We start from the raw sequence: 56,795 nt of genomic DNA, 5'->3' as shown, positions 1-56,795 counted from the left end.
ATCGTGCCCGAGGCCAGCATCAACACCGCCCGCCGCCCCAGCCGACCGGCCAGCCGCCCCGCCTGCCGCGAGGACAGCGTGCCCGACAGGTAGGCCAGGAACAGCAGCGACGTCACCGCCGCGCTCAGCCCGAAAGGCTCCGCCTCCAGGCGGAACCCGAGGTAGTTGTACACCGCGACGAACCCACCCATCAGCAGGAACGCCTGGGCGTACAGCACCAGCATCCCCACATCGCGCAGATTCACCCCCACGTTGCGCAGCACGTCCCCGGCCCGCACACCCCGGTCCCGCACGAACCCCCGCGCCGGCGGCGCCAGCACCACGAACGCCACCGAACCCAGCGCCGCCACCAGCCAGGCCACCGCCACACCCCAGCGCCACCCCCACACCTCGGCCACCGGCCCCGCGATCATCCGCCCACTGATCCCGCCCAGCGTGGTACCCGAGACATACGTAGCGGCCGCCACCATCGCCTGCGACGAACTGACCTCCTCATGCAGGTACGTCACCGCCAGCCCGGGGATACCGCCCAGCGCCAGCCCCTGCAGCACTCGCAGCACCACCATCGCCTCGAAGCCGGGGCACACCGTCCAGGCCAGCCCCAGCACCGCAGAGGCGACCATCGCGATCCGCATGGCCGTCAGCCGCCCGATCCGGTCCGCCACCCACGACCACGGCAACACCCCCAGAGCCAGGCCCATCGTTGCCGCCGACACCAGCAACGCCGACTGCGCCTCCGAGACCCGCATCGACCGCGCCACCAGCGGCAACACCCCCTGAGGGGCGTACAGAGCCGCGAAACACGCGATCCCCGCACACAGCAGGGCCCACACCAGCCGCCGGTACTCCCGCGATCCCGGCTGGTGCCCCGCCCACGTCCCGCGCGCCACAACACTCATGCCGCCGACGGTAGGCGGGCCTCAACCACACGCACCAATGCATGAATGAAGCACACGCATAGCATCAGCGCATGGAAGAGCCCGCCACGCTCAGAACCGTCCTGGCCACCCTGCCCCTGCTCAGAGCCATCGCCGACACCGGGGGCGTCTCCGCCGCAGCCGACGAACTCGGCCTACCCCAGTCCACCGTCAGCCGCGGCATCGCCCGCCTCGAACACCACCTCGACACCAGCCTGCTCGAACGCGACGGCCGCGGCGTCCGCCTCACCCCGGCCGGCCACGAACTCGCCACCACCGCCCGCCGCACCCTCGAGCACGTCACCGAGACCATCACCCACATCCGCGCCGACACCGCCCGCCGCAACAACACCGTCTCCGTCGTCTTCCAGAACTCACTCGGCCGCGCCGTCATCCCCGCCCTGGTCAAGGCCCTCGTCACCGAACGCCCCGGCACCCGCGTCAACCTCCGTCAGGGAGGCCGCGCCTACTGCATCACCGAATTCACCGCCGGCGCCGCCGACCTCGTCCTCGTCGCCCCACCCATGGACCCCCAGCCGAACACCGCCACCGCCAGCCTCTACACCGAGCACCTCATCCTCGCCGTACCCCGCACCCACCCCTACGCGACCCGAAAAAGCCTGCGTCTGAACGAACTCCACAACCAGCCCACCCTCGGCCTCGCCCCCGCCTACGGCCTGCGCGACATCACCGACAGCCTCCTCAGCCAAGCCGGCGTCCGCATCACCTACGCCTTCGAAGGAGAAGACGTCCAGACCGTCCGCGGACTCGTCGCCGCCGGCCTCGGCCTCGCCATCCTCCCGCCCGAAGGCAACACCCCCGACCTCACCGAGATCCCCATCGACGACCCCCACGCCACCCGCGAACTCGCCGCCTCCTGGCGCCCCGCCGACACCACCCGGCCAGCACTCGCCGCCCTCACCACTATCCTGGGCAGCGACCCCTCCTGGCTCCCCGGACCGGCCCACTGACGGACGCACCGAGTTGCAGGCCCCACTGCCCGGATGAACACTCGCCACTAGTCCGATTCGCCCGCAATGTTCGCCAGCGGAAGTTCGCCCGGAACAAGGGAGAGACTCATGTACGTCGGCGGTGGCATCGCACTACTCGTGATCGGCGGAATCCTGGCCTTCGGGGTCAGCGACCGCTTCGACGGCCTCGACCTGACCGTCATCGGCTACGTGCTCATGGCCGGCGGCGTCCTGGCCATCGTGCTGTCCCTGGTCATGAACAAGCAGCGCACCAACACCTCGCACACCGAGGTCGTCGAACGGCGCAACACCGGCGGGAACGTACCCCCGCCCAGCATCTGACCCTCGCAAGACCTCTCAGAAGGCCGAGATCGGCCGCTGCCGCTCACGCCGGGTCAGCGCACCGACCACGGCCAGCTGACCGTGCCGCCGCACCGACAACCTGGCAATCAGCTCGACCACCGGCATGAACACCCGCTCGGGGAAACCCGGGGCCGGCACGTCCAGACTGACTGCCAGGTCGTCGGCATGCACCACCAGCTCCAGCATCCGGGTCAGCAGGAACGCATCCCGCGACAGCGCCCACCCCTGCCAGGGCAGCGCCACCCGCTCACCCGCAGAGCCACCGCTCAGCAACGCGGAGACCTCCGCCGCGCCCGCCGCGAAACGCTCGACCAACGCCTGCACACCCTCCTGCGCCAACTGCTCGTCCGTGGACCGGTCGTTCTCCGGATCATCCGGCGACGTCGACGTCACCCACGCCGCCCGCGCATAGTGCTCATCCGCCCCGTCCTCCAGCAGCGGCAGCTCAGTGGGCCGCTCAATGGGCAAGCCGCTGGAGAGGTCGCTGGGGGAGGGGAGGAGCAACTGCTGCGCCAACGACACCTGCCGGCCCAGGTGACAGGCCAGAGCCCCCACCGACATCTTCGGCAGAGCACTCGGCAGATCCCACCGTTCACCCAGCACCGGCAGCTGCAACAGAGCGCCCACCGGGGTAAGAGCATCCAGGAACGCGGCGTCGTAACGGCTGTTCACAACGCCCGATCCTGCCGCTCGTGATGGGGGTCGGCAAGCAACTTGAGGCTATTGGTGATAACAGGCTATTGCCTCAGCTTTCACATTCGCCACAAGACCAACCCGGAGGCGGAGGTCAGCCCAGCTGGTCGGACTCCTCGAGCGTCTGCAGCGAGCGTCGCAGGTGGTCGAACGACAGGGGCAGGTGGCTCACGGGAACGCCGTCGCGCCCGAGGGGGAGCGAGGTGCGTGACCCGGCGGCGAGTTCGGCGTTGAAGTTCTTCGCCTGGCCTACGTAGCTGCGTTCCAGGCCTCGCGGGTGCAGGGGCAGTCCGGCCGGCCGAATGACTCCCTCGTCGGTCGGGGAAGCTCGCACCGACACCCACAGGCTGTTCGGGGGACTGCCTTCCAGGCGGGACACCAGTACCTGCCGTACCTCGAGCCATTTCTCCAGCAGGCGGCCCAGGGCCTGGTCCATCGTTTCGCGGCCGGTGTAACCCGCGGGGACGGGCTGGTCCGGGGCCAGGGGGAGTGCCGGGATGGTCACCGTGCCGTCAGCGGTGGACCGGACGTCGTCCACGGTCATCTGGCACAGGTCGACCGGCCGCAGCGGCGTGGTGATCATGACCCCGAGCATCGCGGCCATCCGAACCGCCGCTTTGGACGGAGGATCGATGGCCACCAGGTCGAAGGCCACATGCCGCAGAGCGCGGGCGTTCATCGGGGTGGGCGTGCGCAGCTGGACTGCGGGTTCGGTGTGCGTGATCGGTGCGCTGCCGTTGGCCAGGGCGAGTGCGCGCAGGGCGGCTGCCCTCGCCCGCGAGGCGGCCTGGCTCTTGGCCGCGCCTTCCTTGGCGGCGAGGATGCCGGTGGCGGCCCAGGGCAGGAACCAGGCCGCGAACTCCTCGGAGACGATCTCGGTGACGTCGATCCGCTGCGCGGTGGCGGAGACCTGCTCGGGGAGGGCCTCGCGGACCTGCTGTTCGGTGGGTACGTCGCCGTGGATACGCTGCAGGGCGGCCGCGGTCAGAGCCTGATTGAGGGCCCACTCCCGTTGCCGGCGGGTGGAACGCGAGGCCCCGGAGCGCTCGAGAACGCCGAGGTACGAATGGATCGCCGTTCTAGCCTGCATGCGTCGGATGATAACAGGCTGACCTGCTCAGATCTGCCCTCTGCAGAACATCCATCAAGGACCGGCAAGAACGGGCAGGCTCCACAGGCATGGACTGGGGAGCCGGACGGTACGAGCGCCAGGCACAGCAACTATTGCCGGCGGTCGAGCAGATTGTGGACGAGTTGGCCCCGGTAGCAGGAGAAGTCGTCGTGGATGTGGGGTGCGGCTCGGGTAACGCGACGGTGCTGGTCGCGGGTAGGGGAGCGCGGGTCACCGGTGTCGATCCATCACCACGGTTGATCGAGGTGGCGCGCGAACAAATGGACGTTCGTGGTCTCGTCGGCCGGTTCCACCAGGGGGACGCGGCGAACCTTTCACTGGCTGCCGGGTCGGCGGACGCGGTGATCTCGTCGTTCGGGCTGATCTTCGCGCCCGATCCGTCGGCTGATGTGCAGGAGATCGCCCGGGTGCTGAGGCCCGATGGGCGTCTGGTGTTCTCGGCCTGGCTGCCGGAAGGGGCGATGGCTGCTCAGGGTGTACTTGTCCAGAGTCTGTTGACCTGCGACAAGAGCCTTTCCGCGAGCTTCGTGTGGCACGATCTGGAAGCGGTGGCCTGCCTGCTGAACCCGTTGGGCTTCTCGGTCTCCCGCCGCATGTGCAGTCTGGCTTTCGTGGGGGAGTCCCCGCGCGCGGCCGCCGAGGCGGAACTGGCCAACGATCCGCGGTGGGCGTGGCTGCGGGAGGTGGTGGGCGCCGGGCCGCGCTGGGACCAGGCCTGCGAGGCCCTGGTCAACGTCTTCGAGGATGCGAACGAGGATCCGGCCGCTTTTCGGGTAACCTCCAGGTTTGTTGTCTACCGCGCCGTTCTGGACGCGGTTCCGAGTGAAAAGCCATGAGTAACAGCATGTTTTGATAACAGGCTTTGAGTGGCCATACCGATTATCAGACAAGAGCTCAACCCGCCCGGGACGACGGACCTTCCCGGCTGAGGGCACCGCCGGCTGAGGGGCTGGGGGGGGCACGCCTCTCGGCACTACAAGGCGCTGAGGGCCCGGCCCAGATGCGGATCGAACCGCCGGGGATCAGCCGCCTGGATCTCCTCGCGCCGCCACCAGCGCACCCCGGCGAACTCGGCCTCGTCGGGCTTGAGTGCCTGGTTCTTGGTGCCGGCCAGGGCGAACCAGAGGCTGATGTCGGTGTGACGGTTCTCGGGCACGTCGTTGGTCTCGGTGACGGTGAGCAGGAAGGGTTTCTCGCCGAGTATCGGGTCGGGGACGGCGGTGATGCCGAGCTCTTCGACGACCTCCCGGCGGACCGTTGCGTAGGGGTGCTCACCTGGTTCGACGTGGCCGCCGGTGGGCAGCCAGAGTCGGGCCGCGCGGTGGTCGCAGAGCAGGACGCTTTCGGCTGCGCGGTCGACGAGCATGAAGTAGCAGACCAGGTGCGGCGACGGGGTGGCCGGTTTGGCGCGGCGGAAGATGTCGTGCGTGCCGGCCAGCCACTCGAGCGTGGTGGCCCGGTGGGCGCGGCCGAGTTCGTCGAACGGGTTCAGGGCTGCGACAAGGGTGGTGATGGCCGCGTGCAGGGCTGCCTGGTCCATGGGTGAAGACTGCCAGGCACCACCGACAGTCTTGGCCGGGCGCCTATCCTCGTTCTGTGACAACGGGGTTCGAGCAGCTCAGCGAGCGGCAGCAGGAGGTTCTGGGGGAGTGGCTGCCCGGTGCCGAGGTGGTGCGCGACCACAGCTGGGGCCTGGTCGGCACCACGGTGCTCGAGGTGCTGCAGGCCGGCGAGCGGTTCGTGGTGAAGGCCGGTGACGAGCGGGATCGTCACCTGGCGCGGGAGATCCGGGCGCACGCCGAGTGGCTTGAGGTATGGGTGCGGCAGGGCCGGGCGCCTCGTCTGGTGCGGGCCGACGCTGCTGTGAAGGTGCTGGTGACCCGGTACCTGCCGGGTGTTCTTGTCCTCGGATCGGAGGGTGAGTTCGCGCCGGACACGTATCGGCAGGCAGGGGAGTTGCTGGCCGGTTTCCATGGGCAGTTCAGCACGGTGGACGAGGATTTCGAGGCGAGCGCGAAGGTGAAGGCGTTGTGGTGGCTGGGGCAGCCGCACGGGATCGACCCAACTGTTGTCGAGCGTCTGGGGGAGGTTGTCGCGTGCTGGCCAACGCCGTCCATTGTTTGTGTGCCGACTCATGGTGACTGGCAGCCGCGCAACTGGCTGGTGCACGAGGGGGTGGTCAGCGTGATTGATTTCGGTCGGGCGGCGGTGCGGCCGGCGGTGACGGATTTTGCGCGGTTGGTGGCGCAGCAGTGGCGTGGTCGGCCGGATCTGGAGGCGGCGTTCTTCGAGGGGTACGGCGAGCGGCCTGGAGATGTTGGGGCGTGGCAGCGGGATCGGGTGCGGGAGGCGATCTCTACTGCGGTGTGGGCCAGGCAGGTGGGTGATGAGGAGTTCGAGCGTCAGGGGTTGCGGATGATCGATGACGCGTTGGCTGCGCTGGGCTGAGGTGCCTGGCGGTTATCTGTGGGGGACCTTCTCAGCAGGCTAGATGTCATAATGTTCATTATCGGCATTTGCTGTGGGTGCTGGGGAGTGGTGCCGGCGGGGCTGGTGTGGGTCATTCTGGATCGGTGAGTGTTGTCGGTTATTGGTCTGAGTCGCCGCTGTATCCGTCGGCCACGGAGGTCGCGCAGGTTGTGTTGGCTCCGGACGGCTCGGGGTGGATGTTCTGGTCGAGCTGGAGCACGGAGTTCCGGGTGCAGCAGTTCACCTGGAGGGTTCGTGGGGCTGATCACCTGGTGGTTCGGGCTCGTGCCGAGGTGAGCGGCAGTACGGCTCTCGGTGAGCACGACTATGTGGCTCATCGGGTGGACGAGGTCGTGCAGGTGGATGTGGAGTCGTCCTGGCGGTTCCGGACCGAGACGCTCGAGCATCCGGTGTCGGGTTCACTGTCGGTGCTGGAGCTGGATCGTCCGTTCGACCTGGGCATGGTGGGCGCACGCTTCGCGCGGGTTTTCGGGCCGGAGCGGGATGTGCCGATGTCGCTGGTCAGTGGGTGAATGCCTGAGGTCAATGCCTGGGGTGGATGCCTGGACCGGGGCCCTGCTCCCCCGGCCTGTCCGGCGGTCTTTCCGGTTACTCTGCGTCAGTTGGGGAGTGCCGAAAAGCCTTGTGAGGCAACGGCTTTCGCCTAGATAACTGTGATTATCTGGTGCTGGGGTCCTGTTGCGGAAAATGGTTCGCTGCATGCTGCCGCCTGACCGTACGGTGCCCTCGAGTCCGTGTCGTCGGGGTTGGGACGTGCCGTTGTACACCCTGTGAGTTTCTTTCTGCGCTGAGTTGTCGCGCGTTGCCCTGCGGGTGGCGTGCTCCTTCGTGCTGCGGATTTCTCACTGAGATCGGTGTACTGCTGTGCTCAATACCTGGCTCAACACGTGGGCTGTGGTGCCCACTGACCTGCCCACGATCGTCCGTCGTTGTCATGTCTGCGGCGCCAGCCGGTTCCGGGCGTCCGGGAAGTTCCGGGTCAACGCCCATCACAAGGTTCTCGACGCGTGGTTGCTTCTGCTGTGCACGCGGTGCGGTGACACGGTGAAGCTGACGGTGCTCGAGCGGGTCGGTGTTCGCGCTGTGCGCCCGCAGATGCTCGCGGCGCTGCACGGGAACTCCCCCGCCCTGGTGTCCGACCTGCTGCAGGATCCGCGAGTGCTGGGGCGTAATGGCGTGGCCCTGGACTGGCGTGGGTGCTGGCGGCTGGACACGTCCGGCTCGGTCGGCCTGGAGCAGTTGGAGGTGCCCGGGGTGGATGCGCTGGAGGTGTCGGTGCGGTTCGGTGGGCCGGTGCCGGTGCGCCCGGTCAGCCTGATCGCGGAAGGGTGTGGGCTTTCCCGGGGTGAGGTGAAGCGCCTGGTGGTGGACGGGAAGCTGGTGTCGGGGATCCGGCTGGGTGGCCTGGTCCGGGCCGACTTCGCGTTCACCGTGAAGCCGTGAGGCTGTGACGTCGTGAAGCCGTGATGTTGGGAGCAGGGGTGGAGGTTGCCCCTGCTCCCCCACGCCGTGTGTCTCGTTGGCGTGAGGCGTCTCTGACATTATGGACAGGTGTTCGAGTCCCAGCTGGAGCCGGTCGATGCGGAGGCCGGGTCGTTCCTGCCTGATGAGTTCGAGGTCGGGAACGGGGATGCGTGGCCTCATTTCGTGCGGGCGTGGCTGATCGCGCAGCGGGCTCAGAACACGGTGAGGACGTATGCGACGGCTGAGCTGCAGTGGCGTCAGTTCTGCGCGGGGCGTTCGCTGCATCCGCTGGAGGCGCGGCGGGGTGATGTGGACGACTGGCGCGGGCATGTCACGGCGACGGGCGGTTTCCATGGGCGGCCGGCGTCGGCGAACACGGTGCGGCTGAAGCTGGCTGCGGTCTCGTCGTTGTACGCGTATCTGGTTGGGGAAGACATTCTGGCCTCCTCCCCCGCGGCTCACATCAAACGTCCTCGGGGTGGGGATTTCTCGGCGACGGCGGCGCTGGACACGGGTCAGGCGGCGAAGTTCCTGGCGGCGGCCGAGGGGCTGGGGGAACTTGCGTACGTGGCGATGCGGATCCTGCTGGGCCGGGGGCTTCGGGCGACCGAGCTGGTGAGCCTGGACGTGGAAGACGTGCGTCAGCACTTCGGGCACGTGACGCTGACGGTCACGCACAAGGGTGGCAAGCGTCAGGAGCTGCCGCTCTCCCCCGGTACCGGGCACCTGGTGTCGGAGTACATCGGCGAGCGCGCGGCGGGGCCGTTGCTGGTGAATGCGGTGGGTGGGCGGTTGTCGTACTGGGATCTGTACAACCTGACGGTGCGGGTGTCGCGGCGGGCTCGGGTGGGGCTGGATGTGACGCCGCACGTGTTGCGGGCGTCGCACGCGACGATCTATCTGGATCAGGCGGGGGCGCAGATCGATCGGCTGCAGGACGGGCTGGGGCACGCGAGTCTGAACAACACGAAGGCGTATGACCGGGGGGCGGGGACGTTGTCGCGGTTGGCGAGTGTGGCGACGGCGGTGGAGGACGCGTTCTTACTGGGGTGACGCGCTGAGGGCGGTGCTGTCAGGGGTGGGTGAGTTCGTTGATGGCGGGTAGGGCGTGGTGCTGGACGGCGGTGGCGATTTCTTCGGCGACGGGTTCGGTGGGCCGACGTGGGGAGATGTACCACCACTTGTCGGCGAGGCCCATCAGCTGGCCGAGTCGTGCGATCGGTGGGCCGCCGGGGCCGTAGTGGGTGCTGGTGGTGGGTTCGCTGGGCCAGGGGTTGCCGTTGAAGTCGGTGCTGCCGGCGCGGAAGGTCGCCCAGGCGGTGTGGGAGGTGGCCAGGATGTTGACGGTGAACTGGAAGCTGGCGCTGTTGTTGGCCCAGTACTCGTGCAGGCCCAGCAGGACGTGGTGGCCGGGTACCGGTAGGCGGAAGTCCGTGAGGTCGGCGGGGCCGGCGGTGGTGGGGCCGGGGTCCTGGCCGATGATCTGGAACGCGGGGCGTGGGCTGGGGGTGCGCGGGTCGAGGGTGGGAGCGATGAAGCCCAGTTCTTTGAGGCGGGGGGTCAGCTCGTCGCCGAGCATCCGCAGGTAAGCGTCGCGCGCTGTCTCCACGGGGTCATAGTTGCAGGTGGTGATGAACTGGTGATCAACCGGTCATCATCTGGACGTTGACCGGTCTGTCTCACCTGCCGGTTCATAATTCAGGGGCCGGGTGGGACGAGGCGGTACCCGAGGCCGCGGACGGTCTCGATGCGGGGGCCGTGGGGGCCGCCGGTCGCGGCGAGCCGGGCGCGCAGGGCGGCGATGTGGACGTCGAGTGCCCGGTGGGCGCCTACCCAGGTGACGTCCCAGACCGCCTCGAGCAGGTTCTGGCGGGGCACGGTGTCCGCGTGCGCGTCCAGGAGGGCGCTCAGGAGCGCGGACTGTTTGGTGGTGAGTGTGGTGGCGCCGGCCGGTCCGTGCAGGAGGCGGGTTGCCGGGTCCAGGTGCACTCCGATGTCGGGGAGGTCGTGCGGGCTCATTGTTCTCGGGTCTCTCCCCCGGGTCGGCCGTTCGTGGTTGCTCAACGGTGTCGGGGGTGTGGGACCGGTGGGCTCCTGCAGCGCAAAGTCTCTGTAAAGGTTCGGGCCTGAGGGTTTTCCGGTGACCGGTGGTCTACGTAGCGTTGTCGGGTCGGCATCGGCGCCGGAACGGGGTGAGTGACGTATGACGGGTACGTTCGCAGACGCTGGGGATCCGGGGCAGCCGTCCCCCACCTCGGGGGTCACGCACCGGCGGGCGGTGCTGAACACGATCCGGGGGTCGCTGGGCAATCTTGTCGAGTGGTACGACGTGTACGTCTACACGGTGTTCGCGTCGTACTTCGAGGACAAGTTCTTCGCCGGTGACGAGCCGAACGCCGGTATCTACACGATGGCGATCTTCGCGGTGACGTTCCTGATGCGGCCGATCGGCTCGTTGTTCTTCGGCCGGTACGCCGACCGGCACGGGCGTCGCCCGGCGCTGGTGTTCAGTGTGAGTCTGATGGCGGCGGCCTCGCTGGTCATCGCCGTCACCCCGGGGCGGGAGCAGATCGGGGCCGCGGCGGTCGTGGTGCTGGTGCTGTGCCGGCTGCTGCAGGGTTTCGCGACCGGTGGCGAGTACGGCACGTCGGCCACGTACATGTCCGAGGCGGCTACCCGCGAGCGGCGGGGGTTCTTCTCGAGTTTTCAGTATCTGACGCTGGTGGGTGGGCATCTGCTGGCGCAGTCGGTGTTGCTGGTTCTGCAGGTGGTGCTCTCGGAGGAGCAGATCGCGTCGTTCGGGTGGCGGATCGCGTTCGGGATCGGTGCGGCGGGGGCGCTGGTGGTGTTGTACCTGCGCCGGCAGATGGACGAGTCGTTGTCGCCGGTGGATGCTTCGCGGCGGCGTTCGGGGTCGCTGGTGGAGTTGCTCACGGCGTACCCGCGGCAGTTGCTGGTGTGTTTCCTGGTCACGCTGGGCGGGACGGTGGCGTTCTACACGTACAGCGTGAACGGGCCCTCGACGGTGAAGGCGGCGTACGAGGGGCAGGGGATGACGGCGACGTGGATCAACTTCACGTCGTTGGCGGTGCTGATGCTGTTGCAGCCGGTGGGTGGGCTGATCAGTGATCATGTGGGCCGCAAGCCGCTGCTGGTCTTCTTCGGTGTCGGGGGCCTGGCGTGGACGTGGCTGGTGGTGCGGGTGCTGGGTGAGGTGTCCTCTCCCCTGCTGTCGTGGGTGATGCTGGTGGTGGGGTACGTGATTCTCACCGGGTACACGTCGATCAATGCGGTGGTGAAGGCGGAGCTGTTCCCTGCGCATGTGCGGGCGCTGGGTGTGGGGTTCGGGTACGCGCTGGCGAACTCGGCGTTCGGGGGTACGGCGCCGGTGCTGTACGAGGCGGCCAAGAAGAACGACTGGGTGCCGCAGTTCGCGTTCTACGTCATGGCGTGCATCGCGGTGTCACTGGTGGTCTACGTGTTCGTGCTGAAGAACCGCGCGCCCACCTACCTGGATGCCGAGTCGCGCAGTGGAAACGGGGGAAACGGTGGGGACGGCGGTCTGGCGGCGAGCGCGGCTGTGGGGCCGATCCGTCCCTGACACGGATCAGCCCCACAGCCTTCACAACTTGTACCGCCCGAACCGGGGTCGGCGCTCCCGGTTGCCCTTATTGCCTCCTGATCCGGCACATGGGTCCAGCACCTGGGTCCGGCACGTGCGCGGGTCGTGGTGCGGCTCAGCTGGCTTCGAGGCACTCGCTGTGGTCGTCCCCGTCGCTGTCGGGCTGGGTGGGGGTGTTGGTCTGGGGGGTGTTCAGGCCGGCCAGGGCCCGGCAGGCCTCGTGGGCGCTGGGGTCCTCCTCGCCGGCGAAGAGCTGGTCGAGCTGCTCCAGGGTGGCGGGTGAGGTGGCCTGCAGGATCTTGCGCAGGGCGTGCTGGAGCTGGTCGAACTCCTCGTCGCTGAGCGCGTCGACGACCAGGTGGCGGACCGTGCGCACGTGCCCCGGTGCGGCCTCGGTGATCTTGGCGACTCCGGCGTCGGTGAGGACGGCCTCGATCGAGCGGGGCCCGGTGCGGCAGTTGCGCCGCTGGACCCAGCCGAGGCGCTCGAGCCGGGTGACGGCGTGCGAGAGGCGCGACGCCGAGCCCAGGGCGCTGCTGGCCAGGGTGGACATCTGCATGGCCCGGCCGGGTGCCTCGGACAGGGCCGCGAGCACCGAGTACTCGTAGAAGTTCAGGCCGGTGTCCTGCTTGAGCTGCTGTTCGATCGCGGCCGGCAGGGCGGTGAGCGTGGCCGAGAGGTGGACCCAGTTGTAGAGCTGGGCCGGTGACAGCCAGGGGGTGTCGTCACTCACACCACCAGGATAGTGGATTGAACATTCAACTCGCGCCTGGCAGCATCATCGTGAAGTTGAACATTCAACTCGCTGATCCGGTTGATTCCGGGCGTGGGCCGAGAGCGTCCCTGCCCGGGCATCCCCGTCCTTCTGGGAGCGCCACCATGACCCTGCTGCGTATCGACGCGAGCATCCTCGGCCCCAACTCCGCCAGCAGTGAACTGGCCGACCTGGTCCTGTCCGCCTGGCAGGCCGAGCGCCCGGCCGAGCAGGTCGTCACCCGCCACCTCGGCTCCGAGCCGCTGCCCGCCGACGCCTGGGCCACCGCGATCGGCGCCGGGTACACCCCCGAGGACCAGCGCACCGACGAGCAGAAGGCGGCCGTGGCCCTGGCCCGGGACCTGCGCGCCGAACTGCAGTCCGCCGACCACGTCGTGCTGGCGTTCCCCCTGTACAACTGGGGCGTCTCGCACCACGTGAAGAACTGGATCGACCTGGTCCAGGCCGGCGGCGACCCCAGCGAGCGGATCCTCGAGGGCAAGCCGGTGGTGCTGCTGACCACCCGGGGCGGCAACTACTCGCCCGGCACCCCCAAGCACGGCTGGGACCACTCCACCCCGTTCCTGCGTCGTGTCCTCGCCGAGGTGTGGGGCGCCCAGCTCAGCGTCGTCGAGCGCGAGTTCACCCTGGTCGGCGTCAACCCCGCCCTGGACCAGTTCAGCGAGCTGGGCGCGCAGCTGAAGGCCGAGGCGCACGCCGCCGCCAGCGCGGCCGGTAAGCACCTGGCCTCTGCCTGAGAACCCGCCTGCGGTGAAGAGCTCCAATTGAGGACGGGTCGGGCCGGCGAGCGTCGCAGCCTCGCCGGCCCAGCCGTCCCCCAGGTGTGGGAAAACCACTCGGGCCGAGGGCTCCGGGCTTCCTAGACTCCCCCTCATGACCTCAGGTGAGCCCGTTGCGGGCCGGCCCTCCGCTCCAGGCGCCGACGTCGTGGAGACCATCGGCGACGTGCAGGTGCTGGTCTGCGATCCGCACGGGCCCGTGGTCGCCGGTGAGGCCGATGCCCTGGACCTGGTCGGCACGGCCGCCTGGCAGGGCGTCGGCCTGGTGATCCTGCCGCTGTCGCGGCTCGGACCGGACTTCCTGCGCCTGCGCACCGGCCTGGCCGGCGCGATCACCCAGAAGTTCGCCAACTACCGGGTGCGCCTGGCCGTGGTCGGGGACATCAGTGCGCACACCGTAACCGGGACCGCGTTGCGGGACTTCGTGGCCGAGAGCAACCGCGGGCAGCAGCTGTGGTTCCTGGACGACGTGGCCGCGGTGCGCCGTCGCCTCACCGGACGCTGACGCTCACTAGGGGACCCGGACGACGCTGGCCCACCCCGACCCACATCTGGCCTGACCGGATCTGGCCTGGCCCGGCTCGCCTGACCGGGCTGAGTTGGCCGACCGGACCCGGCTCGCCTGACCCGCCTGAGTTGGCCGACCTGTCTGACCTGGCATGACCTGGGCTGACCGGGCTGGTTACAGGCCCAGGCTCTTGGCGGCTGCTCCGTCCCAGAGCGCGCCGCGGCGCATGTACCGGTCCACCGCGGCCGAGCGCCAGTCCCCGTCGGCCATGATCACGTGCCGGGCCACCCCGTTCTTGGCCGACTGCGTGGCGAAACCCGCCCGCAGCGAGTGTGCCCCCCACGTGCCCGGCAGGCCGGCCGCCTCCGCGCGCTGCTGCACGATGGTCCGGATCACCTGCGGCGTGAACCCGCGGGGGCCGACCGTGCCCCACCGCGTCACCGGGCGGAACAGCGGGCCGGCGTCGATACCGGCCAGGGACAGCCAGTGCTGCACGGCGCTGACCGGGCAGGTGGCACGGGCGGCGCCGCGTGGGACGGCCCGTGGGTTGCGCTCGGTGCCGGCCTGGTCGCGTTTGGTCCAGCGGGGCGTGATGACCAGTCCCTCGACGTCCTCGCGCAGGTCGGCGACCTCCAGGCGGGCCAGCTCCGAGCGGCGCATCGCGGTGGCCAGGCCGACCAGGATCACCGCCTTGTCCCGGGCGCACAACAGCTGGGTCTTGCGTACCGCGCGCTCGTCGTCCAGTTCGCGGCGGGCCTGCTGCAGGTCCTCGTCCATCACCGAGACGATCCGCTGCACGTCGCGGACCATCAGCGCCGACATCTGCCGGACCAGGCGCTCCTGGTCCTGCCGGGCGTACCCCTGCAGCCGCAGCCGTAACTGCCCGTCCTGCCGGGCCGAGGGCAGCCCCAGGTCCGCGTGCCGGGCCCAGATCGCCGACAGGTGCTGATTGATCGTGGGCAGGCTGGCCGGGACCGGCCGGTCACGCAGGTGCGCCACGAACGCCCGCACCGTGGAAGCCGTCGCCGGAAGCGCCATCAGCGAGTTGTTCGCCGCCCACCCCTCGAACACCTCCCACGCCCGCCGGTACGCCTCCCGAGTGGAAGGCGCCAGCGCGTCCTCGGCCGCCTGCGCATCGATGACCGCCAGCCGGGCCACGTACTCGTAGGCCGGGTCCAGCCCGGACTCGCTCGACCCACTCGACCCACTGCCGGGCACCACCACTTCTGAGCTCCCGGGCCAGGTTTCGGGCTCACGGTCCGGCGCGGCATCAGGAAGCATGCACCGCATTCTGCCCGATAGCGGCGGATTCGAGACTGTCGGAGGGGGCTGGTAGACAACGTGCACCAAGCCGCACGAATCGTCACATCCGCAGGGGGCCCGATGGCACGCACCACGCTGTACCTGGTCCGCCACGGCGAGCAGCAGGCGCCCGGGCCCGCCACCCTCACCACCGCGAGCGCCGTCCCCGGTGAGGCCGACCCGGGCGAGAACGACCTGGGTCTTTCCGATCGGGGGCGTGTCCAGGCCCAGCAGCTCGCGCGACGCCTGGCAGGCACCCGGTTCGACACCATCCATCACAGCAGCCTGCCAAGGGCCGAGCAGACGGCCACGATCCTGGCCCAGCACCTGCCCGGAGTCCCGATGCACACCTGCGACCTGGTCAAGGACCGCACCCCGTTCCCCGCCGACCCCCAGCCGGGCCGGCCGGGGCACGACTACCCGCAGCGCTACCAGGACTTTTTCGAGGCCGTACCGCTGCAGGAGCGTGACCCCGGAGCCGTGCGACTGCAGCAGGCGGTTGAGCACCTCAGCGCTCTCAGTGCCTTCGGCGGCCCGGGACAGGCGGGCCAGGAAAGTCAGGCGAGTCGGGCGGGGCAGACCGATCAGGCTGAGCGGGTGGACCTGGTGGTCACCCACAACTTCGTCATCGGCTGGTTCGTGCGGCACGTGATGCAGGCCCCGCACTGGTGCTGGCTCGGCCTGAACCAGGCCAACTGCGGGCTCACTGTCCTTCAGTGGGAGACCGGCCGCCCGGCCACCCTGATCAGCTTCAACGACGTGGGGCACCTGTCCTGAGCGGAGCCCTGCCCGCTCGCCCTGGCCCTGGCCGCGCACCAGTCGCGCACCCCGGACCCGCCGTCCGCCTGAGCACGCCCACCACCAGCAGACTGCTCAGTTCTCCACAGGACGGGCCGGACGGACAGACGGGCGAGCGCGGTGAAGAAATGAACGGAGTCACGACCCTGCGCGCCACCCACAGACACGGACCATCATTCGCCTCAGTCCTCTGCCCGAGAGCTTCCCAGGACATACGAGCGTTGAGCTGGCCGGACGACGACACTCACGCGGCAGAAGATATGGAGCCTCGGAGGCAGCTGAGCGCAATCCGTGAGACATGCTGGTGAACGCCCCTCGCCGCCGGACGATGGGCCGCGGTCCACCATCTGCCGATCGCCGGCGACGCACTTCGTTGCCATGTTCCGAAACCTCCGCCCAGACCCGCGGGAGGTAGCTGCCCGTCCAGGCCTCGACCAGCGCCTCGTGCACGAGCAGGACCGGGCCGCGACGATGGGCCGGGCCGACCGTGAGCGCGTGCTGCAGCACTTCACCTGGGACGAGGTGGCGCGGCGGACGGCCCGGCTGTACCGCGAACTGCTGGGCGGAACGGGCGGAACGGACCGGCCGCGCGCATGATGGAGGACGTGAGCGTGGTGGGCGTTCTGGGCACGACCATGTACCTGCGGGACACCGGGGCAGGCCGGCCCGTCCTGTTCCTGCACGGCAACCCCACCAGTTCCCACCTGTGGCGGCACGTGATCGCCGGACGCAGGCCGGGCTGGCGGTGCCTGGCGCCCGACCTGATCGGCATGGGCCGTTCGGCCCGGCCCTACCTGAGCTACTCCTTCGCCGACCACGTCGCCCACCTCGAGGAACTCCTGCTCACCCTCGAGCGGCCGGAGGGCTCGGCCCAGGACGAGAAGGACGAGAAGGACGAGAAGGGTGGGCTGGACGGGCTGGTGGTGGTCGGGCACGACCGGGGTGTGGCCCTTGGGCTGGACCTGCTGCGGCGCCGTCGGCGGCGCGATATGGGGCAGGTCACGGCGATCGCGGTCATGGAGGGCCACATCCGGCCCCTGCCCGGCTGGGAGGCGTTCGACCCCGGCGGGCGGGAGCTGTTCCAGCGTATGCGCACCCCACAGGTGGGCGAGCAGATGGTGCTGCACGACAACTTCTTCCTCGACACCCTGCTGCCCGCGGCCCTGCAGCGGGCGCTGACCGAGGACGAACTGCACGAGTACCGCCGTCACTACCCCGACCCGCACTCGCGGCGGGCCCTGCTGGACTGGGCCCGGCAGATCCCCGTCGCCGGCGTACCGGCACCCACCCACGCAGCCCTCGAGGCAGCCGCCGTCAACGCCACCCGTTCCCCGGTGCCCAAGCTGCTGATCACCGCCCCGGGAACACCGATCGTCACCCCCGAGGTCACCGACTGGTGCACCCGGCACCTGCCCAACCTCACCGTCACCGACGTCGGCGAACCCGCGGGGCACTTCCTGCCCGAGGACCGCCCGAAGGCGGTCACCGACGTCCTCTGGCAGTGGCTCGAAACCCTGGAACCTCCCGGAAGTGCCCGCTAGGGGCCATGATTGAGCAGGAAAGCCGGGTCAGGCGCTGGGGATGGGGTCGTTGTAGGCGCCGGCCGGGCCCTCGTACAGGCTGCCGTTGACCCGGGGCCAGGCGTTGGCCTTGCAGCCGTGCAGGCCCAGCGTCTGCTGTTGCATCACCGGCGCCTTACGGCCGCTGCCGGTGCACTTCTGGTGGTGGTGGCCCAGCCGGTGCCCGGTCTCGTGGTTGATCATGTAGGTGCGGTAGGTCTCCAGCGACGCCCCGTACTTCGGCACGCCCTTGGCCCACCGCGCCACGTTCAGCACCACCCGGTCGCCGTTGCGGCAGGACGTGTACCGGTCGGGATTCGCGCGGGTGGCGTCACCGCACAGCGAGTCGCGGGTCTGCGGTGTGGCCAGGTAGATCGTGAAGTCGTACTCGGCCGAGTTCGGCACCCGCTGCAGCCGCACCTGCCCGGTGCCGACCCAGCTGCGCTCGTCCGAGAGCGTCTGCACCACCCGCGCGGCGAACTGGTTGGCGGTGACGCCCTTGATGTCCTTCTCCACCGACACCCGGTACCTCAGCAGCGGACCCCGCGACCCCGCGACCGCACTGCGGCCCGTCGCCACCTTGAACGACTTCTTCCCGGCCCGCGGATACGTGATCTTCGCCTTCTTGGCATCGGCTTTGGCCTTGGCAGCTGCCAGATCACCCCCGCTGACACCGGAGACCGGGCCGGCAGCACCGGCGGAGACCGCGGTCACGGCCAGCAGGACGCCGGCGAGCGCCGCGGCCGCGAGCGCACGGACCGCGGGACGCCAGGGGGAGGCAGAAGGGGAAGGGGATCGATGAGGTGCAAGAGGTGACACGCTCGCGAGGCTAGTTATTGCCCGATCGGGCAGCCACACTTATGCACCCGATGTGAGCAAGATCCGCAGGCATACTGCCCGACGCTGCCCGACCTGGGTGGATACGCCTACATTCGGCGAGCTCCGGAAAACCCCGCGCCACCTGCGGGCGTGGCGTGGTAACTTCACCGGCAGCAACGTACGAGGCACCCGCGTGAGTGCCCGGCACAGGGGAGGTGAGACCGATCAACGCTATGACGGACCGGGCCTCCCACCCCCACCAGCCCTAGGGAGGGCCCGCACCAGGGCATCCCGAAAGGCTTCACCATGCATTCCACCGCATCGTCCCTCACTGACGAGTCGGTCACCGACGGCGTCCTCGAGCAGTCCTTCACCGTGGGCGAGGTCCCCGGTGTCCTGTTCTCCCCCGCGGACGCAACGTCCCCTCGTCCATTGATTCTGCTCGGACACGGGGGCGGGCAGCACAAGAGAGCCCCCGGTGTGCTGGCGCGCGCCCACCGGTTCGTCCGTGAGCTCGGGGCCGCCGCCGCGTGCGTCGACGTGCCGGGGCACGGCGATCGCCCGGACCATCCGCAGTTCGGCCCGATGGCCGCCCGCAGCCAGCAGCGCGTCGAGCAGGGCGAGCCCCGGGCGCAGGTCATCGCGCAGTTCCAGGCCGCGGTGGCCCAGCAGACCGTGCCCGAGTGGACCGCCGTGCTCGACGCCCTGCAGGAACTGCCGCACGTGGGCGCCGGGCCGGTCGGCTACTGGGGTCTGTCGCTGGGCTGCGGCCTGGGAGTGCCGTTCGTGGCCGCCGAACCCCGCGTGCGCGCAGCGGTCCTGGGCTGCGGCAGCGCCCTGGCCGGCGCCGAGCAGGCCGCCCGGATCACCGTGCCGGTGCAGTTCCTGGCGCAGTGGGACGACGAGTTCATCTCCCGCGAGCAGTCCCTGGCCCTGTTCGAGGCGTTCGCCTCCACCGACAAGACCCTGCACGCCAACCCCGGCGGCCACGCAGCCGTCCCCCGCCACGAGATCGACAGCGCCACAGCCTTCTTCGGCCGCCACCTCGAACCGCTCCCCACAGCAAGCTAGGGGGCGGCGCCGGCCCGGCAGGACGCAGCAACGTCACGCCCAGGCCGGCGCCGACCGTCAGCCGAGCCAGTGCAGCGGGTCAGTGCAGGACGCCGCGCTCGTGCAGGTGGTCGAAGATCAGCTGGTCCACCGGGGACACCCGGTGCCGGTCGGCGTAACCGAACCAGACCAGTTCGGCGATCTCGTTGTCCGGTTTCAGATCGCCCTCGTAGCCGGCGGTATAGCAGGTCATCTGCACGATCTCGCCGTCCGGGCGCCCATGGGCCTGGGCCTGGAACGTCTTCAGGTGCACCGCGCTCGCCACCACGATGTCCACGCTCAGCTCCTCCCGGACCTCCCGCACCAGCGTCTGCACGTCGCTCTCCCCGGGCTCACGTTTACCGCCCGGCAGGTAGTAGACGCTCTTACCGGCCGAGAGGGTGCTGAGGATCAGCCCGTCCACGACGTGGATCCAGGCCACCTTGTCGATCGCGATCACCATGAAGCGCTCCCCGCAGACACAACCCACTCACCGACAGATCAACCCGCAAACACTACGACCCCCGGCCACCAGGCCACTCACGAAGGGCCGACCCCCTGATGAACAACGAGACGTACGACGTGATCATCGCCGGCTGCGGGCCGAGCGGAGCAGTGCTCGCCGCCGAACTACGCCTGCACGAGGTGAACGTGCTGGTCCTGGAACGCGACACCGAACCCGCCCCCTTCACCCGCATCGTCGGCGTGCACGTGCGCAGCCTCGAACTGCTGGCCACGCGCGGCCTTCTGGAAGGCCTGCTCGCACACGGCCGCAAGCGCCCCGCCGCAGGACTCTTCGCCGCCATCAGCAAACCCGCTGCCCCCGGCCCGGACTCGACCTACGGCTACCTGCTGGGCATCCCGCAACCGGTGATCGTGCGCCTGCTGGAGGAACACGCCCTGCGCCTGGGCGCCCAGGTGCGCCGGGGCTGCGAGATCACCGGGGTACAGCAGGACGAGCAGGAGGTCAGGGTCGAGCTGAGCGACGGGCAGCACCTGCGCTCGCGGTACCTCGTCGGCTGTGACGGCGCCCGCAGCACCGTCCGCAAACTGCTGGGCGTGGGCTTCCCCGGAGAGCCCACCCGCGCCCAGACGCTGATGGGTGAGATGCACGCTGCGGCGCCCGCGCAGGAGATCGCCGCCCGGGTGCAGGCGATCGCCCCCAGCGTCAGACCGTTCTGGGTCAGGCCTTTCGGGGAAGGGATCTACAGCATCGTCCTTCCCGCCGCAGGCATCACCGATCCCGCACAGCCGCCCACGATCGAGGACTTCCGCAGCCAGCTGCACGCCGTCGCCGGCACCGACTTCGGCATTCACTCCCCCCGCTGGCTCTCACGCTTCGGGGACGCCACGAGACTGGCCGAGCAGTACCGGGTGGGGCGGGTGCTGCTGGCCGGCGACGCCGCGCACATCCATCCCCCCATCGGCGGGCAGGGCCTGAACCTCGGCCTGCAGGACGCCTTCAACCTGGGCTGGAAACTCGCCGCCCACGTGCACGGCTGGGCACCGCCCGGGCTGCTCGACACCTACCAGGCAGAACGCCGCCCGGTCGCCGCGGACGTCCTCGACAACACCCGCGCCCAGCAGCACCTCTTCTCACCCGAACCGGGCGCCCAGGCCGTGCGCCGCCTGCTCACCGAACTCATGGACATCGACGAGGTGAACCGCCGGCTGACCGCGAAGATCACCGCCACCGACCTCCGCTACGACTTCGGCCCCGGCCCCGACCTGCTGGGACGACGACAACCCGACATCGAGACCAGCAGCAACGGCCCGCTGTACAGCCTGATACACGCCGGCAGAGGCCTTCTCGTGGACGGCACCGGCCAACTGAACACGGACGGCTGGCCCGCCCGCGTCGACCGCCTCGCCGACCCGACCGTCACCGGGGCCGCGCACGCACCGGCCCTGCTCCTGCGCCCCGACGGCTACATCGCCTGGACCGGCGACGACCAGCAGGACCTGAACGAACACCTCACCCGCTGGTTCGGCGCACCAGGGCCCCGAACAACACCAAATTGAGGACGGCGGCCCGCGCACACGGCGGCTCGGGCGGGGCCGAACAGTTGGTTCGGTGGGGGCAGGAAGCTTGTCGCTCCCGTGCCCGGCCCTGACGTTCCGTGCTGGATCCAATCTTCTGTCAGAGCCATTCTCCCGGCGCTACGCATCGAAGGTCCCGGCGGCCGAGCTGTCCGCCAACGCAGAACTTTTCACGCTCAGCTCATGATTCAGTGCCCTCGGTATCGGGATCAACGTCCGGTAGCGAGTTGCACTTCGTAGAAGAGGACCTCGCCCTCGGCCCGGACCCGGTGGAACCCGGCGCGGGTCAGGGTCCGCTGGGAGGCGACGTTGGCCCTGTCCGTGTCGGCCAGCACTCTGCTGAGCCCGTGGCCTGCGGCGATGGCCAGCAGGGCCAGGACGGCTTCGGCCGCGTATCCGTGGCCGCGGGCCGAGCCGGCCAGGCCGTAGCCGATCTCGACGCTGCCGTGCTGTGGCTGCCCCTTGAAACCGATCCCTCCGACGGCCTTTCCGTCCGACCGGCGGGTGATCCGGTAGTAGCCGAACGGCTGCTGCTGCCCCAGGGCCGTGCTCGTGCGGAGAAAGGCCCCGGCCGCAGCGACGTCACCGTCGAAGGGAAAGTCGTCGACCCAGGTGTCGGTGGGGCCCGCCGTCCGGGTGTGGATGCGTTCTCCCTCGGCCACGTCAATCGGATGTAACTGCAGGCGGGGCGTGAACAGGTCCGGCATGCTCCTGATCAAAGCAGGACGGCAACGGCGGGCACTATCCATTTTGCGCGGTCACCGCCACGCACGGCTGCGCCCATGACAGCGGCCCCGTCCGTTTCTCAGCATTCGGCGGACGAACGAACCGGCTTGTGGCGTCGAAGCCCCGCCTGGAGCATTCGCGTAACCCCCTCTTCCCGCCCGGATCACGCGCACCTCTCCTCTGCAGCCGTCCCCGCAGATCAACTAGCTAGAAGTTTCCTTCTCAATACCTACCCAGCTACTTCACTTCATCGCGTAACGCGCAACGCGATTTAGTAAAACGACGCGCTTACGCGTTATCGGACAAGGTCGCCCAGGTCCGGAAACGAGCAGGCGAGTGCGGATTGCCGGGTTCCGGCGCCGGTAAACACGGGTGGGCCATAGCCTCAGGACTTATGACGCTGATCAAGAACCCCACCGGACACACGGGCCGGGTGATCTGAGGCCATGGCGCGTTTCGGTCTCGGCCGGCGGACATCGTCCGGTGCCCCGGCATCCTGGTCGGCGTCCCGGGGCACCGATCGGGTCATGTCCCAGGTCGTTCACCACATGTGCTGGCAGGACCCGTCCCTGGACCAGTTGTGCGCCGCGGTGAAGGGGCAGGACGGGCAGGCCCGGCTCAACCTGCTGCTGCCCTACCTGCGTCCGCTGCGTAACCGGCCCGACCAGCACGTCCAGGCCTCGAGCGTGATCAACATGAGCCTGGCCGTCGAACCGATGCAGGCGCTCCTGCAGCACCCCGGCACTCCCGCCGACGACCGGGCGGACGTGCTGACCCTGCTCGGCAACACCCTGATCTCCCGGGCCCAGGACGTGCGGGGCACCGGGCCCGCCTCCACCGTGCCCGAGTCGGCCTGGCCCCGCTTCCGCGCGATCCTCGAGGAGGCCGACGACATCCTGGCCCAGGCCCAGCGGATCTACCCCCAGCACCCGGGGGCGGCCACGTTCCGCCTCAGCGCCGCCCTCGGCCTGGGAGTCTCCTCCGACGAATGGTGGTCACGGTTCGAGACCGCCCGCACCGCCCAGCCCACCCTGTACACGGCGCACGAGACGATGCTGACCGTGCTGAGCCCCAAGTGGTACGGCAGCGACGAGGCGATGTTCGGGTTCGGGCACCAGATCGCCGAGCAGGCCCCGCCCGGCGACCCGGTGGTCGCGATGCTGCCCCTGGCCCACTCCGAATACATCTGCGCCGTGCAGATGGGCCGCAGCCGGCCCGACGGGCCCTCCCCGGAGGCGGCCCGGCTGCACGACGAGGACGCCGTGATGGCCGCCTCCTGGAAGTGGGCCGGTGACGGAACCCGGCCGGCGCCGCCCCACCCGTATGCCCTGGACGCCCACAACCTGTTCGCGTGGTTCCTCGGCAACAGCCGCCAGTACCGCGAGCGCGGCCGCTGGCACCTGCAGCAGACCCGGCACCGGATCAGCGGCCAGCCCTGGTGCTGGCTGTCCGACGAACCGGCCCAGGCCTACGCGCAACTGCACGCCGACCTCGGAGTCGACTGAGTCGACTGACCGGCACGCTCACCTCCGCCAACACCGAACCGGCCCCCCAACCGGCCCCCAACCAGCCCCCAACCAGCCCCCAACCAGCCCCCAACCAGCACCGAACCAGCACCGAACCGGCCCGAAGACACCAGAAGGCTCAAGGTCGCGCCCCAGCGGCCGAGGAGCCAGCGACAGGTGCGGCTTGACGGCAGGGTCGAACTGCGGGTGCCGGGTGTGATGGTCCGGGGCGTCTGGGGCGTCCGGGGCCGGGAGTGATACGGAAGATGCGGCCGACAGGCAGAAAGACCAGAAAGACCAGAGGGGCCAGAGTAGCGACGCGGGTGCTCGCGGTGCTGGGCTGCGCCCTGATCGCATCGGCGGTGCTGGCCATGGTGCTGACCACGGCGCCGGTGCCGCCGGTGCGGTACCTGCTGTCGGCCTTCACCTCGACGTCCGACAACGGCGGCAACGACTTCACCGCTGCGGCGTCGTTCCCGTCCTACCCCGACGTGGTGAAGGCCGACAGCCCGTCGGTGTACTACCGGGGCGAGGAGCCCGACGGCTCGGACCAGGCCCTGGACAGCAGTGGCAACAACGCAACGGGCGGCTATTTCAGTGTCACGCCCAGCTTCCAGGTGCCCGGCGGGCCGGCCGGGGGCAGTGGTGCGGGCGCCGACACCGCCGTGCAGTTCTCCGGGGACTCCTCCACCGCGGCCTCACCCAGCATGAGCGTGCCCGCCGCGTTCACCTACGAGATCTGGTTCCGCACCACCTCCACCGCCGAGGCCCGGGTCGTCAGCTTCGGCGACGCCGGCTCCGGCTACAGCACCACCGTCGACCGGTACGTCACCATGACCGCGAGCGGTGCACTGACCCTGACGGTGGGCAACAGCACGATCACCTCCAGCGTCAGCGGGCTGAACAACGGCGCCTGGCACCTGCTCGGCGCCAGCCTGGGCGCCGCCGGGATGCGCCTGTACGCCGACGGTGTGGAGGTGGCCTCCGACGCTGCGACCACCACCGCTGCCGCCTTCACCGGCTACCTGCGCCTGGGCGGGGACGTGTCCTACTTCGTGGGCACCCTCGATGAGGCCGTGCTGTACACGAAACAGCTGTCCGCGGCCCGGATGAGCGCCCACTACACGGCCGGTGCGAGCGCGGCCTCGCTGGCCTCGTACACCGCCACCCTCACCGCCGACGGGCCCTGGGCGATCTACCACCTGAACGATGCCCCGGGCACCTCCTACCGGGGCATCCAGTTCCAGACGCGTCTGCTCGAGCACACCGGGGCCAGCAGCAAGCGCGGCTGGTACTCCTACGTGCGGCCCAAGGGCGTGACCGGCGGCCGGCCCGGCGCCCTGATCGGCGACCAGGCCGCCAGCACGGCGATGCGGTTCGAGGGCTCGGGCATCGGCTACTGGCCCACCCCGGTGAACAACCCGGCCACGTTCAGCCTGGAACTGTGGTTCCGCACCAGCAGCACCACCGGCGGGGACCTGGTCAGCTTCGGCAACAGCATGACCGGCGACTCCATCATCTACGACCGGATCTGGAAGATGATGGACGACGGCACCATCACCTTCGGCATCTACTCCGGCGGCGCGATCGTCTCGGCCACCACCACCGCCACCTACAACGACGGCCGGTGGCACCACGGCGTCCTGACCCTCAGCCCGGGCACCGGCATGACCATGTACGTGGACGGGGTGGTCGCCGCGACCAACCCCAGCCCCGGCGCACCCCAGAACTACTCGGGCTACTGGCGCTGGGGCGGCGGCAAGAAATGGGTCACCCCACCGACCAGCGAGTTCTTCTACGGCGACCTGGACGAGGTCGCGATCTACCCCAGCGTACTGAGCGCCCAGCAGGTGGCCCGCCACTACTGGACGAACACCTAGTGCGGCGATCACCCACCCGGACAGCCATCGCCGCCACTGTCGCCGTGGCCGCCGTTCTCCTGCTGGGTCTGGCCCTGGTCCCGGTGTCCTTCTCGGCGTTCACCGGGCAGTCCGGCAGCGGGCCCAACACGTTCAAGGCCGCGACGGTCGCGCTCGGCGACGACGACTCCGGCACGGCCCTGTTCACGGTGAGCGGGCTGCGCCCGGGCGACTCCGGCAGCCGGTGCATCGCGCTGACGTACACCGGCACCGTCCCGGCGCAGGTCAGGATGTACGTGGCGCCCGGTGACGTCAGTGGTACCGGTCTGGAGCGCTACCTCACCCTCACCGTGACCGAGGGCACCGACAGCAGCGGCGGCTCTTTCGCCTCCTGCAGCGGATTCACGCCCGCGGCGGCCGGGTACAGCGCCCGCCTGAACACCCTGGCCGGCACCGCGAGCGACTGGGGCAGCGGCATCGGCAGTTTCGCCCCCACCGGCAGCGGGCAGGTGCGCGTCTACCGCATCGGTTACCAGCTGACCGCCGGCGCGGCCGCCCAGGGCCTGAGCACCCGGTTCCGGCTGACCTGGGAGGCCCGCAACAGCTGAGGTACCGCCACCCGGTCCTGGCCGGTTCTGGCCGGTTCTGGCCCGTTCTGGAACGTGAAGATTCAGGCATTCCGGCCCGCTCTGACATCGTGAACATTAGGCTCACCGATCGTGGGAATCCTCAGGAACCTCAGCCGGCGCGGCCCCTCGTTCGAGGTGATCGACCGGCGCTGCTGGGCCGACGAGTCCCTCGACCGCCTCTACGACCAGCTGCCCGTCCTCGACCCGTACCAGCGGGTGGAGACCGTGCTGGGCATGCTGCGCCCCCTGCGTAACCGCCCCGAGGAACACGTCCAGCTCTCCGAGCTGATGGGCGAGGAACTGATGGGCTCGGTCGACGTGCTGCGCGAGCGCTGCGCGCACCCGCACACCCATCCCGACGACCGGGTCGACCTGCTGGCCCTGCTGGGGACCACGCTGGTCGACGTGGCCTGGGAGATCCGCGGCAGCGGACCGGCCTCCAGCGTGCAGAAGTCGGCCTGGCCGGACTTCCGAGAGATCCTCACCGAGGCCGACGAGATCCTGGTGGCGGCCCTGCGGATGGTCCCCCACCATCCCGACGCCGCCACGTTCCGCCTGTTCACCGCGCTGGGCCTGGGTGTGCGCTCCGACGAGTGGTGGAACCGGTTCGAGGTGGCCCGGGCCGCCCACCCCACCCTGTACGCCGCGCACCGGGCGATGCTGACGGCGTTGTGCGCCAAGTGGTACGGCAGCGACGAGCTCATGTTCGACTTCGGGCGCAGCGTCGCCGAGCAGGCCCCGCCCGGCGACCCGCTGGTCGCGATGCTGCCGCTGGCCCACGCCGAGTACCTGTGCTCGGTCATGATGGGCCGCAACACCCCCGGCGGGCCCTCCCCGGAAGCAGCGCGCATGGACGACGAGGAAGCCGTGATGGCCGCCTCGTGGAAGTGGGCCGGGGACGGCAGCCGCCCGGCCCCCACCCACGCGCACGCCCTGCGCGCACACAACCTGTTCGGCTGGTTCCTCGGCACCAGCAGCCGCTTCCAGGACCGGGGCCGCTGGCACCTGGAACAGACCCGCCACCGCTACCACAGCATGCCCTGGTCATTCGTGGCCGACGACCCGCAGGGCGCCTACGCCGAGCTGTGCGTGCGCCTCGGGGTCCGCTGACCCATGGCCCTCTTCGGCAGCCGGGGGGCCCGGGCGCGAATGGTCGAGAACCGGTGCTGGGCCGACGAGAACCTCGACCGGCTCTGCGACACCGCCCCCACCCTGACCGCGCCCGCCCGCGTGGAGCTGGTGCTGCAGCACCTGCGGCCGGTCCGTGACCAGCCCGACCAGCACACCCTCACCAGCGACGCGCTCGACCTGACCGCCGACGTGGAAGCGATGCGGGTTCCAGCCGTGGGTCAACCTCTCCAACAACCCGCCCCACGCCTACGCACGCCTGCACGCCCACCTCGGCCTCAGCTGAACCCCCCACCAGCCTGGAACCAGACGTAAACCAGGTGCGTCTAGGCCTGGACGGCGCGCAGCGGAGAGGTCTTGCGGGCCTCGATCAGGATCCGGGCGGCGGTGCGGTCACTGACCAGCCACCCCTGCCGCTCCAGCTCGGCCCGCAGCTCGGTGCCGGTGATCTCCGGACGCGCATGCACGATCCCCGCCGCCACGGCCAGGCGCTCCTCCTTCTGCTTGACCGTCGGGCGCCCACTGACCGCCGTCCCCGGGTACCGCTCGTCCGTCCCGTACTCCGGCGGGTAGTCGCCCGAGTCACCCGAGTCCTCGGCCCACTCCGACGTGCCGGGACCCGAGCCCACGGAGGGCTCAGGTTCGGGGACGCTCGTACGGGCCTGCGCCGCAGCCCACAGACCAATGCGTTCCCGGTCACGCGCCGCAGTGAACGTCGGCACCGGCTGAGTCGTCTCAGCCGTCTCGATCGGCTGGGACGTCTGCGTGGGCTGGGTCGGCTGGGTCGGCTGGACAGCTGGTGTCGGCTCGAAGGGCATCTGAGTGGCAGGCTCAGCCGGCGTAGTCACAGCCACCGGTCGGGCGGCTGTGTCAGACATGACAGGTGGCACAGGTGGCACAGGTGGCACAGGTGCGGCAGGCGTGGCAGGTGCAGTCACAGCAGAATTGAGGACGGGGGTGGCGGGCACCGCGGTATCGAACGGGTTGTCGCTGTCCGGCAGTACCAGGACGCGGTGCGCCGGCGCGGCCTGCGCCTCCTGTTCACCCTGGGCACCCTTGGCCGGGTGGGGGATGTCGGGTTCGGGGCGCAGGACGGACTGGACCACTGCGCGCAGGATCGACTCGGGGCTGCGCTCGGGGTGCTGGTCGGCGCCGGTCCAGCCCACCGCGTCCATCACCGTGGAGGGGGCCAGGCTGCCCGCGCGCAACTGTCGGTTCACCACCCGCCGTACCCGCCTGGCGTCGCGGCGGGCATTGACCCGGCGTGGCAGTGACAGGTTCAGTGCCTCCCGGGCGGCCGCCGCCATACCCACACCGATCCGGGCCTGGTGGGCGTCGGCCACCCCGGTGCGGGCCATGAGCAGGCGGGTGCGGACCGACTCGATCGGCGCGGACAGCCACAACGAGGGCGCGATCGAGGCGCTGGGCCCGAAGTTGGCTGCCTTCCACTGGCCCAGGACCTGCTTGCCGGTCAGCTCCACCAGCACCGCCCACACCGCGGGCGCGGTCACGTGCCAGGGCACCTCACCCAGGTTCCGCGAGGCCAGCGCGTTCAGGAACAGCGTCCCGGCCACCCCGCAGTGCGCGGTCAGACGCCACCCCGTCATCGGCCGCCCCACCTTGGCCCCCGCCACGTACTGCAGCGAGGCGCCGAGGATCAGCAGGTCGACCAGCAACGGGAAACCCGCCGCCAGATAGGGACCGAACGTCGGCTCGGCCGCCTTGTACAGGCTCTGGTACGACAGCACGGCACCGATCACGGCGACCGGCACGAGCACCACCCGCGCCCAGGCGCTCAGACGGCGTGCCTGCCGGGCCAGGGCCGCGGCATCAGCAGACTCCGCGGGCCGGGCCGGATCCAGGTCGGGGCTGGAGGGGATGACCACGGCGCCCATGCTGACGCCCGCACGTGTCACCTGTCATCCCGCCAGGTCCCGGCCTGCACCAGTTGACCGGGTTGACCGTCAGACAGTGGACACACTCACTGCCAGCGGGTCAGTGTGGCTGCCATGTGTGTCGATGCGTACTTCGTCTGCGCCACACCCCGCACCGGCAGCTCCCTCCTCCTCGGCCTTCTGGCATCCAGCGGCTGCGCCGGGCGACCACAGGCGTACTTCCGTGCACCCGACGAAGCACTGTGGGCCGAGCGCTGGCAACTTCCCCGCACCGGCTACCCGTACGCCGATTTCGTCACCGCCGCGCTCGCCGCCGGCCGCACCGCGAACGGGGTCTTCGGCGCCAAACTGATGTGGGGGACCATCGGCGAACTCACCGCCAGACTCGCCGACGCCTACCCCGACGCCGAAGGCGCTGCCACGACCGCAGGAGACCTCGCAGTGCTGCGCCGGGCGTTCGGGCGGGTCGGGTTCGTGCACCTCAGCCGCCGCGACGTGCTGGCCCAGGCGGTGTCATGGGTACGCGCCGAGCAGACCCAGCAGTGGTACGCCGGAGGCGACGGAGAGATCAGCGGGCAGATCAGCAATCAGCCCACCGGTGCCCGGCCCACGTTCGACGCCAACGCCATCGAGCACCACCTGCACCTGATCCAGGAACACCAGCAGGGCTGGGAGGACTGGTTCAGCGCCAACGGCGTCAGCCCGCACCGGGTGACGTACGAGGAACTGACCGCCGACCTCACCGGCACCACCACACGGGTCCTGCAGGCGCTGGGCCTCGAGGCACCGGCGCAGCCACCCGTCGCCCGCCACCAGCGCCAGGGCGACCACGTGAACCAGGAATGGATCACCCGCTACCGAGCCCACGCCCACGCTGAGGCCCAGACACGGGCCAGTGCTGAGGACGGGGCACAGGATGCGCCAGACTTCCGGGGTGAGCACGAAAAGCCCTGAATCCGCCCCCGAGCCCGACGTCCGGCCCACCTGCGGCCTGGACGGCTGCGAAGAGCCCCTGCCGCCACGCCCCCGCGACGAACTCGGCCGGCCCAAGGGCGGGCGACGGGCCCGCTACTGCTCCAAGGCCCACGCCGACGCGGCCTCCCGCCAGCGCCGGGCCAGTGACCTGGCCGCGGTGGCCGACCCCCTGGCCCTGGCCCGCGAGGCCACCGCGGGTGTCCTGCCCGCCGCCCGGCAGCTCAGCGAGCAGCTCACCAGCCTGATGGCCCGGTTCGAGCAGGCCGAGAACGGCGCGCTGGCCCGGGTCCAGGCCGCCGAGACCGAGGCCGAGCAGGCCCACGCCGAGGCCACCCGCGCCGCCGAGGCCGAACAACAGGCCGAACAGGCCCGCCGCGAGGCACTCGCCGCCGCCCGCCGCGACCGCGAGGAGAAGGACCAGGCCCTCGAACGCGCCCGCCAGGCACAGGCCGAACTCCAGGCCACCCGCGACGAGACGTGGAAGCAGATCGCCGAGCACGAACGGGCCCGCGGCCAGGTCGAGGCCGAACTGCAGGCCGCCCGCACCGCCCTGGAGACCCTGCGCCGCGAGCACGCCGAGGTCCTGCAGACCACCCAGGACCAGCACTCGCGGATCACCCAGCTCGACCTGCACCTGGCCACCACCAGCGCTGAGCTGCGGCAGTCCACCGAGCGCGCCGCCGACCTGGGCGCACGCCTGGACCAGGCCGAGCAACGCCACCAGCAGACGGCCGCCGACTGGCAGTCCCGCCACGAGCAGCAGACCCACCAGCTCGCCACCCTGCAGCAGGCCCACGACGCGGCCGTGGCCGAGGCCCGGCGCCTCGCGCAGCAGTTGAACGAGCAGTTGAACACCACGAGCCCAACCGTCCGCCCGGCACCGGTGACCAGAGCGCCCAAACCCGCCCGCCGGCGTCCTCGGGTAGCCGGAAACCGCCCCGCCGAACGCCCCAGCCTGAGCTAGAGCCCTGACTGGGCCCCCGCGAAACTCGCTGTCCCCCGCACGAGGGGCTGCACTAGCGTCCCTGGGTGCCCAGTACCCCGCGCCGAACCCTCACTGCCGACGACCTCACCGACGTCATCCGCGCCGCGTTCGGGCCTGACCAGCGGATCACCGGGGTACAGCGGTTGCGTGGGGGCACCAAGAAGGGCGTCTACCGGGTGGGCCTGACGGGAGTGCCAGCGTCAGCCGTCGTGTACAGCTGGGCCGACGAGGAAAACTTTTGGACGCCCGTGGGCCCCTCGAGCGATCCCGGCCCGTCGGTCAGTACCCAGGATCCCCGGGACCCGTTCGCCCCCGCGGACGGGATGCCGCGGTTCCTGGACGCCGTTCACACCCTCCAGGCGCTCGGGGTGCCCACGCTCCACGTCTACCTGGCCGACGACAGCCGCCAGGTGTTCCCGGCCGATGTCGCCGTCGTCGCCGACCAGGCCGGGGGAACGCTGGAGGCCCTGTACGACAGCGACCCGGCCCAGGGGGACGCCATCACCCGGCGCCTGGCCGAGACGCTGCAGGTCGTGCACGCCCACCGCGCCCCCACCTACGGCACGCTCGAGCAACTGCGGCTCGGCATCGAACCGTACGGCCCCACCTGCGAACACCTCGTCCTCGAACGCGCACTGGGTGACGTGGCCGAAGCCGCCGGCCGCGAACCCCGGATCGCCGCCGTCGCCGAGCAGCTCGCCCGCAGGCTGCACGACCTGCATGCCAGGATCAGCCCCCGCCAGGAGTACGCGCTGATCCACGGCGAACTCGGCCCCGACCACGTCCTGCTCACCGCCGAGCCCGCCAATGGCGCAGGGGCGGTGCTGATCGACATCGAAGGGCTGATGTTCTTCGACGTGGAGTGGGAGCACGTGTTCCTGGAGATCAGGTTCGGCGAGCGCTACCGCCTGCTCGCACCGCGCACCCCACTCGACGGGCCCCGGATGGACCTGTACCGCCTGGCCATGCGCCTGTCCCTGGTCGCAGGTCCGCTGCGGCTGCTCGAGGGCGACTTCCCCGACCGCGCCTTCGCCCGCAGCATCGCCGAGCACAACACCCACGCCGCCCTCGCCCTGCTGGGACAGTGAGATGCGCCCCTACACAGACCTTGTCGCCGAGGCCGAGCAGGCCGACGTCACCGGCTGGGACTTCTCCTGGCTGCGAGACAGGGCCACCGAGGAACGCACACCCTGGGGGTACGCCGGGCAACTGGCCCAGCGTCTGGCGCACGCGCACAGCGCCCTGGACCTGGACACCGGAGGCGGGGAAATCATCGCCGGGGCACCCGAACTGCCCGCGCACATGACCGTCACCGAGGCGTGGGCACCGAACCTGGCCCGCGCCGCGCAGACGCTCACACCGCGCGGGGTGAACGTCGTGCACTGCTCCACCGAGAACCTGCCGTTCGCCGACGCCACGTTCGACCTGGTCACCAGCCGCCACCCGGTACGCCCGGCCTGGGCGCAGATCGCCCGCGTCCTGCGCCCCGGCGGCACCTACTTCGCCCAGCACGTCGGCCCGGCCTCCGCGTTCGAGCTGATCGAGCACTTCCTCGGCCCGCTCCCGCGCGAGGGCCACGTCCGCGACCCCCGGCGCGAGAGCGACGACGCCACGAACGCCGGCCTGCAGGTCGTCGACCTGCGCACCGCTCGCTGCCGGATGGAGTTCCACGACGTGGGGGCCGTGGTGTGGATCCTGCGCCGCTGCGTGTGGTGGGTGCCCGGCTTCACCGTCGCCCGCTACGAACCCCACCTGCGGGCCCTGGACGAGACCATGCGCGGGGGAGAGCCTTTCGTCGCCCACTCCACCCGCACCCTGATCGAGGCCCGCCGCCCTACCAGAACAGCGTGACCAGCAGCGTCAGCACACCCCAGGCCAGCGCCGGCCCGAACGCCCGCACCCGCCACGGCACCCACTGGTACAGCAGGCCCAGCACCACCATCGAAACCCCGAGCACCGCCGTGGGCGAGTAGGCCACCCACAGGCGCGTGCCCTCGTCCACCGCCGACAGCAGCAACGCGTAGTACGTCACGACCGCCCCGATGACCCCACCGAACACCTGCCCGAACGCACCCCACAGCACCCGCGGCTCGTGACGCTCGCTGGGCAGCCCCGCACACAGCACCGCCGCCACCATGACCGCCACCGCGTTCACCCATCCACCGAGCGCCGAGTGGTCCGAGTCCTCGGCCAGAAAGTCGATGCCCGTAGGCCTGGGCAGGTAAGCCCCGGACCCACCCCAGATCAGCAGGGACAGCAGCAGCACCACCCAGCCGGCGATCAGGGCCAGACCGGTGCCGCTCTGCAGCAGCTTGGCGCGACGATCCTCGGGCGACGACAGCATTCGGGGCACGGCGTGAAACTACTGCACCTGAGGCTAGTGACCGATGGCCAGATCGAACTCGTTGCCTTCCGGATCCCTCAGGCAGACCCAGTGCACCCCGTGCTCGCGGTGCTCCGACACCTGGGTGGCCCCCAGCGCCAGGATCCGCCCCAGCTCGCCCTCCCAGTCAGAACCTTCAGCGAGGCGCAGATCCAGATGCACCCGGTTCTTGACCTGCTTGGCCTCCGGCACCGCCAGCAGCATGAGCGCCGGGCTGCCCGGGATCAGCGCATAGAAGGCGTTGGCGCCGGGCTCGACCGGGCGCTGCAGCAGCTGCGCCCAGAACCCGGCCAGCTTCTCGGCGTCGGAACAGTCGATCACGACCTGCGCGACCTCGACAGACATCACAGATCTCCTTCGTCAGTAGGGAAGTGGGTGACCGGCCAGCAGACCTCGGTGCGCAGAGCCGCCGGGTCACTGGTGTCGGCCGGACTGATCAGGTAGTTCTCCCGGATCGGGCCTTCGGCCGCGATCCCGGCGGCGTGCACGTGCTCACCCAGCGCCGCATACGTACGGTCCAGATCCGCGAACGAGCCCTCATGAACGGCCACCGCATACGGCTGCGCCCCAAGATCCAGCAGCCGCACCCCCCGCTCGCCGCCCGGATCACCGTCTGGATCACTGCCGGCCCCGACGGGTAGCAGAGCGGTCACCGTCAGGCTCTGCCCGCTGAACCAGTCCCCCGAGTACAGGGCCCCACCCGCCCCCGAGGGCCAGGCCTGCACCTGCCGGGCCGCAGCGAACAGACGCGTGAACACGTCCGCGAACCACACCTCGATCCGCTCCGGCACCACGTCCCCGACCACCGTCAGGGCACTCTCACCCACCCCGGGCCGGTAGGTGACCGGCGGCGTCCACGGCAGCGGAGACAGCATCGAACGCAGCGACCCCACCGCGACCGCCGTCTGCAGCAGCTCACGCTGCAGCTGCTCCAGATGACGGCCGATCACCGCATCCCGCCCGGGCCCCTCCGGCGCGGCGAGCGCCTCACGGATCTGCGGCACCGGCATCCGCACGTCCCGCAGACGCCGGATCAGCTGAGCCCGGGGGATCTGCGCACTCGTGTAGTACCGGTACCCGCTGCCCGGATCCACCACCACCGGCACCAGCAGATCCACGTCGTGGTAGTGACGCAGCGTCTTCGCCGTCAGGTGCGTCAGCCGGGAGAACTCCCCGACCAGGAACAGATGCTCAGCCGCCTCGGACACGGATCCAGCATGGACCTTCCCCCAGGGGCAAGGTCCAGACCGCCACGACCCCCCATTACGCCGATCCGTGCAAGATCAGCAGGCCCCCTCGACAACCTAAGGTGAGGCTAGCCTAAGCTGCCCCCTCGTGACTGCCGCCCCACCCCTCCGGTCACCGGCGCCCCCACCGACCGGAACCCCGACCACCCGGACCACCCGACGCCTCAGCGCCCTGACCGCCCTGGCCGTCATGACCGCGCTCGCCCTGCTCGCCGTCGGCGCCAGCCTCATGTTCGGCAGCAGCCGCCTGAGCCCCGGCCAGGTGATCGACACCCTCCTGCACGGCGGCACCAGCGAACTGCACGCCATCGTCTACGGCGTGCGCATCCCCCGCACCGTGGTCGGCGTGATCGTCGGCGTCTGCCTGGGCGTGGCCGGAGCCCTGATGCAGGGCCACACCCGCAACCCCCTCGCCGACCCCGGCATCTTCGGCGTCTCCGCCGGCGCCGGCCTGGCCGTGGTCGTCGGCGTCTACCTGCTCGGCGTCACCAGCACCAGCTTCGACGTCCTCTTCGCCCTGGCCGGCGCCCTCCTGGCCAGCATCGCCGTCTTCACCATCACCGCCGCCGGCAGCGGAACCGCCAGCCCCCTGCCCCTGGCCCTGGCCGGCACCGCCGTCTCCGCCCTGCTCGAGGCCCTCACCTCCTTCATGGTCCTGTCCGACCGCGACGCCCTCGGCGCCTACCGGCTGTGGGTCGTCGGCTCCCTGTCCGGACGCGAACTGGCCACCGCCTACGCCGTCCTGCCCTTCGCCGCCGCCGGCCTGGTCCTGGCCCTGCTCAACACCCGCGCCCTCGACAACCTCAGCCTCGGCACCGAGATGGCCCAGGGCCTCGGCCAGAACATCCGCACCGCCCGCCTCACCGGCCTGGCCGCGATCACCCTGCTCACCGCCGCCGCGACCGCCGCCGCCGGCCCCCTCGGCTTCGTCGGCCTGGTCGTCCCCCACCTCGCCCGCGCCCTCGTCGGCAGCGGACACCGCTACGTCGTACCCGCCAGCGCCCTGCTCGGCATCGCCCTCGTCCTGAGCGCCGACGTCGTCGGCCGCCTCATCGGCGGCGTCGGCGAAGTCGGCGTCGGCATCGTCCTGGCCGTCATCGGCGGCCCCTTCTTCGTCCACGTCGCCCGACGCCGATCACTGGTAGCCCTGTGAACACCCCGAAAATCCACACCCGACAGGGCGTCACCGCCGGCCCCCTCGGCGTGCCCTGGCGCCCCCGCGCCCTGACCGCTTGCCTGGCCGCCCTCGTCCTCCTGCTGGCCCTGATCGTCCTGGCCATCGGCGCCGGATCGTTCCGCCTGGCCCCCGCCGAGGTCGTCAGCACCCTCCTGGGCAACGGCACCCACCAGCAGAACCTCATCGTCTTCGACCTGCGCCTGCCCCGCGTCGTCACCGGCGCCCTCGTCGGCCTCGCCCTCGGCACCGCCGGCGCCCTCACCCAGGCCTTCACCAACAACCCCCTGGCCACCCCCGACGTCATCGGCGTCACCGCCGGCGCCTCCACCGGCGCCGTCGCCGCCATCCTCATCGGCGGCGGCTCCTACACCGTCTCCGACGCACTCCTGGGCAGCGGCATCCCCCTCGCCGCCACCATCGGCGCCCTCACCGCCTCCGCCCTGGTCTACGGACTCGGCTGGCGCGACGGCATCGACAGCTACCGCCTGATCCTCGTCGGCATCGGCGTCGGCTCCGTCCTCACCGCCCTGACCAGCTACCTGCTGGTGCGCAGCCAGATCACCGACGCCGCCCGCGCCGCCGCCTGGCTGGTCGGCAGCCTCACCGGCTCCACCTGGACCAGCATCTGGCCCCTGCTCACCGTCACCGCGATCGCCACCCCCCTGGCCGTGGCCTGCTCCTCCTCCCTGGCCATCGCCCAGCTCGGCGACGAGACCGCCACCGGCGTAGGCCTCGCCGTCCAACGCCACCGCCTGCTCGTCATCGCCCTGGCCGTCGTCCTCACCGGAGCCGCCGTCGCCGCCGCCGGCCCGATCGGCTTCGTCGCCTTCGTCGTCCCCCAGATCGCCCTACGCCTCAGCGCCGCCACCCGCCCCCCGATCATCCTGGCCGGACTGCTCGGCGCGGCCCTGGTCACCGGCGCCGACCTGGCCGCCCGCACCCTGTTCCCCTACCAGATCCCCGTCGGCCTCCTCACCACCGTGATCGGCGCCCCCTACCTGATCTGGCTCCTGATCCACCAACGCAAAGAGGTCGCCCGGTGAGCACACCCGTCCTGCAGGCCAAGGACCTCAAGGTCACCTACGACACCCGCGACACCCGCGACACCCGACCCGTCATCGACGGCCTCAACCTCACCATCGAATCCGGCCAGATCACCACCTTCGTCGGCGCCAACGGCAGCGGAAAATCCACCCTGCTCAAAACCCTCGGCCGCATCCTCAAACCCACCGCCGGACAAGTCTTCCTCGAGGGAACCCCGATCAGCTCCCTCTCCACCAAAGACGTCGCCCGCCGCCTCGCCATCCTGCCCCAGAGCCCCACCGCCCCCGCCGGAATCAGCGTGCGCGACCTCGTCATGCGCGGCCGCAACCCCCACCAGACCTGGGCCCGCCCCTGGTCACCCGACGACGCCCAGATCGTCGAACAGGCACTCGCCGAGACCGGCCTGAGCGACGTCGCCGACCGCGACGTCGCCGCCCTCTCCGGCGGACAACGCCAACGCGTCTGGATCGCCCTGGTCATCGCCCAGCAGGCCGGCACCCTCCTGCTCGACGAACCCACCACCTACCTCGACCTCACCCACCAGCTGTCAGTCCTGCGCCTGGTCCGCCGGATCAACACCGAGACCAACACCACCGTCGTGATGGTCCTGCACGACCTCTCCCTCGCAGCCCGCTACAGCGACCGCATGGTCGTCCTGCACCGCGGAAGCGTCGTCGCCGACGGCACCCCCACCGACGTCCTGACCCCCGCGAACCTGCTCACCGCCTTCGACCTGCACGCCCGCGTCGTCCCCGACCCGGCCACCGGCACACCCCTGGTCGTCCCCGAAGCCGACACCCCCGAAACCGCCGTGGCCCCCGACGTCCTCACCGACGTCCACAAACCCCTCACCAACAACACAGAAGGTCCCGCATGAAAATCAACCGCCTCGCCGCCGGTCTCCTCGCCGTCGTCGCCACCCTCGCGCTCGCCGGCTGCGGCAGTGACACCGACAGCAGCAACGACGAGGCCGGCGTCGCCGCCGCCGAGGGCCCCTGGAGCTTCACCGACGACCTCGGCCACACCGTCGAGCTCGACCAGCGCCCCACCCGCGTCGCCGGCCTGATCGACCCGCTCTCCTCGCTGATGAACTACGGCGTCAAGCCGGTCGCCACCTTCGGCTGGGCCACCGTGGACAAGGACCCCCGCTTCGAGGGCAAGGACATCTCCGGGATCACCACCCTCGGCGCCACCTACGGCGAGATCGACGAGGAGAAGCTGATCGAGGCCGCCCCCGAACTCATCGTCACCACCGTGTACCCGACCGACGCCAAGGGCACGATCGACGAGTCCCAGCCGCTGTACGGGTTCAACGACAAGGCCCAGCAGGAGACCATCGAGAAGATCGCCCCCATCGTCGCGATCAAGATGGGCGGCAAGGGCTCCGACGTGATGGCCTCCATCACCGGCCTGGCCACCGCCCTCGGCGCCCCCGAGGACAAGCTCGCCGAGACCAAGAGCGCCTACGACGCCGCCGCGGCCAAGCTCACCGAGGTCGCCAAGGCCTCCGACGTCACCGTCACCGCGATGTACGGCGACGCCGACGGCGCCTACGTGATGAAGCCCGACGACGAGCCGATCACCCAGCTGTACAAGGAACTCGGCGTGAAGTTCTTCGAGCCCGAACCCGAGGGCTACTACTGGGGCATCTACTCCTGGGAGAACGCCGGCAAGATCGGCGGCGACCTGATTCTGCTGCAGAAGGACGGCTACACCGAGGAAGAGATCCTCAAGCAGCCGACCATCGCCCAGACCCCCGCGTTCGAGGCCGGCCAGATCGAGCCCTTCACCAGCCCCGGCCTGGACTACGTCTCCCAGACCGACTACATGACCAAGCTCGCGCAGTACATCAGCGACGCCAAGGTCGTCACCTCCTGATCCGACCCGAGAACCTGGTCCGCCCGGGCCAGGTTCTCGGGTGTCAGTTCAGAAATCCGCAGCAAAGCCTGTTATCAAATTGAGGACGGGGGTGGCCCAGTCGGTCACACAGCTCGGCTTCAGGAGGTGTACACGCCGGTCGGCTCGGAATGATAGCCCTTCCAGCCGACTTTCAGCGCGAGCTCGCTGCGCCACTCGCCGGTGTCCAGCGCCTGCCGGGCCACCCGGTCGAAGGTCGCCGAAGGACGCCAGCCCAGCTCGGCCTGCGCGCGGGCACTGTCATACACCCGGTCCAGCGCCGGGAACATGCTCCAGCCGGCCTCGTCGTACCTGGCCATGATGTCGGGGAAGAGCTTACGGACGATCGTGGGCGCCTCGAGCGCGAGCTGCGCGGCTTGGTCACGGGTGAACGGGGTAGGGGCGCTGATCACGTACCGAGCGAAACCCAGCTCCGGCGCCTTCTGTGCCGCCAGGATGTGGGCGTCGACCACGTCGGCCAGATCCACCCGGCGGTAGAGGAACTCGTTGACCTTGAGGTTCAGGTCGGCGAACGAGGAACGCATGTCGTCGCGGTCGTCGGCCTCAGGGAAGAACCGCGACGTCTTCAGCACCACCACCGGCAGCCCCAGATCACGCGCAGCCAGCTCGCACAGGTCTTCCGCCGCGACCTTCGTGGCCCCGTAGATGTTCTTCACCCGGGGAACCACGTCCTCGTCGATCCAGGCCGCCGGCTCTCCCGCCGCCGGAGTCATCGCCCGGCCGAAAGTACTCGTGCTGCTGGTGAAGACGACACTGCGCACACCGGCTCGCGCGGCGGCCTCGAGGACGTTCAGCGTGCCGGTCACGTTCACGTCCACGAAGTCCTGCCGGGTGTGCGACCCGACGTGGGGCTTGTGCAGGGTCGCGGTGTGCAGCACGTGGTCCACACCCTCCACGGCCGAGGCTACGAATGCGGCATCGACGATCGAGCCCTGGATCTGCGTGTGTTCTCCCGCGGCGACATCCAGGCCGACAACCTCGTGCCCCGCAGCCAGAAGCGTACGAACCAGCCCCTCCCCCAGGTGCCCGGTGGAGCCTGTGACCAGGAATCTGCTCATACTCAACCCTTTCCGTGCCCGGCTGGATCCAGAGGAGTTTGGTGGAGGCGGGCTCATCGGCGCGACTCAATTGTTGCGTCTCGACCTGAACCCCAAGGTCAACGGATTCGTCCTTCTTTCCTTGCCGGGCTGTCTGTCTGACTCTTTTCATCTGCAACGGCCTGTTATCACTAGTTGCGGAACATTTCCCTTCAATTCCCTGGCCATCTCCGGCGGCAGCGAGCAACCGCCGGGAGGAGCAACTGCCGCTGGGGGGTCGTGTGCCTCTGACGAGGGAGTCCACCGCATTGGCCAGCGAGCAGGTGCCGTTGGAGCGCGTGCTGCAACCTGCCGGCGCCCCCTCCCCCGGCGGACCTCAGGGGGTGAGCAGGACGCGGCCGCGCAGTCCCCCGCCCTCGAACGCGCGGTGCGCGGCCGGGGCCTGCTCGAACGGGTACACCGAGTCGATGACCGGGCGGATCGACTTCTCCTGCACGTGCCGGGCCGCCTCGGCGATGGCCTCCTGCGGCGGCTGGGCCACGAGGGTCCGCACGCGGGAGCCGCTGATCAGGCCGATCACCGAGCCGGCGGCCGCTCCGGCCAGGGCGCGGGGCGAGGCGACGACCGAGACCATCCGCCCGCCGGGGGTCAGGCGCCGACGCCAGGCCAGCAGACCTGGCCCCGCGGTGTCGACCACCACGTCCACCGGGCGGATGTCACCGGGCCTGGTCGTCGCGTAGTCGAACACCTCGGCTGCGCCCAGCGACTGGGCCAGGTCAGCGTTGGCCGCGCTGGCCAGGGCGACCACGTGCCCGCCGAGCGCGTTGGCCAGCTGCACCACGGCCGCGCCGACGGCCCCGGTGGCTCCGCGCACCAGCACCCGTTCGCCGGCCAGGAGGCGGGTGGCGCCGCCCAGCGTGCGCACGGCCATGGTGGCGGGCATGACCGTGGCCGCCGCCCCGAGATCGTCCACCCCGGCGGGGGCGGGCGTGACGTGGGAGGCCTCGAAGACAGCCGACTCGGCGGCCGAGCCCAGGGCAGCGCCGAAGGCCCGGCCGTCGCAGGTCACCGCCCAGACCCGCTGCCCGACGCTCAGGGAGCTGACGTCGGCGCCCGCCGCCTCGATCTCGCCGACCGCGTCGATTCCCGTGCCCTTGGGGAACTTCCGGCCGCTGAGCAGTTTCACCGAGCCGCTGCGGACGTTCACGTCGGCCGCGTTGACGCTGGTGGCGGCCACCCGGATACGCACCTGGGTGGGGCCGGGCAGGGGGATGGGCACCGGCTCGACGGACAGCACCTCGGGCCCGCCGTACCTGGCGTAGCGCACCGCGCGCATCAGCATCCCCAGACGCTCGGATCCACGGACGCTGCGAAGCCTAGTCCGATTGGGCCGGTTCGCCGGGTGGCGGACGGTGCCCGTTCGCGCTCAGGCCTGCTCTCCCCCAGGTTCGCCGCCCGCTGGTCCGGTGCGCAGTTCGCAGGTCCAGTCACCGTCCTCGTCCTTGGACAGCTCGGCGAAACCGGCCGAGGCGTAGAGCTTGCGCGCCGGCGCGTTGTCGTCGTGCACCGACAGCCGGATCGCCGGGGCGTCGGGCTGGTCCTGCAGGTAGCTGACCAGGGTCCCCAGCGCGGCCCGGCCCACTCCGTGGCCCTGCTCGGCGGCGTCGACGAGCATCCCGCCGATCCAGTTGCAGCCGTCCTCCTCGTCGAAGGCGTGCATGATGTGGCCGACCACGTCGTCACCGGCGTACACGGCCAGCGAGTGCCAGAGACCTTCGCGCAGGCTCAGCAGCAGGTATCGGGCGGCTGACTCGGCCACCCAGTCGCGCTGGTCGTCGCGGGGCACGACATCGGCCACGGCACGCCAGTTCTCGTCGCTCACTGCCCGCAGCGTGACTCTCCGGCCGCTACGGTCGTCCAGGCCGGCGTCAATAGTTGCAATCACCGCCCAACCCTCTCACGAGCCACGTATCGCCCTGGCCGTCACGACGCCGTGCTCAGGCTCGGGCTCACGAACGGACCTGGACCTGCTCTGCTGCCACGAGGCGGTCGCGGCCCTGGTGCTTGGCCTCGTACAGGGCCCGGTCGGCACGCCGCAGGCAGGCTGCGTCGTCCTCCTCGCCGTCCCAGCGGGCCACGCCGATCGAGCAGGTCTGCCCGTGCGGCACCAGGGCGCGCAGCCCGTCCAGCACCTGCAGGCCGTGACCGGCGTCGGTGTCGGTGTCGGTGTCGGTGTCGGTGTCGGGGCAGTGCAGCAGGGCCACGAACTCCTCGCCGCCCCAGCGGGCCAGCAGCCCGGCCGAGCCGATGCGTTCCTGCCAGGCGGCGGCCGCCTGCTGCAGCAGCGCGTCACCGGCCGCGTGCCCGCGGGCGTCGTTGTACCGCTTGAAGTGGTCCACATCCAGCACCGCCAGCAGCACGGTCGTGCCGGTCCGGCGGGCGTGCTCGAGGCCGGCCCGTACCTGCAGGTCCCAGGCCCGCCGGACCGGCACGACCGGTCAGCCCGTCGGTGGCCGCCAGTTCACCCATCGCGCGCCGGTGCTGCTCGAGCTGACGGTGCAGGTCCCAGAAGCGCAGCATGAGCAGGGCGACCAGCACCACCGTGCCGATGCTGAGCAGGACCTGCTCCCCTACCTCGGCCCGGCCGGCTTCGGCGATCAGCAGCGTGGGGGGAAGGGCCGCGGCCAGGGTCATGCACGCCAGCCGGGTCACCGTCATCGGTGACTGCCCCGGCGAGGGCTGCGGTGGCAGGTAGCCGGGGCGCGCAGCCGGGGCGATCGCCAGGGCCAGGCCGAGGTACGACATGAGCCACAGGCTGTTGACCCAGCGGGGGAACAGCACCGAGTCGGTGTCGGCCCCGGCCAGCTGCTGGGCCACGTCCCCGGCCAGCAGGCAGCTCAGACCGGTGACCAGCAGCCACAGGGTGGGGGTGCGCCGCCCGCCGTCGATGAGCATCCGCACCGCGGCGAAGACCATCAGCACGTCCATCAGGGGGTAGGCCGAGGACACCGCCTGCCCGGCCAGGCCGAGGTGGTCGTCGCGCATGACCGGCAGGACCAGGAACACCAGCGCCAAGCAGGCGGCACTGGCGGTCACGATCAGCACGTCCAGGCGGTCGCCGAGCCGGAAGTGCCCGCCACGCCGTCGGTTCAGTTCCAGCAGGCCCGCGGCCAGGGGCAGGTAGGACAGGAGGTAGAAGGGGTCACCCGGGGTGGGGTAGACCGTGTGGTCGTGGTGCTGCCAGGTCTTGAACAGCACCTCCCCCAGCAGCGAGACCCCCAGCGACAGCTGCACCAGGCGCCAGCCGCGCCGGCGGTGGGCCGGGACCTGGCCGACGAGCCGCGAGATGAACAGCAGCGACAACGACACCGACGCCAGGTACAGGACTGCGGAGGTGAGGGTGCCCGGCGCGGGGACCGCGGCGACCGGCACGGCCGCGACGGCGAGCACGCCCAGTAGGTGCGTGGGTCGCTCAGCCTCCCGGTCCATGGTCTGCACGGTCGGCGCGCCGCCGCCCTAGCCGCGACAGACGGTGACGCTCCACCGGTTCGGCCTACTCCGCCCCGGCCGACGAGTGAGTACCGGCGAGCACCAGACGGTCACGACCAGCCCGTTTGGCCTCGTACAGGGCGTCGTCGGCGCGGTGCAGCAGCGAGGTGGCGTCCTCGCGGCCGTCCCAGACAGCAGCTCCGACCGAGGCGGTCTGGCCGAAGGGCACCAGCGCACGCAGTCGCTCCAGGGTGGCCTGGCCGGCGTCGAGGTCCGCGCAGGTGATCAGGACGGCGAACTCCTCCCCGCCCCACCGGGCGATCCGGCTGTGCGGCCCCAGCTGCAGGCTCCAGGCCCGGGCCGCCTCCTTCAGCAGGTCGTCACCGGCCTGGTGACCGCGGGCGTCGTTGAACTCCTTGAAGTGGTCCAGGTCCAGCAGCGCCACCAGCAGCCGCCCGCTCTGGCGGCTGTGTTCCATCGCCCGGTCCAGGTCGAAGTCCCACGAGCGGCGGTTGGCGATCTCGGTGAGGGGATCGGTGCGGGCCATGCGGGCCAGTTGCTCGGACTGCCGGCGCAGCTGGCGCAGCAGGTCGCGGACGCGGCCCACGACCATGGCGAGCAGGACGATCGACCCCAGCCCGAGCAGCACCGAGTCGTCGTAACGGCCGTTCAGCGCCCGCACGGTCAGCACCCCCGAGGGCAGACCGGCGGCGAGCGCCAGGATGGCCAGGCGGGGCAGGGACAGCTCGGCCGTCTGCCCCTCGGGGGCGGCGCCGGCCTTCTCCGGGCGTTGGGCGCTGGCTGCGGCCAGGCCCAGGAAGAGGTACGAAGCGGCCCAGACGACGTTCATCCAGCCCGACCCGTCGCGCCCGCCCGCACCCTGCTCGGCGATCTGGCCGGCGTCGGCGCTCAGGGTGGCGGTCAGTGAGGCGACCACCCAGGCCAGGGCCGGTCCCAGCCTGCGTGCGCCCAGGAGGGTGCGTACGACGATGAACAGCAGCAGCACGTCGATCAGCGGGTACACGGCGCCGGCCAGGCGGGTGGCGACCGGCTGGGCGGAGTCGGCGGCTACGGGCAGGACGAAGTGCACCAGGCAGAGCACTCCGACGCCGGTCGCCACGATGCCGGCGTCGAGCCGCGCGGCTGAGGCCCGGCGGCTGTTGTCCTGACGGTGCAGACCGCGCACACCCCAGGCCAGGGCGAGGTACGAGAGCACGAACAGGATGTCCGCCGGGGACGGCCACCGGTTCGTCCCGCGCAGGGTCATCACCAGGACCAGCACCTCGCCCGCGACGCACAGGCCCACACTGACCAGCAGCCAGTTCCAGGGGCGCCGCCGCGGGGCCGGCACCTGCCGCACCGCCAACAGCAGGAACAGCGAGCTGAGGGCGACCGAGACGGTGTAGGCGACCGACATCGCCGGGGAGTCCCCCGGGAACAGAGCCAGGACCAGGACCCCGAGCCCGGCCGCGAGCATGGCCGGCCTCATGCGCTGGCCCGGGTGTGACGTCCGGCATCGGCGGCCGCCGGCACGACCCGGTCCCGGCCGGAGCGTTTGGCCTGGTACAGGGCGTCGTCGGCCCGCTTCAGCAACGTCACCATGTCCTCGGTGCCGTCCCATTCCGCGACGCCGATCGAGCAGGTCTGCCCGTACGGCACCAGCTCCCGCAGAGCGTGCACCATCTGCAGCCCCCGGGCCCGGTCGGCGCTGTGCAGGGCGACCGCGAACTCCTCGCCGCCCCACCGCGCGATCAGCCCACCCGGTTCCACCCGCCGGCTCCACGCCTGGGCGGCCTGGCGCAGCAGGTCGTCCCCGGCCTGGTGACCGTGCTCGTCGTTGTACTTCTTGAAGTGGTCCAGGTCCAGCAACGCCACCAGCAGCACGGCGCCCATCCGGGCCGAGGCCACCCGCGCGCGCTCCAGCTCGAAGTCCCAGGAACGCCGGTTGGCCACCCCGGTGAGCGGGTCGGTGCGGGCCATCTCGGCCATCTGGTCGGACTGCTCACGCACCTGGTGCAGCAGGTCCCAGATCCGGGCCAGCACCATCACCAGCAGCAGCAGCGAGCCCGCGCCCAGCTGCGCACCGTTCTCCGGGCGGCCCAGCGCGGCCAGCACCACCTGCACGATCGCCGGGGTGGCGGCCCCGACCGCCAGCACCACCAGCCGCAGCATGGTCAGGCCGGTCTGCGGCTGCGGCTCGGCCGGCGCCCCGGACCCCGAGCGGGCGAACACCGCCGCCAGGCCGAGAGTGGCGTAGTAGAAGGCCCACAACAGGTTCATGTAGGAAGGGGACTGCGCGCTCGAGGAGGTCAGGACCATCACGTTCTGCAGGGTGTCGGCCACCAGCGAGGCCACGAGCCCGGCCGCTACCCACCAGAGCGCAGCGTCGCGTCGTGAACCGATCAGGATCCGTGCCACCAGGAACGTGATCAGTACGTCGATCAGCGGGTACGCGCTTCCCACCACCCGGGCCGCCACCGACTGGGTGGAGTCGGCCGCTGCCGGCCCGATCACGAACACCAGCGCCAGCACACCCACACCGGTGGTCACGATCCCGGCGTCCAGCAGGCTGCCGAAGGCCGGGCGGTCGTTGCGCTGGCGGACCAGGGCCATGACCGCGCACCCCATCATCACGTAACCGGCGATGAACAAGACGTCGGCGCCGGTGGGCCACTGCTCGTCGCCTCTGATCTCCAGCACTGCGGTCCACGTCTCAGCGACCAGGGACAGCGCCATCATCCACATCAGGATCGTCCAGGGCCGCCGGTGCTCGCGCGGCACACGGAACGCGGCCACGCACAGGAACACCGCCGAGAACCCGACCGAGATCAGGTATCCCAGCTGGGCCAGCAGACTGCCCGGCATGACGGCCGGCACCAGCAGGGTGCACACCGGAGCCGCCAGCACCGCCAGGCCACCGGCGACGACGAGGGCCGTCCACGAGGGACCGAGCGCGAGTGGGAGTCCTGGCGTGCGCACACGTCCACGCGAGGGCAGCCCGATCACCGGTACCCCATCGGCCGCAACCGGACCGGTGTTCGCCCGGCGGCCGGAGCTGTACCGGTCCGGGTGAAGATCAGCACCGGGAACCGGGACCGCACCCCGGAGCAGAAGGGGCGAACTTTTCCGGTCCCGCCTGCATCCAAAATGATCACCGGCGGGAAAGCACCGCACGAGCACGGACGGAGGAGGGCCTGATGACCACAGCACCCCACAGCGGCAAGGGCCTGAGCAGACGCAACCTGTTCTCCCTGGGGGGCGCAGCCGCCCTCACCATCGCCGGTGGCTCGAGCGCAGCACTCGCCGGCGGCCTGCGGGGCGCGGGCAACGTCGACTGGCCCGGCCTGCGCAAGGCCCTCGACGGTTCGCTCTACCTACCGGGCGACCCGGCCTATGCGCAGGCCGCGCTGCCGTACAACAGCGCCCTCGGCCCCCGCACCCCGGCAGCCATCGCCATGGTCAACGGCCGCACCGACATCAAACGCTGCCTGACCCGCGCGGCCGGGCACGGCATCCCGATCGCTTCACGCTCCGGCGGCCACAGCTACGCCGGCTACTCCACGCCCGACGGCGGCCTGGTGATCGACGTGAGCCGGGCCAACAAGATCACGTTCAAGGACGACGGAACCGTCCAGATCGGAGCGGGCGCCCGCCTGTCCGAGGTCTACGCCGCGCTGGCCGCGCGGGGCCGCGCACTGCCCGGGGGATCCTGCCCCAGCGTGGGCATCGCCGGGCTCACCCTCGGCGGCGGCATCGGCGTGCTGTCCCGCCCCTACGGCCTGACCTGCGACCACCTCACCTCCGCGCACGTCGTCACCGCCGGCGGGGAACTGCTGCGGGCCGACGCCAAGCGCAACGCCGACCTGTTCTGGGCCCTGCGCGGCGGGGGCGGCGGCCAGGGCGGGGTGGTCACCGACCTGACCTTCGCCACCGTCGCCGCGCCCACCGTCACCGTGTTCTCACTGACCTTCCCCACCCCGGCCACCCCGGCCGCGCTCAGCGCCTGGAGCCAGTGGATCGAGACCGCCCCCAAGGCGATCTCCTCGGTCTGCCACATCAACAGCGGCACCGCCACCGACCCGTCCCCACGCAACCGGATCGTGGGCACCTTCGTGGGCACCCCGTCCAAACTGCCCCCGCACCTGAGCACCCTGATCGCCGCCGTCGGCACCGACCCCACGGCCAGGACAGTCAAGAGCTACACCTATCTCGGGGCCATGCAGCACTTCGCGGGCAAGAACACCGGCCGGGAGAAGTTCCGCGCCGCCTCGCGCGTGCTCAAGGGCACGCTCAGCACCGCCCAGGCCCAGCAGGTCACCGACCTCATGGCCGCCCGGCGTGGGCTGGTCCTGCTGCTGGACTCCCTGGGCGGCGAGGTGGCCGACCTCTCCCCCACCGACACCGCCTTCGTGCACCGCAAGGCCCTGGCCTCGGTGCAGATCTACACCTCCAGCGCCACCGGCGACCCGGCCGTGCTCGCCGTGCAGAAGGCCCTGACCCCGCTCACCGGCCCCGGCTCGTACGTGAACTACCTGAACGCCGGCCAGAACGACTGGGGCAGCGCCTACTGGGGCAAGAACCTGACCCGGCTGAGGAAGGTGGTCAAGAAGTACGACCCCGACGGCGTGCTCGACTTCGCCCAGAACGCCCGCAACGCCTGAACCTCAGGCCACCTGGACCGGCCGGGGCCGCTCGGCCGGCCCCGGCCCACCGCTGTCACCGGCCACCACCATCCGGTTGCGCCCCCGCGCCTTCGCCTCGTACAGCGCCTGGTCCACCTTCAGCATCAGCTCACCCGGCGGGGTACGCCCGTCCCACCGGGACACACCCAACGACACCGTGCGACCCTCCGGCACGACCCGGCGCAGGGCATCCAGCCGCGCCAACCCGGCGATCTCGTCCTCGGCACGCAACAGCACGGCGAACTCCTCGCCGCCCCACCGGGCCAGCAGCCCTTCCGGCCCCAGCACGTCCTGCCACTCCAGCGCGGTACGGCGCAGCAGATCATCACCCGCCTGGTGACCGTGCGAGTCGTTGAACTCCTTGAAGTGGTCCAGGTCCAGCAACGCCACCAGGAGCACGCCCGGCTCCCCGCCGCTCTGCGCCCGCAGCATCGTCGAGCTCATCTGCGCGTCCCAGGTCCGCCGGTTCGCCACCTTGGTCAGCGGATCCGTGGCCGCCAGCACGTCCAGCCGCCAGGCCTGACGCCGCAACTGCCGGATCAGCCCCCAGATCCGCACCGCCACCAGAGAGATCAGGAACGCCGAGCCCACCCCCAGCTGGACCACCGAGCTCAGGTCCGGGGAGTCCCACGAACCGTAGGTGATGATCACCAGCGAGGGCAGCATCGCCGCGAACGTGAGCACGGCCAAGCGCAGCGCCCCCAGATCGACGCCGGACTCCTCGGCCCGTACTTCCGCCTGCCGCTCAGCCTGCCGCGAGGGCCGGCCGATGGCCATGGCAGCGAACCCGGTGAACAGGTAGAACGCCAGCCACAGCAGGTTCTGCACCGCCGTGTAGCCCAGCAGGCTGCTCAGCGACTGGACGTTCATCATCACGTCGGCGGTCAGCGTGCTGATCATCGCCGTCGCCAGCCACAGCACCGAGCGCGTGCGCGTACGGTCGCCCCCCAGCAGACGGGCGATCAGATACACCAGCATCACGTCGATCAACGGGTACACGCTGGAGACCGCCCGCACCAGCAGAGGCTGCGAACTGTCCGAGACCACCGGCTGGACCAGGAACGTCACGGCCAGCGTGGCCACACTCAGCGAGACGATCGCGGCGTCCAGCAGCGAGCCCGACCGCCGGCCCGGAATGTCCTTACGGTCCAGGCGCAGCACGGCCATCGCCATCGGGAAGTACCCGAAGAAATAGACCAGGTCCGCCAACGAGGGATAGGTCTCCCACCCCTGCTCGAAGGCCACCACGGTGTACACCTCGCCCGTGGCCCAGAACGCGGAGCTCAGCAGCAGCAGGTTCCACGGCCCCCGCTGCACGGCCGGGATCCGCCGCACCGCCACCACGGTCAGGAGCATGCACAGGCCGAACGCGACCAGGTACGTGTAGTACGAGACGCGCTCGCTGTACGGAGGCAGAGTGGCAGCCGGCACGCTTACGGCCGTCAGCACAGCGAGCGCAGCTAGCCCTCGGCTCCGCGCCGCAGGGTTCACCATGTTCGGTCCATCGTCCGAACACCTCTGGGCTGCAGGCCCGCGCATCGAATTCGCCCCATCGGCCGACCACCCTCCGTGACCGGGCACCCCTCGACGGCTACCCCGCCCGGCGTGTCTGAGCCCGGAACGCAACCCCCACCAGCAGCGCGCCCAGCACCCCGAACACCGCGTACCCGGTCATCGACACCCCGTCCGTCGCCCCCACGAAGTCGCCCACGACGAACGCGAACGGCGCGGCAACCGTGACGGCCCCGGCCACCAGCGCCAGACGATGGCGCTCGCTCCAGCCCGTGCGCCGGCTCCAGCGCAGGCCGGTGGTGAGGGTGGTTATGGCCAGGGCGATCCCGATCGCGACGCCGGGCCAGCTCGGGGGCAGGAGGTTGAAGAGGAGCAGAACAATGGACGAGGCGAGCCAGGTAACGCTCACAGAGGGCGCCTTGGGCGGGTGTCCGGCTCGGTGGACCCGGCCGATTCGGCGGTTCTTCAGGAACGACCTGGCTTCGCGGTACCCGCCGGCTCCCTCGACCTTCGTGGTCTTGTGGTCGGTCTTGTGGTCCTTGCTGGTCCTGTGGCCCCCGCTGGACCTGTGGCCCCCGCTGGACTGTTCGATTCTTGGTGGGTCCGTGCGCGACTTCCGCTTCTTGGACTCTCGTTCTTGCGACGGCCTGTTATCAAACAATGGGGAGAGTTCCTCGTCCCCCCAGAACGCAGCGACCACGAAGGCGGCCGCGAGCAGCAAGGTGAAGCCCTGCTGCGGCAGCGTCAGCCAGTAGTCCTCGACCTCCCGGGCGTCCGTCCCGATCAGCGCGAACCCTCCCCCCAGCCAGGCCACCGTGGACCAGTAGCCGGTGCGCCCCAGCCACGGCCCGTGCTCTCCCCCGTGCTCTTCCCCGCGGTCGTACAGGGCCTCAGTCAGCGCGATCGGCACGGCGATGCTGAACACGGCGTGGTTAACCACGAAGGCCATGCCCCAGTAGATGTTCCAGTCGATCCACGGCACCACCGGCCCGGCCAGGTCGAAGCCGCCGTAGCCGGGATCGAACATGGAGGCGTCGACCAGGCCCGCCTGGAACGTCCCGAAGGCCGCCCCCAGCCCCACGATCGTGGGGTAGCCGCGGCCGGTGCGGCGCGCGATCTCGTGGATGAGCACCGCCGCCGCTCCGTACAGCGGCATCAGGAAAGGAAGATTGACCAGATCTCTGAGCGAGATCCCGCCCAGCAGATACTCCGCACAGAACGGGGCCAGCACAGCGAGGGTGATGACCGGTGCGAGACGGAACCTTTGAACGTCCATGATCTCGACGCTAGGAGTGCGGCCGGTGCCCGCACATCCGTCCTGGGACGGAGCTGTTCAGCGCCGGGGATGAACCAGCCCGGCGTCGTAGGCGGCGACCACGGCATGCACCCGGTCGCGCAGGCCCAGCTTGCGCAGCACCGCCGAGACGTGGGTCTTCACCGTGGCCTCGGTGATCCACAGCCGGGCCGCGATCTCGGCGTTCGACAGCGGAAGGGCCACCAGCCGCAGGACCTCGACCTCGCGCTCGGTCAGGGACTGCAGGTCGGGCGGCGGGCCGCCGGGCGAGAGGGCGGTGAACTCGGTGATCAGCCGGCGGGTGACCGAGGGCGCCAGCAGCGCATCCCCGCGCACCACCACCCGGATCGCCTCGGCCAGGTCGGCCGGGCGCACGTCCTTCAGCAGGAAACCACTGGCCCCGGCGCGCAGCGCGGCGTGCACCGCGTCGTCCACGTCGTACGTGGTCAGCACCAGCACCCGCGAGCCCACGCCGGAGGCAACGATGCGACGGGTGGCCTCCAGACCGTCCATCACCGGCATCCGTACGTCCATCAGCACCACGTCGGGCACCAGCTCGGCCGTCAGCCGTACCGCCTCGGCCCCGTCCGCCGCCTCACCGACCACCTCCAGATCGTCGCGGGCGTCCAGGACCATGCCGAAACCGCTGCGCACGAGCTCCTGGTCGTCGGCCACGAGCACCCGCAGCGCGCTCACAGACGCACCGCACTGTGAGCGGGCAGACGCGCCACCACCCGGAATCCCTCGTCCCCCACAGCCCCTGCCTCCAGTACTCCACCCACCAGCGCCGCCCGCTCCCGCATCCCCTGCAGACCCCGCCCCGCGCCCGCAATCCCAGCCGTCCGCACCCCATCCAGGCGGCGGCACACGTTCTCCACCACGATGGACAGCTCCTTGTCCCCCACGTCCAACCGCACCTGCGCCCCAGCTCCCCCGCCGTGACGCAGAACGTTCGTCAGGGCCTCCTGAACGATCCGGAACGCGGTCAGCTGAACTCCCAGGGACAGCCCGTCCACGTCCCCGTCCACAGCGAGGTCGATCTCCAGACCGGCCGCTTCGAGAGGGGAAATGATGTCAGGACGCAGGCGGGCCAGCGTGGGCTGGGGGGCCAGCGGCTTCACGGCCTCGGCGCCCTCCTCCTGGAACCTACGGAACACCCACAGACGCCCCGGCCCCTGGGGCGGCTCGGCAGCCGCCAAGTTCACCGCCGAAGTCACCAGCGAGTTCACCGCCGAGTTCACCGGGGAACTCGGGCCCGGCCCGGCCGCCAGCAGGCGTCTCAGCTCGGTCAGGGCGTCGCGGCCCGTGGCCTCGATCGAGCGCAACGCCTCACGGGCCCGCTCGGGCCGGCTGTCGAACACGTCGTCCGCGGCCGCGGCCTGCACCACGATCACCGAGACGCTGTGGGCGATCACGTCGTGGATGTCCCGGGCCAGGCGGGACTGGTCCTCCACGGCCTGACGGGCCACGGCCTGCTCGATCATCAGGCGGTGACTGCGCATGCCCCAGGACACGGCCCAGACCGCCACCGCCACGATCACGGCGAACTCGACGTCCTCACGCAGGAACACCGACTGCGGCATCACCAGCAAGGTCAACCCGACCACCCCGGCGAGCGCGGGCAGCGAGTAGACCACCGGGCGGCGTGCGCTCAGGGCCCACAGAGCCACCAGCGCCCCCCAGGGGAACAGGCCTTCGGGGGCATGAAGCTGCAGCGGGACCCCCGCGACCAGGTTGGCCACCATCACCTGGACCGGGTGGGTGCGCCGCTTGTACAGCGACAGGCCCGCGACCATGGCGGCCAGCGCCGTACCCCAGCGGACCGCGGACGAATTGTCGGTGGTGCTCCATTCCACCAACGACATCAGGAAGAGGGCCAGGACCAACGGGAACGCCGCGTCGGCCAGGCGCACCACCCCCAGCAACACCCGGTTCAGCACGCTTCCACCGTAGGCAGGGCGGCGGCCGGGGACATCCCTCCTGAGACGGAGATGCCCCCGGCCGGGTCGTTACCTGCGCCGGCCGGGGCGGCTGCGCAGCCGGTCGAGGCTGATCAGGCCACTGCCCAGCAGGATCAGCACGAAACCGAAGGCGATGGCCGGCACCAGGAAGTACGGCGTGCCGGTGAAGGCCAGCCCGTCGCCCGAGTCCGCGCCCGCGCCCGCGCCACTGCCGGAACCCGTGCCGGAGCCGTCACCGGAACCATCGCCGGGGCCATCGCCGGGACCTGAGCCGTCGTTACCTCCGCCGCCCCCGGTGCCCGAGCCCTCGCCGTTGTCGTTGCCTCCCCCGCCGCCGGTACCGCTACCGTCGCCGCCCCCGTTGTTGCCGCCGCCACCGCCGGTGCCGTCGCCCTCCTCCACGACCGTGATCTGGACGGTCTGGGTGGCCTGCTGCCCGATCACGTCGACCACGTCCATCGTGAACGAGTCCGTCCCCGGTTCCGTCGGGGCGGTGTACGCGCAGGCCAGGTCGCCGGCGCCGACCTGCGTCGAGCCGCCACCGGTGGGGGTGCCGCAGGCCTGCACCTTCAGGCCGGTGTACTCCGGGCCCCGCGGCGCGATCACCGAGGTGGTCCCGGCCGGCACCTCGATCGCGAACGTGGTCGCGGAGGGCACCGGGATGAAGGTGAACGACTGCACGAAGCTGGTCGTACCGGCCGCGTTGGAGACCTCGATGGTCACCGGGCCGGCCGGGTGCGGCGGGGCCACCACGCTGAGCGAGTTCGAGTAGGCGGCGCGGAACGCGGCCGGTGCCACCGGCCGCAGACCCGTCCCACCGACGTCCGGGCCCAGCGTCACGCCGGTTCCCGGTACGCCGTCGAACGTCACCGTGGTCTGCTCGTCGAACCGGGCCCCGTTGATGGTCAGCACCGTGCCACCGGCGACCGGGCCCACGTTCGGGCTCAGCGAGTCCACCCGCGGCAGTTCCGACAGCGGAACGTAGGTGTAGCCGACGTTCTCGCTGCTGGTGCCGTTCGGGGTGGTCACCTGGACGGTGAGGGTGCCGGTACCGTCCGGCGGCACCGTCACCGTGATCTGGGTGTCGCTGAGCACCGTGAACTGCGCGGCCGTACCCCCGACCGTCACTGCGGTGGCGCCGGTGAACCCGATCCCGCTCAACGTCACCGTGTTACCCCCGGCCGCCGGGCCCCGGTTCGGATCGACCCGTGAGAGCACCGGTGCAGCACCGGGTTCGACGTACCGAAAGCGGCTGCTGGCGTCCGGGGCGCTGGTTCCGTTGGGGCCGGTGACCGTGACGTCCACCGTGCCGGCCGCGTGCGCCGGGGTGGTGACCGTCAGGGAGGTGTTGCTGCTGACCGTCGGGGTCACGCTCGTACCGCCGAACGACACGGCGGTGGCCCCGGTGAATCCGGTGCCCGTGATGGTCACCCGGGTGCCACCGGCGATCGGGCCTACGGACGGGTCGAGGCCGGTGATGTTCGGAGCGGCCACGTACGTGTAGGTCGCCGCCGGGGACAGACCCGCCGGGGTCTGCAGCCGCACGCTGCGGTCACCCACCAGACCGGCCGGGGTGACCGCGGTGATCGTGGTGTCGTCCACGACGGTGAACGACTGCGCGCCCACCCCACCGAAGAACACCTGGGTGGTCCCGCTGAAGCCGGAGCCCCGGATGGTGACCGCGCTGCCGCCCTGGACCGAGCCCGAGTCCGGGGTGATCGAAGTGATCACCGCCGGGCCCTGGTAGCGGAACTGATCCGCCGGACTCGTCGCCGACGTACCGCCCGGAGCCGTGACCGTCACATCCACGACGCCCGCCGACTGCGCCGGCGCGGTGGCCGTGATCAGGCCGTCCGTGCTGACCGTGACCAGGGTGGCCGGCAGCGACCCGAAACGCACGAGGGTCGCCCCGGTGAAACCGCTGCCGGTGATCGTGACCACCGTGCCACCGGCGAGCGGGCCCGCGTCCGGGGTGACGTCGCCGACCACCGGCGCGGCCACGTAGCTGAAGTCGTTGCCGTTCCCGGCCGTGCCGGAGTCACCGTTGGGCGTGCTGACCACGACCTCCACGGTGGCGGCAGTACCCGAGGGCGGGGCGGTCGCAGTGATCTGGGTGGGGCTGTCCACGCTGAACGTGGTCGCCGCGGTGGCACCGAAGCGCACCGCGGTGCTGCCGGTGAACCCGGTTCCGGTGATGACCACCGCCCGGCCGGCGAGCGGGCCCGAGGCCGGTGCGATCGAGGTGACGGTCGGGGCCGGGAGGTACTCGAAGGCCGTGGCCGGGCTGATCTGCGAGAGCCCGCCGTCGCCGGTGATCCGCAGGTTCACGGTGCCGGTGCCGCCCGGGGAGGTGGTGCGGATCTCGGTGTCGCCGACGATGCTGAACGAGGCGGTGTCGCCACCGAAGCGCACCGAAGTGGCCGTGGCGAACCCGGAACCACGCACCACTACGGCCGTCCCTCCGGTCTCCGGTCCTTCTGCCGGGGTCACCGAGGTGATCTGCGGGATGTCGACGTAGGTGAAGTTGACCGAACCCGAGGTGCCGTAGGTGGTCTGCACGCTCACCTGACCGATCCCGGCCGCGTGGGCGGGGGTCAGGAACCGCAGCTCGGTCGCGTCGACGAAGGTGACCGGGGTGACCTCCACGCCGTCCACGAAAACCCGTGAGGCGCTGGTGAATCCGGTACCCGTGACGGTCACCGGTGTGCCCCCGCCGAGCGCTCCCCGGTTGGGCGTGATGCCGCCCAGGGTCGGCAGCCCGGCATAGGTGAACTGGTCGGCCGTGGTCTCCGGGGAGGTACCGAACTGGCCGGTGACGGTGACGTGGAAGGTTCCGGCCATGCTCATCGCCGGGCTGGTGGCGGTGATCTGGGTGTCCGAGTCCACCGTGTACGTGGCGTTCTCGGTGCCGAACTTGACCCGGCCCGGGCCGCTGACGGTGGTGAAGCCGGTACCGGTGATCACGACGGGGGTGCCGCCGGCCACAGGTCCGGACGCCGGGCTGAGCCCGGTGACGGTGGGCGCGGGCTGGTAGGTGTACTGCCCGGCCGCCGAGGCGCCGCCGGCTGCGGTGGTGACCACGACGGCGACCGGCCCGGCCGCGTGCGCGGGGGCGGTGACGGTGAGCTGGGTGGCGCTGTCACGAGTGACGTTGGTGGCCGGGGTACCGCCGAAGGTCACGGTGGTCACGTCGAAGAACTGGGTACCGGTGATGACGACCTGGTTGCCGCCGTCGAGCGGTCCGGCCGCCGGGGCCACCCCCGAGACCGTCGGCTGCCCCACGTAGCGGAAGTCGTCCCGGCTGCCCGCCGTCGACGACGTGCCACCCGTGGTGGTGACCGCGACGTCCACCACTCCCGCGGTCCCGGCCGGGGCGCTCGCCCGCAGCGTCGTGGAGTTCACGAACTGCACGTTGGTGCCCGGGGTCGCGCCGAAGCTGACCGTCGAGCCCGGGGTGAAGCCGGTGCCGCTGATCGTCACCACCGTGCCGCCGGTGGCCGACCCGGAGTCCGGGGCGACACCGGTGACGACCGGGCTTTCCAGGTAGGTGAACTCGCCCGCCGAGGTGCTCGCCGAGGAAGCGTAGGGCCCGACGATCGTGACCCTGACCGTTCCCGCGCTACCCCCGGGGGCCACGGCCGTCATCTGGTTGTCGTTGACCACGTTCGGGTTCGAGGCCAGGACGTTGCCGAAGCGCACGCCGGTGGCGTTGGTGAAGCCGGAACCGCTGATGGTGACGGTCGTTCCCCCGGCCACGGGCCCTGAGGTGGGGGCGATGCTACTGACGACGGGGGTGGGCACGTAGGTGTACTGGTTGGCCGGGGCGTCGGCCGAGGTCCCGCCCAGCAGTGTGCTCACCCGCACGTTGACGGTGCCCGCCGCGTGGGCCGGGGCGGTCGCGGTGATCAGGTTGTCGCTCTGGCGGGTGAACTGGGCTGCTGTCCCCCCGAAGTCGACCCCGGTGACGCCGGTGAACCCGGTCCCGGTGATGCTCACCGTCTCCCCACCGGCCTCCCCGCCGACTGTCGG

56 protein-coding genes (2 of these 56 only partly in view) are annotated in these 56,795 nt (G+C 70.7%); 29 read left to right on the top strand and 27 right to left on the bottom strand.

The window, feature by feature from the left end; all coding sequences use genetic code 11:
• A protein-coding gene (locus QSK18_RS17315; protein WP_285620361.1) for an MFS transporter crosses the window boundary here: on the bottom strand, positions 1-899 show its 5' portion. It extends 358 nt beyond the left edge of the window; only the first 899 of its 1,257 coding nucleotides appear in the window; the start codon lies at positions 897-899; its stop codon lies beyond the left edge, outside the window.
• 71 nt (positions 900-970) lie between these two features.
• On the opposite strand from QSK18_RS17315, the gene QSK18_RS17310 reads away from it, so the two are divergent.
• Positions 971-1,888 carry a LysR family transcriptional regulator gene (locus tag QSK18_RS17310; protein WP_285620360.1) on the top strand — a complete coding sequence of 306 codons (918 nt, stop codon included), beginning with the start codon at positions 971-973 and terminating at the stop codon, positions 1,886-1,888.
• 108 nt (positions 1,889-1,996) lie between these two features.
• Positions 1,997-2,230, top strand: a complete 234-nt coding sequence (locus tag QSK18_RS17305) for a DUF6458 family protein (protein ID WP_232814156.1) — start codon at positions 1,997-1,999, stop codon at positions 2,228-2,230.
• A gap of 15 nt (positions 2,231-2,245) precedes the next feature.
• On the opposite strand, the gene QSK18_RS17300 is transcribed toward QSK18_RS17305, so the two are convergent.
• Together QSK18_RS17300 and QSK18_RS17295 are read right to left on the bottom strand one after the other, a co-directional pair.
• Entirely contained in the window at positions 2,246-2,923 is a 678-nt protein-coding gene (locus QSK18_RS17300; protein ID WP_232814155.1) for a maleylpyruvate isomerase N-terminal domain-containing protein, read from the bottom strand.
• Between the two features lie 115 nt (positions 2,924-3,038).
• Positions 3,039-4,034, bottom strand: a complete 996-nt coding sequence (locus tag QSK18_RS17295) for a site-specific integrase (protein ID WP_285620358.1) — start codon at positions 4,032-4,034, stop codon at positions 3,039-3,041.
• A gap of 89 nt (positions 4,035-4,123) precedes the next feature.
• Between QSK18_RS17295 and QSK18_RS17290 the strand changes: the two genes are divergently transcribed.
• On the top strand, positions 4,124-4,912 hold the full coding sequence (locus QSK18_RS17290; protein ID WP_285620356.1) for a class I SAM-dependent methyltransferase: 789 nt from the start codon (positions 4,124-4,126) through the stop codon (positions 4,910-4,912).
• Positions 4,913-5,049: 137 nt separating this feature from the next.
• Here QSK18_RS17290 and QSK18_RS17285 read toward each other — a convergent pair whose 3' ends face one another.
• Entirely contained in the window at positions 5,050-5,616 is a 567-nt protein-coding gene (locus QSK18_RS17285) for an NUDIX hydrolase (protein WP_285620354.1), read from the bottom strand.
• A gap of 56 nt (positions 5,617-5,672) precedes the next feature.
• On the opposite strand from QSK18_RS17285, the gene QSK18_RS17280 reads away from it, so the two are divergent.
• The 4 genes from QSK18_RS17280 to QSK18_RS17265 all read left to right on the top strand — a co-directional run bounded on the left by QSK18_RS17280 (position 5,673) and on the right by QSK18_RS17265 (position 9,083).
• Complete coding sequence (locus QSK18_RS17280; RefSeq protein WP_285620352.1) at positions 5,673-6,524, top strand: phosphotransferase; 852 nt, start codon at positions 5,673-5,675, stop codon at positions 6,522-6,524.
• 314 nt (positions 6,525-6,838) lie between these two features.
• Entirely contained in the window at positions 6,839-7,078 is a 240-nt protein-coding gene (locus tag QSK18_RS17275) for a hypothetical protein (RefSeq protein WP_285620350.1), read from the top strand.
• 382 nt (positions 7,079-7,460) lie between these two features.
• On the top strand, positions 7,461-8,009 hold the full coding sequence (locus QSK18_RS17270) for a DUF1062 domain-containing protein (protein ID WP_352396573.1): 549 nt from the start codon (positions 7,461-7,463) through the stop codon (positions 8,007-8,009).
• 108 nt (positions 8,010-8,117) lie between these two features.
• Positions 8,118-9,083 (top strand): tyrosine-type recombinase/integrase, encoded by a 966-nt coding sequence (locus QSK18_RS17265; protein ID WP_232814148.1) that lies wholly within the window; start codon positions 8,118-8,120, stop codon positions 9,081-9,083.
• A 19-nt stretch (positions 9,084-9,102) separates the two neighbouring features.
• Here the strand turns inward: QSK18_RS17265 and QSK18_RS17260 are convergent, their stop codons facing one another.
• Positions 9,103-9,639 (bottom strand): hypothetical protein, encoded by a 537-nt coding sequence (locus QSK18_RS17260; RefSeq protein ID WP_285620343.1) that lies wholly within the window; start codon positions 9,637-9,639, stop codon positions 9,103-9,105.
• 89 nt (positions 9,640-9,728) lie between these two features.
• Positions 9,729-10,049: a winged helix-turn-helix domain-containing protein gene (locus QSK18_RS17255; protein ID WP_285620341.1), complete on the bottom strand. Its 321-nt coding sequence runs from the start codon at positions 10,047-10,049 to the stop codon at positions 9,729-9,731.
• Between the two features lie 184 nt (positions 10,050-10,233).
• Between QSK18_RS17255 and QSK18_RS17250 the strand changes: the two genes are divergently transcribed.
• Complete coding sequence (locus QSK18_RS17250) at positions 10,234-11,631, top strand: MFS transporter (RefSeq protein ID WP_285620339.1); 1,398 nt, start codon at positions 10,234-10,236, stop codon at positions 11,629-11,631.
• Between the two features lie 136 nt (positions 11,632-11,767).
• On the opposite strand, the gene QSK18_RS17245 is transcribed toward QSK18_RS17250, so the two are convergent.
• On the bottom strand, positions 11,768-12,385 hold the full coding sequence (locus QSK18_RS17245) for a MarR family winged helix-turn-helix transcriptional regulator (RefSeq protein ID WP_232814144.1): 618 nt from the start codon (positions 12,383-12,385) through the stop codon (positions 11,768-11,770).
• 146 nt (positions 12,386-12,531) lie between these two features.
• Here QSK18_RS17245 and QSK18_RS17240 point away from each other — a divergent pair, with 146 nt between their 5' ends.
• Positions 12,532-13,164, top strand: coding sequence for an FMN-dependent NADH-azoreductase (locus QSK18_RS17240; RefSeq protein ID WP_232814143.1), 633 nt, complete (start codon positions 12,532-12,534; stop codon positions 13,162-13,164).
• Positions 13,165-13,300: 136 nt separating this feature from the next.
• A complete protein-coding gene (locus QSK18_RS17235; protein WP_285620336.1) occupies positions 13,301-13,711 on the top strand; it encodes a DUF4180 domain-containing protein in 411 nt (136 codons plus the stop codon).
• A gap of 177 nt (positions 13,712-13,888) precedes the next feature.
• Here the strand turns inward: QSK18_RS17235 and QSK18_RS17230 are convergent, their stop codons facing one another.
• On the bottom strand, positions 13,889-14,995 hold the full coding sequence (locus QSK18_RS17230; protein WP_285620333.1) for a tyrosine-type recombinase/integrase: 1,107 nt from the start codon (positions 14,993-14,995) through the stop codon (positions 13,889-13,891).
• A 102-nt stretch (positions 14,996-15,097) separates the two neighbouring features.
• On the opposite strand from QSK18_RS17230, the gene QSK18_RS17225 reads away from it, so the two are divergent.
• The 3 genes from QSK18_RS17225 to QSK18_RS17215 all read left to right on the top strand — a co-directional run bounded on the left by QSK18_RS17225 (position 15,098) and on the right by QSK18_RS17215 (position 17,355).
• A complete protein-coding gene (locus QSK18_RS17225; protein ID WP_285620331.1) occupies positions 15,098-15,793 on the top strand; it encodes a histidine phosphatase family protein in 696 nt (231 codons plus the stop codon).
• Between the two features lie 465 nt (positions 15,794-16,258).
• Entirely contained in the window at positions 16,259-16,411 is a 153-nt protein-coding gene (locus QSK18_RS17220; RefSeq protein WP_232814139.1) for a glycosyltransferase, read from the top strand.
• Positions 16,412-16,419: 8 nt separating this feature from the next.
• Positions 16,420-17,355, top strand: a complete 936-nt coding sequence (locus tag QSK18_RS17215; RefSeq protein ID WP_285620329.1) for an alpha/beta fold hydrolase — start codon at positions 16,420-16,422, stop codon at positions 17,353-17,355.
• A gap of 27 nt (positions 17,356-17,382) precedes the next feature.
• On the opposite strand, the gene QSK18_RS17210 is transcribed toward QSK18_RS17215, so the two are convergent.
• Positions 17,383-18,192: a DUF3152 domain-containing protein gene (locus QSK18_RS17210; RefSeq protein ID WP_285620327.1), complete on the bottom strand. Its 810-nt coding sequence runs from the start codon at positions 18,190-18,192 to the stop codon at positions 17,383-17,385.
• A 306-nt stretch (positions 18,193-18,498) separates the two neighbouring features.
• On the opposite strand from QSK18_RS17210, the gene QSK18_RS17205 reads away from it, so the two are divergent.
• On the top strand, positions 18,499-19,263 hold the full coding sequence (locus QSK18_RS17205; protein WP_285620325.1) for a dienelactone hydrolase family protein: 765 nt from the start codon (positions 18,499-18,501) through the stop codon (positions 19,261-19,263).
• Positions 19,264-19,342: 79 nt separating this feature from the next.
• Here QSK18_RS17205 and QSK18_RS17200 read toward each other — a convergent pair whose 3' ends face one another.
• Entirely contained in the window at positions 19,343-19,741 is a 399-nt protein-coding gene (locus QSK18_RS17200; RefSeq protein WP_352396579.1) for an NUDIX hydrolase, read from the bottom strand.
• A gap of 101 nt (positions 19,742-19,842) precedes the next feature.
• Here QSK18_RS17200 and QSK18_RS17195 point away from each other — a divergent pair, with 101 nt between their 5' ends.
• A complete protein-coding gene (locus QSK18_RS17195; protein ID WP_285620323.1) occupies positions 19,843-21,303 on the top strand; it encodes an FAD-dependent monooxygenase in 1,461 nt (486 codons plus the stop codon).
• A 227-nt stretch (positions 21,304-21,530) separates the two neighbouring features.
• Here QSK18_RS17195 and QSK18_RS17190 read toward each other — a convergent pair whose 3' ends face one another.
• Positions 21,531-22,028, bottom strand: coding sequence for a GNAT family N-acetyltransferase (locus tag QSK18_RS17190; protein ID WP_285620321.1), 498 nt, complete (start codon positions 22,026-22,028; stop codon positions 21,531-21,533).
• Positions 22,029-22,574: 546 nt separating this feature from the next.
• Here QSK18_RS17190 and QSK18_RS17185 point away from each other — a divergent pair.
• The 5 genes from QSK18_RS17185 (at position 22,575) to QSK18_RS17165 (ending at position 27,483) form a co-directional block, all read left to right on the top strand.
• A complete protein-coding gene (locus QSK18_RS17185; RefSeq protein WP_285620319.1) occupies positions 22,575-23,552 on the top strand; it encodes a hypothetical protein in 978 nt (325 codons plus the stop codon).
• A 323-nt stretch (positions 23,553-23,875) separates the two neighbouring features.
• Positions 23,876-25,432, top strand: coding sequence for a LamG domain-containing protein (locus tag QSK18_RS17180; protein ID WP_285620317.1), 1,557 nt, complete (start codon positions 23,876-23,878; stop codon positions 25,430-25,432).
• Positions 25,433-25,476: 44 nt separating this feature from the next.
• Positions 25,477-26,019, top strand: coding sequence for a hypothetical protein (locus QSK18_RS17175; protein WP_232814131.1), 543 nt, complete (start codon positions 25,477-25,479; stop codon positions 26,017-26,019).
• Between the two features lie 111 nt (positions 26,020-26,130).
• The gene (locus QSK18_RS17170) at positions 26,131-27,150 is read left to right on the top strand and encodes a hypothetical protein (protein WP_285620313.1); all 1,020 of its coding nucleotides are present in this window, start codon (positions 26,131-26,133) and stop codon (positions 27,148-27,150) included.
• Positions 27,151-27,153: 3 nt separating this feature from the next.
• Positions 27,154-27,483 (top strand): hypothetical protein, encoded by a 330-nt coding sequence (locus QSK18_RS17165; RefSeq protein ID WP_285620310.1) that lies wholly within the window; start codon positions 27,154-27,156, stop codon positions 27,481-27,483.
• 11 nt (positions 27,484-27,494) lie between these two features.
• On the opposite strand, the gene QSK18_RS17160 is transcribed toward QSK18_RS17165, so the two are convergent.
• Positions 27,495-29,084: a DUF2637 domain-containing protein gene (locus QSK18_RS17160; RefSeq protein ID WP_285620307.1), complete on the bottom strand. Its 1,590-nt coding sequence runs from the start codon at positions 29,082-29,084 to the stop codon at positions 27,495-27,497.
• A gap of 93 nt (positions 29,085-29,177) precedes the next feature.
• Here QSK18_RS17160 and QSK18_RS17155 point away from each other — a divergent pair, with 93 nt between their 5' ends.
• The 4 genes from QSK18_RS17155 (at position 29,178) to QSK18_RS17140 (ending at position 32,874) form a co-directional block, all read left to right on the top strand.
• Complete coding sequence (locus QSK18_RS17155) at positions 29,178-30,017, top strand: Stf0 family sulfotransferase (RefSeq protein WP_232814127.1); 840 nt, start codon at positions 29,178-29,180, stop codon at positions 30,015-30,017.
• Positions 29,998-31,002, top strand: coding sequence for a coiled-coil domain-containing protein (locus QSK18_RS17150; RefSeq protein ID WP_232814126.1), 1,005 nt, complete (start codon positions 29,998-30,000; stop codon positions 31,000-31,002). Before QSK18_RS17155 ends, QSK18_RS17150 begins: the two co-directional genes overlap by 20 nt.
• A gap of 65 nt (positions 31,003-31,067) precedes the next feature.
• Positions 31,068-32,111: a phosphotransferase family protein gene (locus QSK18_RS17145; protein WP_285620303.1), complete on the top strand. Its 1,044-nt coding sequence runs from the start codon at positions 31,068-31,070 to the stop codon at positions 32,109-32,111.
• 1 nt (position 32,112) lies between these two features.
• A complete protein-coding gene (locus QSK18_RS17140) occupies positions 32,113-32,874 on the top strand; it encodes a class I SAM-dependent methyltransferase (protein WP_285620301.1) in 762 nt (253 codons plus the stop codon).
• Here the strand turns inward: QSK18_RS17140 and QSK18_RS17135 are convergent.
• Genes QSK18_RS17135 through QSK18_RS17125 form a run of 3 tightly spaced genes read right to left on the bottom strand, consistent with a single transcriptional unit; the run spans position 32,858 to position 34,614 of the window.
• Complete coding sequence (locus tag QSK18_RS17135; protein ID WP_285620300.1) at positions 32,858-33,376, bottom strand: hypothetical protein; 519 nt, start codon at positions 33,374-33,376, stop codon at positions 32,858-32,860. The genes QSK18_RS17140 and QSK18_RS17135 overlap by 17 nt on opposite strands.
• Positions 33,377-33,400: 24 nt before the next feature.
• Positions 33,401-33,751 carry a VOC family protein gene (locus tag QSK18_RS17130; RefSeq protein WP_285620298.1) on the bottom strand — a complete coding sequence of 117 codons (351 nt, stop codon included), beginning with the start codon at positions 33,749-33,751 and terminating at the stop codon, positions 33,401-33,403.
• Complete coding sequence (locus tag QSK18_RS17125; RefSeq protein ID WP_285620295.1) at positions 33,751-34,614, bottom strand: MerR family transcriptional regulator; 864 nt, start codon at positions 34,612-34,614, stop codon at positions 33,751-33,753. The genes QSK18_RS17130 and QSK18_RS17125 overlap by 1 nt, the downstream gene beginning before the upstream one ends.
• Positions 34,615-34,741: 127 nt before the next feature.
• Here QSK18_RS17125 and QSK18_RS17120 point away from each other — a divergent pair, with 127 nt between their 5' ends.
• The 4 genes from QSK18_RS17120 to QSK18_RS17105 are packed head-to-tail and all read left to right on the top strand — an operon-like array spanning position 34,742 to position 38,752.
• A complete protein-coding gene (locus QSK18_RS17120; protein ID WP_285620293.1) occupies positions 34,742-35,806 on the top strand; it encodes a FecCD family ABC transporter permease in 1,065 nt (354 codons plus the stop codon).
• Positions 35,803-36,873 carry a FecCD family ABC transporter permease gene (locus QSK18_RS17115; protein WP_285620291.1) on the top strand — a complete coding sequence of 357 codons (1,071 nt, stop codon included), beginning with the start codon at positions 35,803-35,805 and terminating at the stop codon, positions 36,871-36,873. The genes QSK18_RS17120 and QSK18_RS17115 overlap by 4 nt, the downstream gene beginning before the upstream one ends.
• Entirely contained in the window at positions 36,870-37,751 is an 882-nt protein-coding gene (locus tag QSK18_RS17110; RefSeq protein ID WP_285620289.1) for an ABC transporter ATP-binding protein, read from the top strand. Before QSK18_RS17115 ends, QSK18_RS17110 begins: the two co-directional genes overlap by 4 nt.
• Positions 37,748-38,752 carry an ABC transporter substrate-binding protein gene (locus tag QSK18_RS17105; protein ID WP_285620286.1) on the top strand — a complete coding sequence of 335 codons (1,005 nt, stop codon included), beginning with the start codon at positions 37,748-37,750 and terminating at the stop codon, positions 38,750-38,752. Before QSK18_RS17110 ends, QSK18_RS17105 begins: the two co-directional genes overlap by 4 nt.
• Before the next feature lie 119 nt (positions 38,753-38,871).
• Here QSK18_RS17105 and QSK18_RS17100 read toward each other — a convergent pair whose 3' ends face one another.
• The 7 genes from QSK18_RS17100 to QSK18_RS17070 form a co-directional block, all read right to left on the bottom strand.
• Entirely contained in the window at positions 38,872-39,855 is a 984-nt protein-coding gene (locus QSK18_RS17100) for an NAD-dependent epimerase/dehydratase family protein (RefSeq protein ID WP_352396572.1), read from the bottom strand.
• Between the two features lie 349 nt (positions 39,856-40,204).
• Positions 40,205-41,170, bottom strand: a complete 966-nt coding sequence (locus QSK18_RS17095) for an NADP-dependent oxidoreductase (RefSeq protein ID WP_285620283.1) — start codon at positions 41,168-41,170, stop codon at positions 40,205-40,207.
• A gap of 84 nt (positions 41,171-41,254) precedes the next feature.
• Positions 41,255-41,710: a GNAT family N-acetyltransferase gene (locus QSK18_RS17090; protein ID WP_285620281.1), complete on the bottom strand. Its 456-nt coding sequence runs from the start codon at positions 41,708-41,710 to the stop codon at positions 41,255-41,257.
• Between the two features lie 127 nt (positions 41,711-41,837).
• The gene (locus QSK18_RS17085) at positions 41,838-42,296 is read right to left on the bottom strand and encodes a GGDEF domain-containing protein (protein WP_285620801.1); all 459 of its coding nucleotides are present in this window, start codon (positions 42,294-42,296) and stop codon (positions 41,838-41,840) included.
• A complete protein-coding gene (locus QSK18_RS17080; RefSeq protein WP_285620279.1) occupies positions 42,178-43,317 on the bottom strand; it encodes a hypothetical protein in 1,140 nt (379 codons plus the stop codon). Before QSK18_RS17080 ends, QSK18_RS17085 begins: the two co-directional genes overlap by 119 nt.
• A gap of 64 nt (positions 43,318-43,381) precedes the next feature.
• Positions 43,382-44,794 (bottom strand): GGDEF domain-containing protein, encoded by a 1,413-nt coding sequence (locus tag QSK18_RS17075; protein ID WP_285620277.1) that lies wholly within the window; start codon positions 44,792-44,794, stop codon positions 43,382-43,384.
• Positions 44,795-44,802: 8 nt separating this feature from the next.
• A complete protein-coding gene (locus tag QSK18_RS17070; RefSeq protein WP_285620275.1) occupies positions 44,803-46,296 on the bottom strand; it encodes a GGDEF domain-containing protein in 1,494 nt (497 codons plus the stop codon).
• Positions 46,297-46,514: 218 nt separating this feature from the next.
• Here QSK18_RS17070 and QSK18_RS17065 point away from each other — a divergent pair, with 218 nt between their 5' ends.
• On the top strand, positions 46,515-47,978 hold the full coding sequence (locus QSK18_RS17065; RefSeq protein ID WP_285620273.1) for an FAD-binding oxidoreductase: 1,464 nt from the start codon (positions 46,515-46,517) through the stop codon (positions 47,976-47,978).
• A gap of 3 nt (positions 47,979-47,981) precedes the next feature.
• Here QSK18_RS17065 and QSK18_RS17060 read toward each other — a convergent pair whose 3' ends face one another.
• From QSK18_RS17060 to QSK18_RS17040, 5 genes are all read right to left on the bottom strand, one after another.
• Positions 47,982-49,430: a GGDEF domain-containing protein gene (locus QSK18_RS17060; protein ID WP_285620271.1), complete on the bottom strand. Its 1,449-nt coding sequence runs from the start codon at positions 49,428-49,430 to the stop codon at positions 47,982-47,984.
• A gap of 160 nt (positions 49,431-49,590) precedes the next feature.
• Positions 49,591-50,787, bottom strand: a complete 1,197-nt coding sequence (locus QSK18_RS17055; protein WP_285620269.1) for an AF_0692 family protein — start codon at positions 50,785-50,787, stop codon at positions 49,591-49,593.
• A 57-nt stretch (positions 50,788-50,844) separates the two neighbouring features.
• The gene (locus QSK18_RS17050) at positions 50,845-51,501 is read right to left on the bottom strand and encodes a response regulator (protein WP_285620267.1); all 657 of its coding nucleotides are present in this window, start codon (positions 51,499-51,501) and stop codon (positions 50,845-50,847) included.
• Positions 51,498-52,745 carry a sensor histidine kinase gene (locus QSK18_RS17045; protein WP_285620265.1) on the bottom strand — a complete coding sequence of 416 codons (1,248 nt, stop codon included), beginning with the start codon at positions 52,743-52,745 and terminating at the stop codon, positions 51,498-51,500. Before QSK18_RS17045 ends, QSK18_RS17050 begins: the two co-directional genes overlap by 4 nt.
• A 69-nt stretch (positions 52,746-52,814) precedes the next feature.
• Positions 52,815-56,795 carry the end of an IPT/TIG domain-containing protein gene (locus QSK18_RS17040; protein ID WP_285620263.1) on the bottom strand. It continues 4,347 nt past the right edge of the window, so only the last 3,981 of its 8,328 coding nucleotides appear in the window; its start codon lies beyond the right edge, outside the window; the stop codon is at positions 52,815-52,817.

It is taken from the genome of Kineosporia sp. NBRC 101677 (genome assembly GCF_030269265.1).
Classification (GTDB): domain Bacteria; phylum Actinomycetota; class Actinomycetes; order Actinomycetales; family Kineosporiaceae; genus Kineosporia; species Kineosporia rhizophila.
Note: the sequence above shows the minus strand (reverse complement) of the source record. Positions and strands in the feature narration are given on the sequence as shown.

What these genes read in the sequence shown, in the direction of transcription:
- QSK18_RS17240 (WP_232814143.1), top strand. Translation starts at nt 12,532, where the DNA reads ATGACCCTGCTGCGTATCGACGCGAGCATCCTCGGCCCCAACTCCGCC.
- QSK18_RS17295 (WP_285620358.1), bottom strand. Translation starts at nt 4,034, where the DNA reads ATGCAGGCTAGAACGGCGATCCATTCGTACCTCGGCGTTCTCGAGCGC.
- QSK18_RS17075 (WP_285620277.1), bottom strand. Translation starts at nt 44,794, where the DNA reads ATGCTCGCGGCCGGGCTCGGGGTCCTGGTCCTGGCTCTGTTCCCGGGG.
- QSK18_RS17235 (WP_285620336.1), top strand. Translation starts at nt 13,301, where the DNA reads ATGACCTCAGGTGAGCCCGTTGCGGGCCGGCCCTCCGCTCCAGGCGCC.
- QSK18_RS17105 (WP_285620286.1), top strand. Translation starts at nt 37,748, where the DNA reads ATGAAAATCAACCGCCTCGCCGCCGGTCTCCTCGCCGTCGTCGCCACC.
- QSK18_RS17255 (WP_285620341.1), bottom strand. Translation starts at nt 10,049, where the DNA reads ATGAGCCCGCACGACCTCCCCGACATCGGAGTGCACCTGGACCCGGCA.
- QSK18_RS17195 (WP_285620323.1), top strand. Translation starts at nt 19,843, where the DNA reads ATGAACAACGAGACGTACGACGTGATCATCGCCGGCTGCGGGCCGAGC.
- QSK18_RS17310 (WP_285620360.1), top strand. Translation starts at nt 971, where the DNA reads ATGGAAGAGCCCGCCACGCTCAGAACCGTCCTGGCCACCCTGCCCCTG.
- QSK18_RS17130 (WP_285620298.1), bottom strand. Translation starts at nt 33,751, where the DNA reads ATGTCTGTCGAGGTCGCGCAGGTCGTGATCGACTGTTCCGACGCCGAG.
- QSK18_RS17140 (WP_285620301.1), top strand. Translation starts at nt 32,113, where the DNA reads ATGCGCCCCTACACAGACCTTGTCGCCGAGGCCGAGCAGGCCGACGTC.
- QSK18_RS17080 (WP_285620279.1), bottom strand. Translation starts at nt 43,317, where the DNA reads ATGGACCGGGAGGCTGAGCGACCCACGCACCTACTGGGCGTGCTCGCC.
- QSK18_RS17185 (WP_285620319.1), top strand. Translation starts at nt 22,575, where the DNA reads ATGTCCCAGGTCGTTCACCACATGTGCTGGCAGGACCCGTCCCTGGAC.
- QSK18_RS17230 (WP_285620333.1), bottom strand. Translation starts at nt 14,995, where the DNA reads ATGCTTCCTGATGCCGCGCCGGACCGTGAGCCCGAAACCTGGCCCGGG.
- QSK18_RS17225 (WP_285620331.1), top strand. Translation starts at nt 15,098, where the DNA reads ATGGCACGCACCACGCTGTACCTGGTCCGCCACGGCGAGCAGCAGGCG.
- QSK18_RS17250 (WP_285620339.1), top strand. Translation starts at nt 10,234, where the DNA reads ATGACGGGTACGTTCGCAGACGCTGGGGATCCGGGGCAGCCGTCCCCC.
- QSK18_RS17065 (WP_285620273.1), top strand. Translation starts at nt 46,515, where the DNA reads ATGACCACAGCACCCCACAGCGGCAAGGGCCTGAGCAGACGCAACCTG.
- QSK18_RS17095 (WP_285620283.1), bottom strand. Translation starts at nt 41,170, where the DNA reads ATGCTGATGCGCGCGGTGCGCTACGCCAGGTACGGCGGGCCCGAGGTG.
- QSK18_RS17190 (WP_285620321.1), bottom strand. Translation starts at nt 22,028, where the DNA reads ATGCCGGACCTGTTCACGCCCCGCCTGCAGTTACATCCGATTGACGTG.
- QSK18_RS17290 (WP_285620356.1), top strand. Translation starts at nt 4,124, where the DNA reads ATGGACTGGGGAGCCGGACGGTACGAGCGCCAGGCACAGCAACTATTG.
- QSK18_RS17285 (WP_285620354.1), bottom strand. Translation starts at nt 5,616, where the DNA reads ATGGACCAGGCAGCCCTGCACGCGGCCATCACCACCCTTGTCGCAGCC.
- QSK18_RS17055 (WP_285620269.1), bottom strand. Translation starts at nt 50,787, where the DNA reads ATGGACGTTCAAAGGTTCCGTCTCGCACCGGTCATCACCCTCGCTGTG.
- QSK18_RS17205 (WP_285620325.1), top strand. Translation starts at nt 18,499, where the DNA reads ATGCATTCCACCGCATCGTCCCTCACTGACGAGTCGGTCACCGACGGC.
- QSK18_RS17165 (WP_285620310.1), top strand. Translation starts at nt 27,154, where the DNA reads ATGGCCCTCTTCGGCAGCCGGGGGGCCCGGGCGCGAATGGTCGAGAAC.
- QSK18_RS17305 (WP_232814156.1), top strand. Translation starts at nt 1,997, where the DNA reads ATGTACGTCGGCGGTGGCATCGCACTACTCGTGATCGGCGGAATCCTG.
- QSK18_RS17155 (WP_232814127.1), top strand. Translation starts at nt 29,178, where the DNA reads ATGTGTGTCGATGCGTACTTCGTCTGCGCCACACCCCGCACCGGCAGC.